Genomic DNA, 43954 nt, shown 5'->3' with positions numbered 1-43954 from the left:
AGCGTCTCGCCACCCACGCGCTGGGCCTGGCTGTCGAAACGTTGCAGGTACACGCCGAAGTCGCTGCCGCCCTGGTCGGACGCCCATGCCACCACGAAACCGCCGCCTGCGGTGCCGGTGATGGTGGGTTGCGATTGCTCGCCCAGCGTCGTCGAATTGATGACAGCTTCGCCGCCCACGGCAACACCGCCATCGGTATAGCGCTGCAGGTGCAGATCGGTGTGGCCGTTGAACGATTGCCATGCGACGACGTAACCGTCATCGAGCCTGGCGATGGTGGGCGCGCGCTGGTCGCCGGAAGTGGTGCTGTTGACTTCGAACTCGCCGGAGTCATTGAAAGTGGTCATTGGGGTACTGCTTGATAAGGACTGCTGGCCCCAAAGGTAAAGCTCGACGGGTAGGCAGGGGTGTAGGACGCTATCCCCTCAGCGTTGAGTTTGGTTTCCTACATGTCGCAGGACAGCCGCTCGCTTGTGCATTTATATTGGGCCGCATGACCCAACTCTCCGACTTCCCCATCACCCGCAAATGGCCCGCCCAACACCCCGATCGGCTGCAGCTTTACTCACTTCCGACCCCCAATGGCGTGAAAATTTCCATCATGCTGGAGGAGACCGGACTGCCGTATGAGGTCCATCGCGTCTCTTTCGACAGCAAGGACCAGTTCTCGCCGGAGTTCCTCTCGCTCAACCCCAACAACAAGATTCCGGCCATCCTGGACCCGAACGGCCCGGGCGGGAAGCCGCTACCGCTGTGGGAATCCGGCGCGATCCTGGTTTACCTGGCCGAGAAGACGGGCCAGCTCATGCCGCGCGACGCGGCCGCGCGCTATGAAACCCTGCAATGGCTGATGTTCCAGATGGGCGGCATCGGGCCCATGTTTGGGCAGATCGGCTTCTTCCATAAATTCGCCGGCCGGGAGTACGAGGACAAGCGCCCGCGTGACCGCTATGTGGAGGAATCGAAGCGGCTGCTCAAGGTGCTCGATGACCGGCTGGCCGACCACGCTTGGATCATGGGCGACGACTACACCATCGCCGACATCGCGACCTTGCCGTGGGTGCGCAACCTGGTCGCCAACTACAACGCCGGCGAGCTGGTGGGCATGGACAGCTTCACGCACCTGAATCGCACGCTGGCGGCCTTTGTCGCGCGGCCTGCGGTGGAGCGCGGCCTCAACATTCCGAAACGGCCGACCTGACCTAGCGGCGCTTTGCCTTGGCCCGCGGCTTGCCCGGCAACTCGATCGGCAGCCGCGTGTCGGCCTTCACTTCCTTGAGCACCACGCTGGAACGCACGTGCGTCACGCCCGGCAACCGGAAGGCGACCTCGTGCAGGAAGCGCTCATAGGCCTTGATGTCGGGCATCAGCACCTTGAGCACATAGTCGGCCTGCCCGGTGGTGGAGTAGCAACTCACGATCTGCGGGCAGCCGGCCACTTCCTTCTCGAACTGCACCACCACGTCTTCGCTGTGGCGCGTGAGGTTGACTTCAGCGATCACGCACAGCGCCAGGCCCACCTGCTCGCGGTCGATCAGCGCCGTGTAGCCACGGATCACGCCGCTGGCCTCCATGTCCTTGATGCGTTTCCAGCACGGCGTGCTCGACAGGCCGACACGGTCTGCCAGTTGCTGCACCGTCTGGTGCGAGTCGCGCTGCAGTTCCGTGAGCAGCACCACGTCCTGCCGATCCAGCTCTTCCATTCTCTTGTCTCCTTGGGCGCGTAGAACAGTTTTCTACCGGGAGTATGAAATCGGAGAAGAAAAGAAGCAAATTCTCCGGCCACCCCCTTAGCCTTGGCGCCATGACAGACACGCTCCTGCGCCCCGGCTACCAACTCTCCGACGCCTTGTGGGCACGCGACGGCCAGGTGTTCCTGACCGGCACCCAGGCGCTCGTGCGCCTGATGCTGATGCAGCGGCAGCGCGACGCTGCTGCGGGCCTGGCCACGCAGGGCTTCATCAGCGGCTACCGCGGCTCGCCGCTGGGCATGGTGGACCAGGCCATCTGGAAAGCCGGCAAGAAGTTCACTGAAGCGGGCATCCGCTTCGTGCCGGCCATCAACGAAGAGCTGGGTGCCACGCAGGTGCTGGGCACGCAGCGCGTGGAGCTGGACCCGGAGCGCACGGTGGATGCCGTGTTTGGCATGTGGTACGGCAAGGGCCCGGGCGTGGACCGTGCGGGCGATGCGCTGAAGCACGGCAATGCGTTTGGCTCGTCGCCGCGCGGCGGCGTGCTGGTGGTGGCGGGGGACGATCACGGCTGCGTGTCGTCTTCGATGCCGCACCAGAGCGACCAGGCCTTCCAGGCCTGGGGCATGCCGGTGCTGCAGCCGGCCAGCGTGGCCGAGTACCTGGAGTTCGGCCTGTACGGCTACGAGCTTTCGCGCTACTCGGGCGCCTGGGTCGGCATGGCCGCGCTGTCCGAAGTGGTGGAGAGTGGCGCCACGGTGGACCTGGACCTGGTCAATGCCCGCGCCGCAGCCTGGGCCGATGCGGCTAGCGTCACTGCCGCGACCGGCTACCAGCCGCCAGCCGACGGGCTGCACATCCGCTGGCCGGACCTGCCCTCGTTGGCCATCGAGGCCCGCATGGCCGCGAAGCTGCAGGCCACGGCCGCATTTGCCAAGGTCAACAGCATTGACCGGCAGGTGATCACGAGCCCGCACGCCACGGTGGGCATCATCACCTGCGGCAAGGCGCACTACGACCTGATGGAAGTGCTGCGCCGGCTGGAGATCTCGCCCGAGGCACTGGCCGAGGCCGGCGTGCGGCTCTACAAGGTGGGCCTGAGCTTCCCCATCGAGACGACGCGGGTCAAGGCCTTCGCCCAGGGCCTGAGAGAGATCCTGATCGTCGAGGAAAAGGGCGCGGTCGTTGAGACCCAGCTGCGCGACCTGTTCTACAACGCACCGGCCGAGGCGCGCCCAGCGCTGGTCGGCAAGCATGACCGCGACGGCAAGCCGCTGGTCTCGGCGCTGGGCGAGCTGCGGCCTTCGCGGCTGATCGAGATCACCGCGCACTGGCTGGCCGAGCATTTCGGCGAGGCCCGTTTTGGCGACCACTTGCGCCATGTGCGCGATTTCACGCCACCGCCGCTGCTGTCCAACGGCGGTGACACGGTCAAGCGCCTGCCTTACTTCTGCGCCGGCTGCCCGCACAACACCAGCACAAAGGTACCTGAAGGCTCGACGGCCCGTGCCGGCATCGGTTGCCACTTCATGGCCAACTGGATGAACCGCGACACCGAAGGCCTGATCCAGATGGGCGGCGAAGGCGTGGACTGGATCTCGCATTCGATGTTCACCAAGGTGCCGCACGTCTTCCAGAACCTGGGCGACGGCACTTACTACCACTCGGGCTACCTGGCGGTGCGCCAGGCGGTCGCGGCCAAGGCCGTCATCACCTACAAGATCCTGTTCAACGACGCGGTGGCCATGACCGGCGGCCAGCCGGTGGACGGCGTGATCAGCGTGGACGCGATTGCGCGGCAGATGGAGAGCGAAGGCGTCAAGCAGGTCGTGGTCGTCAGCGACAACATCGATCAATACGACGAGATGCGCGAGCGCTTCCCCGCCGGCACCGAGTTCCACGACCGCGCCGAGCTGGACGCCGTGCAGCGCCGCTTGCGCGAGGTCGCCGGCGTCACCGTGCTGATCTACGAGCAGACCTGCGCGGCCGAGAAGCGCCGCCGCCGCAAGAAGGGCGAGATGGTCGATCCTGCAAAGCGCCTGTTCATCAACGAAGCGGTGTGCGAAGGCTGTGGCGACTGCACGGTGCAGAGCAACTGCGTGGCCGTGCTGCCGCTGGAAACCGAGCTGGGCCGCAAGCGCAAGATCGACCAGAGCAACTGCAACAAGGACTATTCCTGCGCCAAGGGCTTCTGCCCCAGCTTCGTCGGCGTGACCGGCGGCAAGCTGCGCAAGCGCGCGGGCGCTTTGAGCACCGGCAAAGCGGCGTTCCTGGCCCGTGTCGAAGCGCTGCCGCAGCCGGCCGAACACACCTGGGCCGCGCCGTACGACCTGCTGGTCACCGGCGTCGGCGGCACCGGGGTGGTCACCGTGGGCGCGGTGATCGCGATGGCCGCGCACCTGGAAGGCAAGCGCGCCAGCGTGCTGGACTTCATGGGCTTTGCGCAGAAGGGCGGCGCGGTGCTGAGCTTCGTGCGTCTGGCCGACGTGCCCGAGCGGCTGAACCAGGTGCGCATCGACACCCAGCAGGCCGATGCCATCCTGGCCTGCGACGTGGTCGTCGGCGCCTCGCCGGATGCGCTGCAGACCGTGCGCCACGGTCGCACCCGCATCCTCGCCAACACGCACCAGATTCCGGTCGCCGAATCGCTGCGCAACCCGGACGCCAGCCTCAAGGTCGACCTGCTGCTGGAGAAGATGCGCTTCGTCGCCGGTGACGAACAGGTCGAGACCTTCGACGCCCAGGCGCTGGCCGAAGAGTTCCTCGGCGACACCATCACATCGAACATCCTCGCCATGGGCTACGCCTGGCAGCGCGGCTTGGTGCCGGTCAGCCTGGCCGCACTCACCAAGGCCATCGAACTGAACGCGGTCGCCGTTGAATCCAACCTGCTGGCTTTCTCGCTGGGGCGGCTCGCCGCGGCCGATCCGCAAGGCCTGCAAGCCTTGCGCAGCGGGGCATCAGAGCTGCCTCTTGATGAGTCCGTCGATGCGCTGGTGGCGCGCGCCGTGGCGCATCTCGCGGGTTACCAGAACGACGCCTGGGCCCGTCGCTTCGAGGCCACGGTGCAGCGTGTGCGCCAGGCCGAGGCGGCGCTGGCCGGCGGCGATGCCAGCCTGCCGGTCACCCGCGTGGTGGCCAGCAGCCTGCTCAAGCTGATGAGCTACAAGGACGAATACGAAGTCGCCCGGCTCTACACCGACGGCAACTTCCGCCGCAAGCTCAGCGAGCAGTTCGAAGGCGAACTGCAACTGGAGTTCCACATGGCGCCGCCGCTGCTGTCACGCCCGAAAAACGGCCAGGCGCCGCGCAAGATCCGCCTGGGCCCGTGGATGCTGCCAGCGATGCGCCTGCTGGCCAAGGGCAAGGCGCTGCGCGGCACCGCGCTGGACCTCTTTGGCTACAGCGAAGAGCGCCGCATGGAGCGGCAGCTGATCAGCCAGTTCGAGGCCCGCATTGGCGAACTGCTGGAAGGCCTGGCCGCTGACAAGCAGGCCCTGGCCGCCCAGATCGCCGCCGTCCCGATGAGCATGCGCGGCTACGGCCACATCAAGCTGGCCAACATCGCACTGGCCCGTGCCCGCGAAGCCGAGCTGATGCACCGCTACCTGCCGCAGCGTTACCCGAAGCCGCCCGCGTCCACCAAGGCCGGGCAGATCCGCGGCGTGGCGGTGGTGGCGGGCTGAAGGGGCTGGCATGCCACTTCTGGCAAGTTCCGCTGTCCTTTGGTGATGCGAGCCATGGCCCGGTGATTGGGCAGCATCGCTCCGGGGTGGTGTCCAACTCGCGCATCAGCTCAGATCCGTTTCGCTTTTGAGCGGGTCTGCGCGAGGCGGGTTGAATTCGACGTCTCCGGCGCCTGGCATCGACAGCAGGGTAACGATGCTGGGTGCCGGACCAGACAGGGCCAGATAGCGTTCGAAGGTCAGCAGCACGTGCGCTGGGCGCCCTCGATCCGTGATGAAGACGGGCCCTTGCGCTGCTGCTTTCTTGGCGCAGGCCGTGTCCTGGTTGAATTCGCGGCTGGACATGGTGGTGATGCGCACGATTGCCTCCCCGTGCATGTGGCAACTCGACGGCTTCGAGGGAGCGCTGCTGTCCTCAGTCCTCTGATACCTGTTCCAGCACGCCCTGCGCCGGCGCGCCATCGGGTTGCGCGAGCCAGTTCAGGACGTTGCCTTTGGCGCAGCCGTTGCCGTCTTCGACCGAGGTGAGTGCGTTCAAGGCAGTGGCGATGCTGCGTTTGTAGCAGCTGCCGATGTTGTCGCTGTAGCTGACCGTTTGCGTGCCTTCCTGGCCCACGCGCTGGGTGGCGCCGCCGGTGTTGCTGAAGATCAGGCCGGACTTCGAAGTGAGGCTGTTCTCGAAGGCGCTGTTGAACACGGCCTTGCCGTTGACCGTTCGCGACACGGTGGTGCTGAAGTCCTGGGCCATGGTGCTGTTCTGGGTGTTCGCATCGCCGTCGTAGACGTAGCCCACATCCAGCGGGTAGCTGAAGGCGTAGGTGTCGACGGTCTTGTTCTTGCCGTTGGTGGTCGTCACGGTGGCGGCCACGGTGGACTTCTGCGCAATGGTCTGCGAATACAGGATGTCCGTGATCTGGAAGGTCTGCTGGTTGCTGAAGCTCAGGTCCTGCTGCACCGTCGTCGTCACGCGGCCTTTCGAGGTGTCGACGTAGCCGGTGATCGCGTAGCTGCGCGTTGCCGTCACGCCCAGCGGACCGCTGACGCTGCCGTCGTCGGCGACCACGACGCCGTTGGTCGTGACGGGTGTGGTCAGTGCCGCGCTGGTCAGCGAGTTGCTGCTGACGACGCCGCCCGTGGTGGTGGCGCCTGCGTCCCGGTAGACCAGCAGGTTGCCGACGACCGAGTAGTGGTCCTGGGCGCCTTCGACGGAGATCGCCACCGTGTGCGGGGCGCCGTCGCTCAGCGCGCCGGCGAACGGCGTGAGGTCGACGCGTGAAGGGTTGAACGCGAGCGTCTCAGCGCCGGTGGTCGGGCGCCAGAGGCCGGGGTCGATGCCGCCGGTATAGACGCGCGGAACCACGGGCGCCAGGCCGGCCGGCTGACCGTCGATGGCGACCAGCACTTCGCGGAAGCTGCCGCCGCCGCAGCTTTGCAGTGCATCGGTCTGGTCGTCAGGCACGCAGGTGTACCAGAACTCATCGCCGCCCTGGCTCTCGGCCTGCACGTCCAGGTAGAGCCGCACGATGTTGGTCGGCAGCGACAGCGTGCGTTGCAGCGCGTCGGTGGCCGTGGCGAGGCTGGCCGGGTTGCCCGTCACCAGGTCGCCGGCGAAGGGGATCACCGCGTCGGCCACGCGCGAAGTGGCGGCGTCGGCAGCCGTCGCTGCCGGATAGAACACCAGCCTGGCCGAGCCCTGGATCAGGCCGGTGTAGGTGTCGTCAACCACGTTGTCCAGCCGCACGTAGCCGGTGGCAGCGGCCGTCAGCGCGTTGGCGTAGTCGGTCAGGTCCCGCTCGATGTGCCAGCTCGGCGCCACGGTGGAAGAGGGCTCCTGCGTGGTGCCGAAATACAGGTTCACGCCGCCGATGGAGATGAGCGCGGTGCGGTCGAACTGCCGGCCGGCGTTGACCGAGAAGTCCGCTTCCAGCACCACCTTGGCGAACTTGCCGGAGCAGGCGCCCGAACCCGGGTAGGCGAACGAATGCGCATCGAACCCGCTGTAGGTCATGCCGCTGTACAGCGTGATCGTGCACGGTGCGGTCGTGGGCCGGGGCAGCGGTGCGTCCGCCACCACCAGGCCGGTGGCACCGGCAGAGGCCGCGAGGGCCGCCACGGGTGCCACTGCGCCGGGTGTGCTGGCCTGGTCGTCATCGCCCCCACATCCGCTGATGAAGAGTGCGAGTGCGCACGTCGCGAGTGCCATGGGAAGGCAAGCGCGTGACGTCGGGCGGATCGGGAGGTTCGGCATGAACAAGCTCTGCTGGGTTGAGGAAGATGGCGGGGAGCCAGCCACGCAAAGCGTATGCCAAGCTCCTGCACCGGTGTCGACGGGGATACCCCATGCCGCATGGTGGGACTCGCTCTGGCGATGGCATGCATTCCGGTGGCGCGGCAGCCTTCGCGGCTGGCGGCGCGGTGTCGAGCATGCCCCGCGCTAGACTGCCCGCCTCATCGAGCGTCCCACCGCATGCAAGCCAAGCGAGTCCTCTTCCAGCATCCCCTGGCGTTCTGGATCGGCTGCGCACTCATCACCGCGGGTGTGCTTGCCCATTTGCCGATGTTGTTGATGGGCCAGCACACGCATTGGCGGCTGGTGGGCATGCCGATGACGATGGACATGTGGATTGGCATGGCGCTCATCCCCATCGGTCTTGCACTGTCGTTCTACGCGTTGATGCCGCCGCGGGGGCGGGCCGAATCGTCCACCCCCCAAGCGAGCGCCAGGTACCTGCATGTCGCCGACGGCGTGGCGCTGAACCGTGAGCACTGGAAGCTGGTGCTGGTCCTCATCGTCACCCTCGCCATCGACGTGATGAAGCCCGCGACGCTCGGCTTTGTGATGCCGGGCTTGAGCGCCGAATATGGGCTGCCCAGGTCTCATGCGAGCCTGCTGGCACTGTTCGCGCTCACCGGGACGACAGTGGGCTCGGTGGTCTGGGGGCGCATTGCCGACCGTTTCGGGCGACGCGCGGCCATCCTGTTTTCGGCGCTGATGTTCATCGGCACCGCCATCTGCGGTGCGATGCCGACCTTCGAATGGAACCTCGCGATGTGTTTCCTGATGGGCGCATCGGCCGGCGGCTTGCTGCCCATCGCCTTCACTTTGATGGCGGAGACAGTGCCGGCCCGGCACCGGGGCTGGCTGATGGTCGCGCTGGGCGGCATCGGCACCTCTGCCGGCTACATGATTGCAGCGGGATCGGCGGCGTGGCTGGAGCCGCTCTTCAACTGGCGCGTGCTCTGGCTGCTGGGCTTGCCCACGGGTGCGGTGATCATCTTCCTGAACCGGTTCATTCCCGAGTCTCCGCGCTTCCTGGCGGCGATGGGTCGGCACCAGGAGTCCCACGCGGTCCTGCGCCGATTCGCGGGGGCGAAGCAGGCCCTGGAGGCCGATGACCCGGCGCATCCCGGCCCGCCGGTGATCGACGAAAGCCATCCCGTGTCGGGCATTCGCCCACTGATGCGGGGCCGGCATGCCCGCATCAGCTGGGCGCTGCTGGTCTGCGGCACCGGCTGGGGCTTGGCGAACTTCGGCTTCCTGCTGTGGCTGCCGACGAACCTGAAGGAACTGGGCGTCGACCCCGCTGCGGCCAGCGCGCTGCTGGCGAAGTCGGCCTTCCTCGCATTGCCCGGGATCGCTGTCGTCATCCTTCTCTACCAGCGCTGGAGCAGCTTCAAGGCGCTGGTGCTGTTCATTGCACTCACGGCCGCGGTGCTGCTCGGCTTTGCTGCGCTGGCTGCATTCGAGTTGCGCTCGGCGAGCGTCACGACGGCGGCCACAGCGGCCTTGCTGATCTGCGTCAGCGGCGTGATCGCGATGCTCATTCCGTACGCCGCCGAGATCTACCCGGTTCACCTGCGCGGAAGTGGGTCCGGCGTCATTGCCGCAAGCTCGAAGTTCGGCGGCATCCTGGGTGCCGCACTGGCCCTCTTCAGCTTCTTCGACCATTTCGCGCTCTCAGCCCTCGTGCTCGCGTTGCCCATGGCTTTGTCGGCCGTCATGCTGTGGCGCAGCGGCGTCGAGACCCGCGGCATTGCGCTGGAGGACATCCAAAGCGCGCTGAGGGAGTAGCAGCGCATCACGACCGGATCGTGCTGGCCGTGGGCGCAACTGGGCTAGGAGTTGCCGTTCCAATGCTTGATTAGCTTCGCTTGGCGCGCCTCGCCCGGCCACATGTAAACGGTGTACTTGTCATCTGCGGGCTCCCATTCGTGCTGGATGCTGCCGATGCCTTCCATCACTGCAAGCACACGGTAGGTACCTGGCTTCACCTCAAACCGAGGCGCGTCCGGAAAGTACTGTGTGCAGCCCATCACGACCACTTTGCCGGATGTGATCTCAATGCTGCCTTCGACTGCGTGATCTACTGTTCCGAGTGGAATCTCAGGGTCCGCGTCAACCATGACGATCTCGATGGGGACATCTACGTTTCGTAGCGTGCCGGGACAAACAGCACTTTTGCCGAAGGCCGTCTGGCAGGCCAGCGCTTCGGGCGTCCAGATCGTGGCGAAGTCGTCTTCAGAATCCTCGTCCTGCACGACGAACTGAAAATAGTCGGCAAAGACAATGAAGGCATGCGTTTCGTGCATTGGTTCGGCCGAGGTGTCGAAGGTTGCTCTTTGGCGAATCTTGCCTCATGGTGGCTGCCCTCACTGCCCAGGCGCTACGCTTCTCGGTCGTCGTTGCCCGAGATTTGGTCCAGCACGGGGCGGCGTGATCAAACAGGGCCATGTGGCAGCGTCGGGGAGCTGGATGAACATGTCGTGTCGCAGCCGCGGAAGCGGAGCGCGGCTGGTGGTGGGTGTTGCGATAGTGAAGTCTGCATAGGAGCAAGGTCGGATGTCGAGTTCGCTAGCGGTGGCTCGTCGTCGCAATCGGCGAGCCACCCGCTGGCGCAGTACCCTGCAGAATGCGCAATATGGATGACACCGCACAAGTCGTTGAACAGGCCCTCGCGAACTGGAAGGCGTCTCTCGACCCCAAGTTGGAACTTGGGGGCCTCTACGTAAGAAACCCGACCGCGCACAAGTGGAAGGCACCATTCCGCAGCTTGATGCTGCGCGAGTCAGTCTTTTGGCGACTGCACGATCTGTTGGTGCAGTCACATGTCCTCTTCCAGGCAGGCCATGTGCTGGGCGCCAGGATTCTTTTGCGAAGCGGCTTCGAGACACTGGCACTGCTCATCTACCTGAACCAGTTGATGGCAAAGGTGCTCGATGGCACGTTGAACTTCCACACCTTCAGTGAAAAGACATCGCAACTGCTGCTTGGGTCCAAAGACCGATCAACGAACCACGTTGCGATCAATATAGTCACTGTCCTCGGGCACTGCGACAAGCGCTATCCCGGGCTCGTGAAGTTGTACGGAGAACTCTCAGAAAGTGCACATCCCAACTACGAAGGCATCTGCATCGGCTATTCGACTGTCGATCACGACAATCAAGTGACCAACTTCGCCAACATGTGGGCCGAGATGTATGGCAACACGCACCTCAAAGGGATGCGCGCGTGCATGGTGCTTTTTGAAGCTGAATACAACGAGGTCTGGCCAGATCACTTCGATGAACTGGAGCGATGGATCGAAGCGAACGATGTTGAACTTGAGGCCACCAAGGGCGCGACTTCTTAGGGCTTGGTTGCGCGCGCACTGTCAGCGGCAGGCATCGAAACCTGCACCACGTGCGAGAGGACGGCTGGTGCCGTGCGCCACCGTTCCGCGACGCTGACAACGAGATTGTGTCGGTGGAAAGGCTGGACGGGCTTTCTTCGCCACCAAGGTCAGGATGTCATGGCTCGCCACCATCTCGCCGTGCTGGTTGCGCACTTCCACGTCCCAGGCGACGACGCCTTGGCAGATGTCTTTGGCGTCGCGCTTGTTGCGGTCGATCTTGCAACTGCCATTGGTGGCCGAGGCGACTATCAAGCGGCCGATCCTCGCTGGTGGCCGCACTCCAGTTGAATGTCGCCTTGCATCACTTTGAAATCATCGGCATCGTTGCAGTACACCTGCGTGGTGTCGGCCCACTCCACGAGCTCAAAAGACGGCGCGGCGCTTTCGCTCATGGCGAAAATCTCCAACGCCTCACCAGGAAGGAGCGTGAAATCATGTGCCCATGGTTCGACTGCGACGACGTGCGGTTTGGTTCGACGATTGCGAACGGAGAACTTCGAAATCAGTGTTGTCATAGGTTAGGGGCCGCCTCTTGAAGTGGAGAGTGATGAGGATTGGCGGCTGGCATGGGCGCCTGACATCATCAGCAGCGCTTGCCTGTTGGTTCAGCAGAGCCAGTCGGGACCGCTACAGCAAACGGGCTACCGTTCTCGTCTGAGCGCCATCCCTCTGACAGGGCCGTTCGAATTGCACGCTCGATGATCGCGGGCGTAACGGGCGAGCTGTGTTGGCGCATCCAGTTATCAGGTCTTGCAACGTCGAAGGTGGCGATCAACGTCGAGCCTGCGCATTCGTCTTTGACGATGGCCGCGGTCATCGGGCTCATGGCCAGTGCTTGAGCGTAGGTCGGTCGTGAACGAATCGACCATCGGTAGGTCACTTCGTCCACCACGATGCGCCTGCTTCCTTTTCGTGCAATCGACATCTCTTGAACAACTCGTCGCGTCAGACCGCGCGGCTCTCAAACCTTCTTCGCCACCAACGTCAGGATGTCATAGCTCGCGACCATCTCGCCGTGCTGGTTACGCACTTCCACGTCCCAGGCGACCACCCCTTGGCCGATGCCTTTGGCGTCGCGCTTGTTGCGGTCGATCTTACGTTTGCAGGTCAGGCGGGCCTGGATGGTGTCGCCGATGCCGACGGGCTTGGTGAAGCGCAGGGTGTCCAGGCCGTAGTTGGCCAGCACCGGGCCGGGGGCGGGCGAGACGAACAGGCCGGCGGCGGCGGAAAGCACGAAGTAGCCGTGGGCAATGCGCTGGCCGAAGTCGGTTTCCCTGGCGGCGATCTCGTCGAAGTGCATGTAGAAGAAGTCGCCCGAGATGCCGCCGAAGGCGACGATGTCGGCCTCGCCCACGGTACGGCGGTGCGTGAGCAGCGACTCGCCAATCTGCAGGTCCTCGAAGTGGCGGCGGAAGGGGTGCACCTCGGTCTCGATGACCTTCGCGCCACGCACGTGCTCGCCGGTGATGGCGGCCAGCATGGTGGGTGAGCCTTGCACGGCGGTGCGCTGCAGGTAATGGTGCACCGCGCGCAGTCCGCCCAGTTCTTCGCCGCCGCCGGCGCGGCCGGGACCGCCGTGCTTGAGGGCGGGCAGCGGCGAGCCGTGGCCGGTGGACTCGACCGCGGCTTCACGGTCCAGCACCAGCAGCCGGCCGTGCCACATCGCGGCGGCGGGAATCGCGCGTGCTGCAATCGCCGGGTCTCGCGTCACCAGCGTGCCGACCAGGCTGCCCTTGCCGCGGGCGGCCAGCGCCAGGGCTTCGTCCAGCCCGTCGTAAGGCAGCAGGCTGCTGACCGGGCCGAAGGCTTCGATGTCGTGCACGTCGGCATGGTGCGAGTCGCGTGCCATCAGCAACGTTGGCGAGAAGAACGCGCCTTCGCTGACGCCGTCGCCCACAGGTGCGAAGCCATCGCGTTCGCCATAGACCAACTCGGCGTGTTGCAGCAGCCGGGCCACTCGCTCGGCCACGTCGGCCTGCTGCGCATGCGAGGCCAGTGCGCCCATGCGCACGCCTTCGCGCGCCGGGTCGCCCACGACGGTGGCCGCCAGGCGCTTGCGCAGCCGCGCGGCCACTTCGTCCACGTATTGACGGGGCACGATGGCGCGGCGGATGGCGGTGCACTTCTGGCCGGCCTTGGTGGTCATCTCGTTGGCCACTTCGCGCACGAAGAGGTCGAACTCCTCGTCGGCTGGCGTCACGTCGGGCGCGAGGATGGCGCAGTTCAGCGAGTCGGCCTCGGCGTTGAAGGGCACCGATTGGCGGATCAGGTTCGGATGCACGCGCAGCTTGGCGGCGGTGTCGGCCGAGCCGGTGAAGGTCACCATGTCCTGGCCGGCCAGGCGGTCCAGCAGGTCCCCGGTGCTGCCGATCACCAGCTGCAAACTGCCTTCTGGCAACAGGCCGCTGGCGTGCATCAGCCGCACTGCGGCTTCGGTCAGGTAGCTGGTGGCGGTGGCCGGCTTGACGATGCACGGCATGCCGGCCAGAAAGCTGGGCGCGAACTTCTCCAGCATGCCCCAGACCGGGAAGTTGAAGGCATTGATGTGCACCGCCACGCCGCCGCGCGGCACCAGGATGTGGGTGCCGGCAAAGCCCCCTTTTTTCCCCAGCGGGATCACCGGGCCCTCGTGCAGCACATTGCCCGAGGGCAGGCCGTTGGAGCCCAGGCTGGCATAGGCGTACAGCGTGCCGGAGCCTCCTTCGATGTCGACCCAGCCATCGCGCCGGGTGGCGCCGGTGTGGCGCGAGACCTCGTACAGCGTTTCCTTGTGCTCGTTGAGGTAGGCGCCCAGCGCCTTCAGGCGCGCGGCGCGCTGCTGGAAGTCCAGCTTCAGCAGGGCGGCCACGCCGGGGCCACGGGCGTGCGTGACGGCCTCGCCGAAGTCGAGGTTTTCGGCATGCGTGTCGGCCACCGGTTGGCCGTTGATCGCGCTCAGCAGCGACTGCGAATGCTGCTGGCCGATCCAGCGGCCGCCAATGAAACTTTGAAGGACAGGGGTGGTCATGTGGGGCTCCAGCGGGTCATGCCCGTTCGATGGCAATGGCAATGCCCTGGCCGACGCCAATGCACATCGTGGCAATCGCGCGGCGGCCGCCGGTGCGCTCCAGTTGGCGCAGCGCGGTCAGCACCAGGCGGGCGCCCGAGGCGCCCAGCGGGTGGCCGATGGCAATCGCGCCGCCGTTCGGGTTGACCTTGGCCGAGTCGTCGGGCAGGCCGAGTTCGCGCATCACGGCCAGGCCTTGCGCGGCAAAGGCTTCGTTGAGTTCGATGGTGTCGACCTCGTCCAGCGTCCAGCCCAGGTGGGCCAGCAGCTTCTTCGTGGCCGGTGCCGGGCCGATGCCCATGATGCGCGGCGGCACGCCTGCGGCAACCATCGCCAGCACGCGGCCGCGTGGCTTCAGCTTGTAGCGCTTGACGGCATCGTCCGAGGCCAGCAGCAGCGCCACCGCGCCGTCGTTCACGCCGGAGGCATTGCCGGCGGTGACGCTGCCGTCCGGCCGCACCACGCCCTTCAGGCGGCCCAGCTGCTCCAGCGTGGTCTCGGGGCGCGGGTGTTCGTCTGCCGTGATGCTGACGGGCTCGCCTTTGCCCTTCAGCGCGGGGATGACCACCGGCACGATCTCGCCGTCGAAGAAGCCGGCCTTGCGCGCGGCCTCGGTGCGCTGCTGCGAGGTCCAGGCGAACTGGTCTTGGTCGGCGCGCGTGACCTTGTAGTCGGTGGCGACGTTCTCTGCTGTTTCGGGCATCGAGTCGATGCCGTGCGCGGCCTTCATCTTCGCGTTGACGAAGCGCCAGCCGATGGTGGTGTCTTCGACCTTGGCGCTGCGCGAAAACGCGCTGTCGGCCTTGCCCATCACGAAGGGGGCGCGCGTCATGCTCTCCACGCCGCCGGCAATGACCAAGTCCGCATCGCCGGCGACGATGGCGCGCGCCGCGCTGCCCACCGCGTCCAGGCCCGAGCCGCACAGGCGGTTGATGGTGCTGCCGGGCACGTCCACCGGCAGGCCGGCCAGCAGCGCGACCATGCGGGCCACGTTGCGGTTGTCCTCGCCGGCCTGGTTGGCGCAGCCGTAGAGCACGTCGTCCACCGCGGCCCAGTCCACGCCGGGGTTGCGGTCCATCAAGGCCTTGATGGGCACGGCGCCGAGGTCGTCGGTGCGCACGCCTGCCAGGCTGCCGCCGTAGCGGCCGAAGGGCGTGCGCACGCCGTCGATGATCCAGGCGTGGCGGGGCGAGGGGGTCATGGGTTCAGTCTCCGTTGGATGTCTTGGGGTCGGGTGGCGGTTCGGCCGGCAGCGGCAGGCGCACCGCGCCGATGCCGCCAAAAAACAGGTCCGTGACGACGGGCGCCATCGCGGCGTAGGTCAGCGCGCCGTCGGGACGCAGCCAGGTGAACATCCAATTGATCATGCCGAACAGCAGCATGGTCAGCGGCTTGCTCATGCCGCCTTCGGCGAGCTGCGGGCGGAGCTGCTGGATGGCCTGCGCAAAGCCTTCCACCACCTGGCGTTCCTTGTTCAGCACGCGTTCGCGGTCGGCCGGTTCGAGGAAGCCCACGTCTTCGGTCAGCACCCGGTGCGCATGCTGGGCGCTGCCGTATTCCTCGACGAAGCGGTGGATCAGCTCGCGCAGCCGCGGCTCGGGCAACAGGTCGGCCGCTTCCACTTCCTGCACCAGCTCCTGCAGCCGCGCCACATGGCCTTCGGCAATCTCGACCAGCAGCGCGTACTTATCTCGGAAGTAGTGGTAGACCGCGGGCTTCGAGAGCCCGCAGGCCTGCGCGACCTGGTTCATCGAGGTGCCCGGGTAGCCCTGCTGGGCAAACAGCTCGGCCGCGCGCGCCAGGATGGCTTCGCGCTGGTTGTCATATCCGGCAGAACGTCCGCGGGCCACGGCTTTCCTTGTCAGTGAGGGGAAGCCGGATTCTCAGCGCTCATCGAAGGAGAGCACCACGCGCTCGGTCAGCGGGTGGGACTGGCAGGTCAGCACGAATCCAGCCTCGACCTCGTGCTTTTCCAGCGCGAAGTTGCGGTCCATGCGGACCTGGCCTTCGAGCAGCTTGGCGCGGCAGGTGCAGCAGACGCCGGACTTGCACGAGAACGGCACCTCCAGGCCGGCGGCGGCCGCAGCATCCAGGATGCTGGGGTCGCTCTTGCGGAACGAGATCTCGCGTTCCAGCCCGTCGCGGATGATGATGACGCGGGCGCTTTCGGCGTCGCCCGGCTGCGGCACATGCACCTGCGCGGCGCGCTCGGCATCCGGCACGCCGAAGCGCTCGATGTGGATCTGGTCCTCCGACAGGCCGGCCGCGCGCAAGGCGACCTCAGCTTCGTCGTTGACACCAAACGGGCCGCAGACAAACGCATGGTCGATGCCTGCGGGGTTCACCACCGTGCGGAAGAACTCGGCCAGCTTGTTGCGGTCCAGCCGGCCGGCGTTCAATGGCGTGTCCATGACCTCCCGCGAAAAGACATGGTGCAGCACCAGGCGGGTCAGGTAGCGGTTTTTCAGGTCCTCGAGTTCTTCCTTGAACATCGTGGACTTCTGCTGCCGGTTGCCGTAGATCAGCGTGAAGCGGGCCTTGGGTTGCTCGGCCAGCACCGTCTTCATGATGGACAGGATGGGCGTGATGCCGCTGCCGCCGGCAATGCCGAGGTAGTGGCGGGCGGGTGCCTCGGCGTCCGGCAGTGCCGGCACCGTGAAATGCCCCTGCGGCGGAATGACCTGCAGCAGGTCGCCCGGCTTCAGGTGTTCGTTGACCCAGGTGGAGAACACGCCGCCCGGCACCTTGCGCACGCCCACGCGCAGCTCGTCGCCGCTGGCCGAGCAGATTGAATACGAGCGCCGCAGGTCCACGCCATCGACTTCGGTGCGCAGCGTCAGGTACTGGCCGGGTTTGAAGCGGAACTGCTCGCGAAGAGATTCAGGCACCTCAAATGACACGATGGTCGCTTCGTCGGTGTCCGGGTGCAGCGCGCGCACGCGCAGGGATTGGAAATGCAAACTCATATCGGTTTGAAATGTTCAAACGGCTCCTGGCACGCGATGCAGCGGTACAGGGCCTTGCAGGCGGTGGAGCCGAAGGCGGACAGGCGCTCGGTGCGTTTGCTGCCGCAGCGCGGGCAGGCCAGCCGGGGGATGACACGCACCAGTGATTCGCCTTCGGCCAGCACCGGCCCGGGTGGCGCAATGCCGTAGGCGTTCATCTTCTGGCGCCCGGCCTCGCTGATCCAGTCGGTGGTCCAGGCGGGGGCGCGCTGCAGGCGCACGCGGGCCGGGCCAAGGCCTGCCGCGTTGACGGCAGCCAGCACGTCGCGCTCGATGACCTCGGTGGCCGGGCAGCCGGAGTAGGTGGGCGTGAGCACCACCTCGATGCCACCGTCGCCGGTGTCCAGCACGTCGCGCACGATCCCCAGGTCGCGCACCGAGACGGCAGGCACCTCGGGGTCCAGCACGGTATCCAGCACCGCCCAGACCTGTTCGAGGCGAGCCGTGTCCGGTTCAGGCGGCGCGACCAGGTTCACCAGACGCCTCCGGGGAAACTGCGCTGCAGGTGCTGCATCTCGGCCAGGATGTAGCCCATGTGCTCGCTGTGGCGGCCACGCTTGCCGTCGCTGCGGAAGGCGCCGGTCTTGGGCGCCTGCAGCTTGCCGCCTTCGAGGATCTGGTCCATCTCGGCCGTCCACGCGGCCTGCACGTCGGACCAGCGCGGGCCGAGGCCGTTGGCGGCCGCGGCTTCGTCCACCGCGTCGGCGTCGAACAGCTCGGCCATGTACAGCCACAGGTCGCGCAGCGCGCGTTCCATGCGGCGGCGCGATTCTTCGGTGCCGTCACCCAGCCGGGCCACCCAGTCGGCCGCATGCTGCTGGTGATAGCGCGCTTCCTTCACGGCCTTGCCAGCGATGCCGGCCAGCTCGCTGTCGCTGGAGTCCTGCAGGCGGAGCCAGATCTGCTTCAGGAAGGTGGAGAGCATGGCATTGCGCAGCACGGTGACGGCGAAGTCGCCGCGCGGCAGCTCGACCAGCGTCGGGTTCAGGAAGTCGCGTTCGTCGCGCAGGAAGGCCAGCTGGTCCTCGTCATGTCCTGCCCCTTCGAGCTTGCCAGCGTGGGTGAGCAGCGCGCGCGCCTGGCCCACCAGGTCCAGCGCCATGTTGGACAGCGCGATGTCTTCTTCCAGCACCGGGCCGCGGCCCGACCATTCGGCCAGCCGCTGGCCGGCGATCAGGCAGGTGTCGCCCAGTCGCAGCACGTATTGCACGGCAGGGTTGGTGGCAACTTGAATCGAAGCAGTCATCACATGTGGTCCACGGAGGCGGGCAGCTCGTAGAAGGTCGGGTGGCGGTAGACCTTGTCTTCCATCGGGTCGAAGTACATGTCCTTGTCCGACGGGTCGCTGGCGACGATGTCCCTGGACTGCACGACCCACACGCTGGTGCCTTCCTGGCGCCGGGTGTAGACCTCGCGCGCCAGCTGGATCGCGCCGGCCGCATCGGGCGCATGCAGGCTGCCGCAATGCTTGTGGTCAAGCCCGGCCTTGCTGCGCACGAAGACCTCCCACAGCGGCCATTCCTGCGCTGCCTTGGGGTCGACCTTCGGGTTCTGGCTGTTGCCGGTGCTCATGCTGCTTCCTTGTCTTGCTGCTGTTGCTTGCGGGCATGCGCCATCGCGGCGTCGCGCACCCAGGCGCCGTCTTCCCAGGCGTCCACGCGGGCGTTCAGGCGCTCGCGGTTGCAGGGGCCGTCGCCATTGACCACGCGCCAGAACTCGGCCCAGTCGATGCTGCCGTAATCATGGGACTGGCGTTCCTCGTTCCACTTCAGGTCCGGGTCCGGCAGGCCCACGCCCAGCAGCTTGGCCTGCTCGACGGTGGCGTCGATGAACTTCTGGCGCAGCGCGTCGTTCGAGATGCGCTTGATGCCCCAGCGCATCGATTGCGCCGAGTTCGGGCTCTCCGCATCCGGCGGGCCGAACATCATCAGCGAGGGCCACCACCAGCGGTTCACCGCGTCCTGCACCATCTCCTTCTGTGCCGCGGTGCCGTGGTTCATCATCGTCAGCAAAGCCTCGTAGCCCTGGCGCTGGTGAAAGCTTTCTTCGCGGCAGATGCGCACCATCGCCCGCGCATACGGCGCGTACGAGCAGCGGCAAAGAGGCACCTGGTTCATGATGGCCGCGCCGTCCACCAGCCAGCCGATCACGCCCATGTCGGCCCAGCTCAGCGTGGGGTAGTTGAAGATCGAGCTGTACTTGGCGCGGCCGGTGTGCAGCGCCTCGTACATCTGGTCGCGCGAGGTGCCCAGCGTTTCCGCGGCCGCGTACAGGTACAGGCCGTGGCCGGCTTCGTCCTGCACCTTGGCCAGCAGGATGGTCTTGCGCTTGAGCGTGGGCGCGCGGGTGATCCAGTTGCCCTCGGGCAGCATGCCGACGATCTCCGAATGCGCATGCTGGCTGATCTGCCGCACCAGCGTCTTGCGGTAGTGCTCGGGCATCCAGTCCTTGGCTTCGATGAAGTCGCCGTCGTCGATGCGGGCCTCGAAGCGGGCTTCCAGCTGCACCTCTTCGGCGCTGCGCAGCGGCTTCTGCGTCGGGCCGCCTTCCTTGGCCATCAGGTCCATGGCTTGGGTGTACATGCGCGTTCCTTTCGATGAATGGGGGAGTGCGTGGCTTACTTCGGCCGCTTGTCGACCACGCGGCGGGCCTTGCCGACCAGCGTGCGTTCGATGCTGCCGTTGGCCAACACGCTGGGCTTGACGGAGATGCCCACGAGCGTCTTGATGCGGTGCTGCAGCCAGCCGGCCACGTCGCGCAACTCGGCCTCGTTCAGGCTCGCGCCGGCATGCTGTTCGCAGACCACCTCGACATGGTCCAGCAGGCCCTCGCGGCTGACAACGATCTGGTACTGGCCGGAGAGTTGCTGGTGCTGCAGCACGATCTCCTCGATCTGCGTGGGGAACACGTTGACGCCGCGGATGATCAGCATGTCGTCGCTGCGGCCGACGATCTTGCCCATGCGGCGGAACGAACGGGACGTGGGTGGCAAGAGGCGGGTCAGGTCGCGCGTGCGGTAGCGGATGATGGGCAGCGCTTCCTTGCTCAGCGAGGTGAAGACCAGCTCGCCCTCGCTGCCGTCGGGCAGCACCTCGCCGGTCAGCGGGTCGATGATCTCGGGGTAGAAATGGTCTTCCCAGACGACCGGCCCGTCCTTGCTCTCGATGCATTCGCTGGCCACACCCGGGCCCATCACTTCGGACAGGCCGTAGATGTCCACCGCGTCGATGCCGGCCTTGCCTTCGATCTCGCGCCGCATCGCCTCGGTCCAGGGCTCTGCGCCGAAGATGCCGACCTTCAGCGAGCTTTCGCGCGCGTCCAGCCCCTGGCGGGTGAACTCCTCGATCAGGACCTGCATATACGAGGGCGTCACCATGATGATGTCCGGCTTGAAGTCCTGGATCAGCTGGACCTGCTTCTCGGTCTGGCCGCCGGACACCGGGATCACCGTGCAGCCGGCCCGCTCGGCGCCGTAGTGCGCGCCCAGGCCACCGGTGAACAGGCCGTAGCCGTAGGCGATGTGGACGATGTCGCCGGCCCGGCCGCCGGCGGCGCGGATCGAACGTGCCACCAGGTCGGCCCAGGTGTCGATGTCGCGTTTCGTGTAGCCCACCACGGTCGGCTTGCCGGTGGTGCCGGAGGACGCATGGATGCGCGAGACCTGCTCGCGCGGCACGGCGAACAGGCCGAATGGGTAGTTGTCCCGAAGGTCGCGCTTGGTGGTGAACGGGAACTTCGCCAGGTCGCTCAGCGCCTTCAGGTCGCCCGGGTGCACGCCGGCCGAATCGAAGGCCTGGCGGTAGTGCGGCACCTTGTCGTAGGCGTGCTGCAGCGTCCAGCGCAGGCGCTGCAGCTGCAGCGCTTCGATCTCGTCGCGGCTGGCGGTCTCGATGGTCTCCAGATCACCAGGGGCGGGTCGCTTGGCGGGCATGTCTCTCTCCGAAAATCAGGGGCCGGGGCGTGGGCTCTGCGGCCTCATTCACCGTGGAAGTGACTGCCGGCAAAGTGGTGGCGCGACAGCAGCGGCGCGCGGCGGTAGCGTGTTTCGCCGTAGTGCTGCTGGAGGTTCGCCAGCACGCCGAACACGCGGCTGGGACCGAGCTGGTCGGCCCAGGCCAGCGGGCCCAGCGGGTAGTTGGTGCCCAGGCGCATGGCGGTGTCGATGTCGGCCGCGCGCGTGGTCGAGACCGTCATCAGCTCGGCCGCTTCGTTGGCCAGGCAGCAGACGGTGCGCATCACCACCAGGCCGGCCACGTCGTGCAGCGCCAGGAGGCCGATGCCGGCGGTGTGCAGCAGCGCGGCCAGTTCGGCCAGGTGCGCCTCGGTGCCTGCGCTGGCGGCGGCGCCCAGCAGCGGCGTGCTGGCGAAGTCGCGCGCCAGGTCCAGCAGCAGCATGGGCTTGCCGGCAGCGCGTTCGGTGGCGGTTCGGCCGTCGGTCAGCGCGACCTGCAACTCGCCGAGCTGCAGATGCTCGGCGGGCAGCGTGTCGTCCACGTGGATGCTGACGCCGGATTTTTCCAGGCGCTGCAGCAGCGGCGCGAGCAGCCCGGCGTTGCGCGGCGCACGAACCGACGGCGCGGTGGCCGCGGGCGTGACCAGCGCGACGGCGGGCGCGGCGGCATCCTTCGCGTGCTCGTAAAAGCCGCGCCCGCTCTTGCGGCCCAAGCGGTCTGCACGCACCAGCTCCTGCTGGATCAGGTTCGGTGCGTAGCGCGGGTCGTAGCCGGTGGCCTGGAAGACCGATTCGGTGACCGAGAGGTTCACGTCCTGGCCGATCAGGTCGGTCAGCTCGAACGGGCCCATCGCAAAACCGCCGGCTTCGCGCAGCAATCGGTCGATGGCCGGCGCTTCGGCCACGCGCTCTGCCAGCAGCTTGAAACCTTCGGCGTAATACGGCCGGGCCACGCGGTTGACGATGAAGCCCGGCGCGTTCGGCGCGTCGACCGGCGTCTTGCCCCAGGCCAGCGACAGCGCGCGCATCGCATCGACCAGGGCTGGCGCGGTCTCCACGCCGGCAATGATCTCGACCAGCTTCATGCGCGTGGCCGGGTTGAAAAAGTGCCAGCCGACCAGGCGGGCCGGGCGCTTCAGGCCAAAGGCAATCGCGGTGATGGAGATCGACGAGGTGTTGGTGGCCAGCACCGCCTCGTCGCCCAGCAATTCCTCCAGCTGCCGGAACAGGCCCTGCTTGGGCTCCAGCCGCTCGACGATGGCCTCCACTGCCAAGCCGCAGCCCGCCAGCTCGGCCAGGTGCTCGGTGGCGCGCAGGCGGCTGCCCACAGCAGCGCGTTCTTCCGCCGTCAGCCGGCCGCGCTGAACGGCCTGGTCCAGGTCCGCGCCGATGCGGGCGATGGCCTTGGCCGCCGCGCCGGGCGCCAGGTCGAACAGGCAGACTTCGTGGCCAGCCTGGGCCGCCAGCTGGGCAATGCCGGCGCCCATGCTGCCGGCACCGATCACGGCGACTCGGGTGGACGGATCGAGCGGAAAGGAAGAGGTCATGGGTTCTGCAGACGAGGCACCAGGGAAGGTGGAGAGGTCATCATGGGCGAAGCCATCCGCGGTGTCGGGTCGGGAAAGCACCGGTGAGCGCAGACACAATTGACCGACCGATCGGTAAATAATAGATCCGGTCTTGATCCAGCGCAAGTTCAGGGACTTGGTGGAAACCCTCGCGGGACGGGATGCCGCCGTTGCCGCTGGCGGCGCGCCGTGGCCGCGCATGGTCATGCCAGCCGACAATCGCACATTGCCCAGAACGCAGGAGAACGCGCTTGAAGACTTACGACATTGACGTCCAGAACCTGAAATCGGCCCGACACGACATGGGCCTGATCGAATTCCGCCTGGACCTCACGGTGGTGAACCTGCCGCCGCGCGACGAAGGCGCCGCCAGCAGCCGCCTGCGCCTGCCGGTGGAACACGCCCGCACGCTGCTGATCCTGCTCAAGCAGCAGATCGCCGAGCTGGACAAGCTGCAGCCACGCAGCCGGCGCTCTGGCCGGGCCTGAGAAGCTTCCCAGCGCCGCCAGGGTGCTCAGTTCAGGCGCGAGCCCTTGGGCAGGCGCGCCGACAGCCATTCATGCACGTCGGCCCGGATGTGCCGACCTTCGAGCAGGAAGCTCTCGAACCGGCTGGGCACGTAGGGCAGGTACAGCAGCGGCATGCCAGCTTCCTCGGGCGTGCGGGCGGCTTTGCGGTTGTTGCACGGGCCGCAGGCCGCGACCAGGTTCATCCAGGTCCAGCCGCCGCCGCGCGACTCGGGCTGGATGTGTTCGCACTGCAGCTCGCGCTCCTGAAAACGCTGGCCGCAATAGGCGCAGGTCATGCGGTCGCGCCGCAGCAGCTTGGCCTTGGTGAAACCGGGCACCACGTCGAACAGGTTCAGCTTCGAGGCACCTCGCAGCGCGATGATGGGGTGCACTTCGATCAGCGACTGCCGGCCGCTGGCGACGTTGAAACCGCCGCGCAGCGTGGCCAGCGGTCCGTCACCATCGATCCAGGCGACCGAGCCGGTGGCGATGTGCACAGCAGCCTGCTGCAGCGAGATCCAGGCTTGCGGCGTGCCCTGGATGTCCAACTGCAGCACGTGCTGGTGATGTTGATGCATGCTGGCCTCCTTTCATGGCCGCGGATGGATTGAGGGTCAGGTGAATGGCAGCGGCGCTTGGATTCGAACCAAGGTCCCCAGCTTCAAAGGCTGGTGTCTGAGGCCACTCGACTACACCGCATTCGGATCGAGGAAAAAAGGTTGGCGGAGAGCGAGCGGATCGAACGCTCGCGGCGACTCGCGTCACCGGCCTCGGCTTAGCAAGCCGGCCCCTTGCCACTCGGGCAGCTCTCCGTTGAGCGATTGGGGAAAACAAAAAGGCCCGGGCACCTTGCGGGTGTCCGGGCCTCTGTGTGGGTACAGAGCGACGAGGGTGCGCGGCTATGCGCGGTCCTCTCCCGGATGCGTCGGATCCTCCAGCCATGCCTGCTGCTGGTGCGAACTCGATGGCCGATACAGGTGACTGCCTGCATCGCGCCCGACGCGTCCTTTCATCGCGATGCCACGCGAACCGCCGCCCATGCGCAGGCACACGGCGAGGCCGTGGGCGCGATGGCGATGGAACGATGGGTTGGCGATCACGGTGAACTCTTGGCTGTTGCGTTGGAATGGGCTGGACTGTAAATAGTCTTTACTCTGCTTGTCAACGTATCGCGCGCAAGCAGATCAAAAACAACACAGCGCCTTCACGCTGCCGCCGCGGCAGTCGCTCGCCACTGCGCCGGGCTTTGGCCATGGCGGCGCTTGAAGGCGCGGCTGAACCCTTCGGTGGAGCGGTGCCCACAGGCGGCGGCCACCTGCGCAATCGACTGGTCGGAGCCGGCCAGCAGCTGCGTGGCCTTCAGCAGCCGCCACTCGGCCAGGTGGGCCATCGGCATCTCGCCCGTGGTGGCCTTGAAGCGCTGTGCAAAGGCCGAACGCGACATGCCGGCCTCGCTGGCGATCTGTGCCAGCGTCAAGGGTTCGTGGCAGCGGGTGTGCATGAGGTTCAGCCCCGCATTCAGCCGGGGCTCGAAAAACGCGGCCATCAGGCTCGGGGTTTGAGCCACCGGCTGCGCTGCCTCGAAATGCGCGCGCACCACCTGCACCAGGAAGATCTCGGCCAGGCGCTCGACGATGACCGCGCTGCCCGGCCGCCGGTTGCGCAGCTCTGCCGCCATGAAGCTGGGCAGCGCGTGCACCAGCTCGCGGTTGGCGCCGGTGCGGGCACGCGTGCGGATCAACGTGGGCAGGCTTTTCACCAGCAGCCCGCGCACCTGCGGGTCGAACTCGAAGTGGCCGGAGATCAGGCGCGCGCTGCGCTCGGCGTCGGCGGGCAGCGTGCCGGCGCGGATCATGCGGCCGATGTCGCGCGCATCCGGCGCCAGCGCGGCCTGTGCCGGGTCGCCATGGCCCAGCACGTGTTCCACGCCTTCGGGCATCAGCACCAGGTCGTTGGCCCTCAACGCCAGCGTCTGCCCACCAATCTGCAGCCAGCAGCGTCCCCACAGCACCACGTGGATGCGCGCGTGCACGGTGTGCAGGAAGCGCATCGCCCAGTCGCCGTGAAAGTCCTGCGCGTAATAGACCACGCCCTTGATGCGCAGCGCCTGGAACAGCGCGTCGAAGGCGGGCAGCGGCAGCGGCGGCACGGCCTTGTCAACCGCGCCCGAAGGCACCGCCGCGGTGGAAGAAGGGCTTGGACGCTGCGTCATGATTTCTGGATTCTGTGTCATTCACAGTCCAGCCGCCGCTCCCTAGCATTCGGGCCATCGAAGCTTTTTGACTGATGGCCTGCATGACCACGCTGCTCTACATCGAATCTTCTCCGCGCCAACAGCGCTCGCACTCCACCGCCGTGGCCCGCGCCTTCCTCGACGCCTACCTGGCCCGCCACCCCGGGGTCGAGCTCGACACCTGGGACCTGTGGTCGCCCGACGCGGCCTTGCCCGAATTCGAAGGCGCCGCGCTGAGCGCGAAATTCGCCGCCCGCAGTGGCGTGCCGCACACGCCGGAAGAAGCGGCCGCATGGGCCGAGGTCAGCCGCCACGCACTGCGCCTGCAGCGCGCCGACCTGCTGCTGCTCAGCGTGCCGCTGTGGAATTTCGGCGTGCCCTACAAGTTCAAGCACTGGCTGGACGTGGTCACCCAACCCGGCCTGACCTTCCGGCCCGACCCCCAAAAGGGCATGCAGGGCCTGCTCAAAGCTCGCAAGGCGCTGGTCGTCTCGGCCCGCGGCGGCATCTACACACCTGGCTCGCCCACCGCCGCGTGGGACTTCGTCACGCCCTACCTGCAGCACTGGCTGGGCATGATGGGCGTGCAAGACGTCGCAGTCGTGTCCATCGAAGGCACCAGCATTTCCGAAGCCATGACGCAGGCCGCGCGGGCCCAGGCCGTCGCCGAGGTGCAGGCTCTGGCGGGCGCGTTGTGAGGGGCGCCTAAGATCGGCCCCTTTTGCTCCCGGGAAGGTAGCCATGGTGGACGAATCCAGTGCCCAGCCTGGCCGCAGCGTGCTGATCGCCGGTGCGACCGGGCTGGTCGGCAAGGCTTTGCTGGGTTTGCTGCTGGCAGACCCGGCGGTGCGGCAGGTGCATGCGCTGGTGCGGCGGCCGCTGACGATGAGCGACGCGAAGCTTGCCGCGCATGTCGTGGACTTCGCGGCCTTGCCGAAGCTGCCCGCGGTTGACGAGGTCCACCTCGCGCTGGGCACCACGATCAAGATCGCCGGCAGCCGGCTCGCGTTCCGCGCGGTGGATTTCGATGCCAACCTGGCTGTGGCGCGCGCGGCACGGGCGCTGGTGCGCGCTGCGCGGGGCTGGTCAGCGCGATGGGCGCGAAGGCCGCGTCCAGCGTCTTCTACAGCCGCGTCAAAGGCGAGATGGAAGACGCGCTGGCGACGCTGGGCTTCGACGCCTGGGTCATCGTGTGGCCGTCGATGCTGGTGGGCGACCGCGTGGCGCTGGGGCAACCGGAGCGCCGCGGCGAGCAGGTCGCCGAAACCGTCGGCCACTGGCTGGGGCCGCTGATCCCAGCCAACTACCGGCCTGTCGAGGCTGTGCGTGTGGCGCGCGCGTTGGCGGCGCGGGTGCCGCTGGCGCAGGGACAGGAAGTCCTGTTGTGTGGGGCCTTGCAACACTTCCGCTGACAGGGGCCAAGCCTGTCTCGCGACCGGCAAGCGTGCCGTTCAAGCTTTGCCTGCTAGCGCAGCGCCTTTTCGATCTCGTCGGCATTCACGTAGGCGCCGATCCATTCGGGGCGCAGCAGTTCGTGGATGGTGCTCTTGCCAGAGCCGTTCGGGCCCGCGAAGACCCGAAGCCTGGGTTGCGCGACGGCCGCTGAATTCACCGTGACTCGGTTGTCGCTGCGGGCTTCTTGGTGCGCCTGAGCACGGTGCCAGACCGCACCGGCGTGCTGGCGGGCAAGGACTTGATGACCCGGACCGCACCGCTTGACCGCAATTCGATCAGCTGACCGCCGGCTGATCGCATGACGACCGCTCCCGTCTCCACCAGCGCACGCTCATGAGCCGCCTTGCCAGCCTGGGCCGCCAGCTGGGGAATGCGGGACTCGCCTGCTTGCATGGACGCTTCGCTGATCGGAGGTTCGCGGCGCATGGGGGTGTGGACGCAATGGATTGCCACGGATTGTGCAACGAATCCTTGGCCGCTATCGGCCATTGGCCGTGTTCACCCGGTCCAGCCACAGCAGCGCATCCGCATGCGCGATGAAGTGCTCGAAATAGGCGGGCGAGAGTTCGCGCATCAGGCTCAGCGAGCGGTGCACCAGGTGGTGCGAATTCAGCGGGCCGGCGTTGTCGGGCAGCGAGGCCAGGGACTGGGCCAGGCGCTGCTCGGCGCTGAGCCGGGACCAGGTGCGCTTGAACAGCTGCATCGCCTTCAGCTCGCCCGGGGCGCTGCGGGCGGCCGCTGGCGCACCGGCCGGCAAGGGCACTGGCGCGGGTTGTGCCATGCCGGCCATCAAGGCCTTGAACGGGCTGGGCGCTGGCGCTTGCGCGGGGGCGGCTTCGGCGGCCAGTCGCGTTTCAAGCTCGGCCTCGCAGGCTGCGAGCAGCCGGGCCAGCTTGTCGTGCAGCACACGCCGCGCGGCGCCCTGGTGCGCACCGGCACGCTGCGCCAGCGACTGCAGCAATTGCCAGCGCACCGGCAACAGCCGCGCTGCGCCGCGCGCCTGCAAGGCCTGCAGCGTGTCGCTCATGGCGACGATGCGGCTTCGCGCGAGGGCCTGGGCGTGGGCGACATCTCCACGCGCCGGTTCTTCGCACGGCCTTCGGCGCTGTCGTTCGAGGCCACCGGCTGTTCGGCGCCGAAGGCGGCGGCGAACACGGCCGAAGCCGGCACGCCTTCTTCGATCAGTGTGCGCGTGACGGTCAGTGCGCGCTGGGCCGAGAGTTCCCAGTTGTCGGCAAACACCTGGTTCTTGCCGCCGCGCATCAGGCGGTCGTCGGTGAAGCCGCTGACCATCAGCGCCTCATCGCGCGACTGCAAATAGGTGGCCAGCGGTGCCGCCAGGCTCTTCAGCAACTGCCGGCCTTCGGGCTGCAGTTCGGCCGAGTTGAAGCCAAACAGCACGCTGCCGGAAATGCCGATGCGGCCATGGTCCAGCGTGACGCGGCCGGCGGCCAGCGGCACGGCCAGCGCGCGCTCCAGTTCCGTGCGGCGCTGGGTTTCGAGCTGGCGCTGCCTGACCTCGTTCTCCAGCCGCGAAGCCAGCTCCAGCTGCGAAGCCAGCGCAAACAGCAGGATCAGCACAAAGGCGCCCAGCAGGCCGGCCATCAGGTCGCCGAAGACGGCCCAGACGGGCGTGGACGCCTCCAGGCCGGCGTCCAGCTCCAACTCGTCGGTCGTCATCAAGCGGCTTCCGCGCTGGCCAGGTTGCCGGCCACGCGTTGCAGTTCTTCGATGATCTGCTTTTGCGACAGCATGCTCAGGTCGATCACCTCGCGCGCCTGGGCCACGTAGTAGGCCAGTTGCTCGTCACTGCGCGAGAGCGACTTGCCCAAAGCGCCTTCGATGCGCTGCAACTGCGAGACCAGCTTCTCGTTCGAGTCGCTGAACAGCTGCACGCCGGTGCCAAAGGCCTCGCCCAGGCTGCCGACCTCGGCCGCGCTGCCGGTGAGCTGCGCCGCGGCTTCGGCGAGCTGGCCGGCCTGCGCCTGCACCTGTTCGCCGAACTGCTGGCCAACACGTTCGAGCAGGCTGGCCGACCGGCCCACCAGCGCGTCGATCGCCCCGCGTTGTTCGGTTGCGGCCTGGTTCACCGCGGCGAGCAGGCTGCCCAGCGTCTCCAGCACCTGCGCGCGTTCTGCCAGCAGCGCGTTGTCGCGCGCCATGCTGTCGGACAGCTTCTGGCGCAGCTCGGCAATGACCTCGGCGGCTGCGCGCGGCGCCTCGGCCGCGGCCTGCATCAGCTGGCCGATCTCGGCGATGGTGCTGGCGGCGTGAGTCTCGGCCTGCGTGGTGATCTCGCGGGCGGTGCGTTCCATGGTTTCGCAGATGCGCGCCTGCTGGGCCAGCGTCTGTGCGCCGGCCTGCTGCCATTCGGCGCGCAGCGAGGCGGCCATGTCTTCCAATGCTTGCGTCATCGCGGCCAGGCGCTGTTGGTCTTGCGTGGCCGAGGCGGACTGCAGCTCGGCATGCGCCTGGCCGGCGGTCTGCAGCAGCGAGGCCGCATGTTGCGCGAAGCTTTCCGCGGCGCTGCCCAGGGCTTGCTGCGTGCTGTGTGCGGCCTTTTCGCTGGCCTGCTGGTGTTGGGCCACTGCCGCCTGCCAGCCGGCGGTCACGCGCTGCGCAGTGTCGTCCAGCCGCGCCGTCACGCCGCTGATCTGCTCGGTGGCGGTGCTGGCCAGGCGTTCCTGCAAGGCGCTGCTGTCGCGTGCCAGCTCGGCCATCGCGGCGGCCAGCGCCTGCTGTGATGCAGCCTGGTGTTGGCCCACGGTGTCCAGCAGCGATGCGGAGCGCTGTTCGAAGGTGTCGGTGAAGCGGGTCAGCGAGGTGCCAAGCGCCTCGCTCAGGTCCTGGCTGCTGCGTTCGTGCTGGCCGAGTGCGGCCTGCCAGGTGTCGGCCACGCGGCTGCTGCTGGCTTCGAAGCGGGCCGAAAGCTGGTCCAGCTGCTGCTGCAGCGCGCCTGCCAGCGTGGCATGCAGCGCGCGGGTTTCCTGGGCGATGCCGGCCAGCGTGGCTTCGACGACGGGCTGGATCGTGTCGCCAGCGGCGCGGGCGCTGGCGGTGAGGCTGTCCTTCAGCGTCTTGTCGACCGATGCCGCCAGGCCGGTGTAGGCCGCGGCGGTCTGGTCCTGGAAGCGCTCCTGGCTGGCCAGCAGCTGGGTGTTGGACTGCTCGGCCTGGCGCGCCAGCGCGGCCATCATGGCCTGCAGCTGTTCGACCAGCGCCGGCATCTGCTCGGTTTGGCGCTGCAGCAGTGCCAGCGTCTGCTCGCGGTGGCTTTCGCGTTCGGTGTCCCGCGCGCGGGCCTTGGAGAACACATGCAAGCTGCCCGCGATCTGCGTGTCCAGCAGCTGCGCCACGCGCGCCCGCTCGCGCCGGCCCAGGGCCGACATCAGCCCCAGCGCCGCCGACGCGGCCACACCCGCCACCGAGGTGCCAAAGGCCAGCCCCAGGCCTTGCACCGGCGCGGCCAGCGAGTCGCGCACGGCGGCGAGGTCCGCCGCACCGGCCAGCGCGCTGCCGGTGCCGCGCAGCGTCAGCACCATGCCGAGGAAGGTGCCCAGCATGCCCAGCAGCACCAGGAGGCCCGCGAGGTAAGGCGCCATCGCCGGGCCCGGCAGGCCGCCCGGCTCGCCGTCGATGCGGCGGCGCACGGCGGGCTGCAGCGCGGCCGGCACGCGGTCCAGCCAGGCGCGCAGCTCAGGCAGTGGCGCCGGCAGTTCGGCCAGCGCTTGCGCCAGCCCGGCGGTCGCCTGCTCGAAGCGTTGCAGCTCCAGTGCGCCCATCAGGAAGAACGCGGCGATGAGCACCGTGACGGCCAGTGCCAGCAGGCTGGTGCCAAGGTAGCCGGCAGCGATCCACCCGACCACGGCCAAGCCGGTGGCGAAGGTGGCGAGACGAAGGAATCTGTTCATGGCGGTCTGTTCACGACCCGCGAAGGGCGGCGAGCAGCCCTTCGATCGGTTGCATGCGGTGGTCCAGTTCAGCGAGCAGCAGGGCCCGCATGTCCTGGCAAAAAAGGTCCAGCCATTCGGTGGACGGCACGGTGCCGGGTGCGGCGGCCTGGGCCTGCGCGCGGCGCAGGCGCTCGAAATGCAGCCCCAGCGAGGCCGGCACGCTGGCCAGCAGCGCCTGCTCCTGCGCGCCGACGATGGGCGCCATCACCGCGTCCAGCGCGGCCAGCCGGGCCATCTCGGGTGAGCGGGCCGCCAGAGCGGCCTGCAGGCGCTGGCGCAACGCGCCCAGCTGCGTCTCCATGGCCTGCTGCACGCCCAGGCAGCGCTGGCGGTAGGCGGGAAAGTCGATCGAGGCCGGCTCGGGGGCGGCGCGTCTTGCGGCAGCGGTCGGGTTCAAGGGTCGGGGCTCGGTCTTGCCTGCGGGGGCCTGCTCGATCAGGGCGGTCAGGCCGGCGCGCACGCGGCGGCACTCGCGCTCGTGGGCGCTGGCCACGTTGCCAGCTGGCAGCGCGACGGCACGGGCCGGCGGCGGGGCGGGTTCGGTGTTCAGGGCCGAGGACAGCGAGATCGCATCCCGCCAGTCCACCCAGCGGCTCAGCCGTTCGGCGAACGCACCCTTGGCAACCGTCACACTCGGCGCCCCAGGCGCCTGCAACGCAGCCAGCAGGCGCACCAGGGCCGAGCCGGTCACGGGGGAGGGGCGCGTTGCTTGCGCCGGGCTACCAGTCACAGATCCCAAGGCCAAAACCGCTGATTTTACAACCCCGGCCCCACGCGCCCCGGTGCGGACGTCCCGGGATACCCCGGCACGCACCTGCTGGCCGTCAGCCAGCCAGTGTTGCGAACAGGCGCTCGCCCAGCCCGCGCGAGTAGCTGGCCAGCTGGCTTTGCTTGTCCCGCACGCCCTGGTCCTGTTGCAGCGCCTCTGCCAGCGCGTCGCGCATCAGCGTCGCGTCCTGGTGATGCTGGCAGTGCTGCACCAGCGCCTGCACCTGGCGCAGGTCGGCGGCGCAGACGGGGGCCTGGGCGATGGCCGCGGCCAGCTCGGACAGCCAGCCGCGCGCCGGCCGCCAGGCCTGGGCAAACGGGTCGAACAGCTCGGCATCCAGCCCGTCCCGGCAGGCCAGGAAACGGCTCACGCGCTCGGCCGTCAGCGGCTGCGGCTGGTCAGGCAGGCGCAGCGTGCCGGCCAGCGCCAGCGCCGCGCAGCCGCGGGTGAAGGCCGCCAGCGCGGCGGCCTTGTGGACCGAGAGCGGCGTGTCGAACACGCGGACTTCGATGGTGCCGAATTCGGGTTTCGGCCGTACGTCCCAGTAGATGTCCTTCAGCGTCGAGGCCAGCCGGGTCGAGAAAATTTCTTCGCAGGCCTGCTCGAACCCGGCCCAGTCCTTGAACCGCGGCATGGCGCCGGCGTGCGGGTACAGCAAGGGCTCCAGGGGGCGCGAGGCGCAGAAACCGGTGTCCTCCATCTGCAGGAAGGGCGAGGCCGCCGAGCAGGCGATGAACAGCGGCACCAGGGCCTGCAGCACATTGCCCATGCGCAGCGCATCGGCCGGCTGCTCGGCGCCAATGTGCACATGCATGCCATAGGTGGAAAAGCGCTTGGGCAGGAAGCCGAAACGGCCGGCCAGTTCCTCGGCCCGCGGGGTTGGCGCCATCACCCGCTCGTTCCAGAACTGCGTGACCTGGGTGCCGCCGCCGCGCAGCAGCAGCCCCATGGGCCGTGCGGCATCGCACAAGGTGGCGGTGAGGGCCAGGGCTTCGGCAAGCAGCGTGTCGGCGTCTTCATGCACCGAGGTGTTCAGCTCGATGGTCGACAGCGTGGCCTCCAGCGAATATCGCTCGGCATGGTCCAGGTGTTTGCAGGCCTCCCAGAACGCCAGGCTGGACGGCGACAACTCGCCCGTGGTGTTGCTGACGATCTGGAGTTCCAGCTCCATGCCCAGGGTGAGTGCTTTTGAATGAATGAATTGCATGTGGGTGGCGTGAATTTAATAACTTTTGGAATCAGCGCATTGAATTGCGCTTGAGCCCGCGTGCAACGCTCAGGAAATCCTGAAGGATGGGGCCGTCGTCAAATGTGAGGGATTCGTTCTTGTGACGAAACTCAGGGTGCCACTGCACGCCGGCGACAAACTCCGGTCCCTGTTTCCGGATGGCCTCGACAATGCCGTCCTCCACGCTGCGGGCCTCGACCACAAAACCCGGCGCCAGGTCCCGGATGGCCTGGTGATGGATGCTGTTGACCTGCCTGTCCTGCTGCGCCGGGTACAGCGCCGCCAGGTGCGTGCCCGGCACGATCTCGATCGCGTGCACATTGCGCTCGTACAGGTCCGTCTTCACGTGCTGCAGCGCGTGCGGCTGCTGGGTCTGGATGTCCTGCCACAGCGTGCCGCCGAACTTCACGTTCAGCAGTTGCAGCCCGCGGCAGATGCCGAACACCGGCTTGCCGGCCTGCACGAAGGCCTGGATCAAGGCCATCTCGTAGGCGTCGCGCACCGGGTCGCCGGCCCATTCGGGCGACAGCGGTTGCTGCCCGTAGCTGGCAGGCGCCACGTCGTTGCCGCCCTGCAGCACCAGCCCGTCCAGCGATTCGGCGTAGTGCCCGAGGTGCAATTCCTCCCGCTGCACCACGCTTTGCGCGTCCACCGCGGGAATCATCACCGGCAGTGCGCCGCCGCGCATCAACCATTGCGCCACCGACTGTTCGAGGTAATGCAGGGTTTTGGTCCAGACACCACCCAAATCCAGTACCGGGCCGGACGGGTAATAAATCCGGGCGGAAACACCTATCAGCAAGGAGGGGGATTGAAAAGGCATGAGGCAAGCTGTTTGGATATATGTGGCAGGCAGGCACCGGGTCGCGGATTCTACTTGCGGCCCGTGCCGACGGGCTTGGTGGCATTTCCATGCCGGTGTTATCCCCGCAGTTTGATGGGGTATCAAAAAGTATCCGCGGGCCGGAGCGGCAAGGAAAGTTCGCGCGGCGTGCAGACCAACGCGGTCCGGCGGTGACAATCCCGGGCCAACCCCGGCGAAAGCGCCTTCGGCATCCGCGCCCACCGCATCGCCAGACCGCATCCATGAGCCAGATCGACCGCACACCTACCGCTTCGCAAGAACTCCTGATCCTCAGCGTGAGCGCCGGCAACGGCCACGTGCGGGCCGCGCAGGCGCTGGCCGCTGCGGCCGGTGCGTTGCAGCCGGCCTGCCAGGCCACGCATGTGGACGCGATGGCCCATGTCGCGGCCGGCTTCCGCAAGGTCTACACCGACTGGTACATCCAGCTCGTCAACCGCGCGCCGGAGTTGTGGTCCTACCTGCACCAGAAGACCGACGAGACGCCGCACAGCGCCACCTCGCAACGGCTGCGCCGCGCCATCGAGCGCGTCAGCGCCGGCGACCTGCTGCGCGAGGTGCGCAAGGTGCGGCCGAGGGCCATCGTCTGCACCCATTTCCTGCCAGCCGAGCTGCTGATGCGCGAGCAGCAGAAGGGCCGTCTGGACGCGCCGATCTGGCTGCAGGTCACCGACTACGACCTGCACAACATGTGGCTGGTGCCCGGCATGGCGGGCTACCTCGCGGCGACCGAGGAGGTGGCCTTTCGCATGCGCGCCCGCGGCCTGCCGGCGGACCGCGTCCATGTCACCGGCATCCCGGTGATGCCGGGTTTCTCGCAACCTCAGGCACCTGAATTGGCGCGCGAGCCCAACGTCACCCGCCTGGGCCTGGGCCTGGACCCGGCGCGGCGGGTGATCCTGATGGCCTCCGGCGGTGCCGGTGTCGGCGACCTGCCCAGCATGGTCGAGCAGGTGCTGGCGCTGCAAGGCCCGGGCTGCGACTTCCAGGTGATTGCCGTGGCCGGCCGCAACGAGGCGGCGCACACGGCGCTGCAGGCGCTGGCGCAGCGCATGCCGGGGCGGCTGGTCGCCATCGGCTTCACGCAGGAGATGGAGCGGCTGATGGCCGCGGCCGACCTGGTCGTCACCAAGCCCGGCGGGCTGACCATTTCCGAATGCCTGGCGCTGGGAAGGCCCATGCTGCTGGTGTCGCCCATCCCTGGCCAGGAAGAGCACAACGCCGGCTTCCTGCTCGAAGAGGGCGCTGCGTGGCTGGCCTATGACGCCATCGGCCTGGGCTACAAGGTGGCGCGGCTGATGGCCATGCCGGAGAAGCTCGCGCAGATGGCCGCGGCCAGCCGGGCGCTGGGCAAACCGCATGCTGCGCGCCGCGTGCTCGAGCAGGTGCTGGGCCGATGAGCGGCGCAGGCGAAGACACCGGCCTGCGCCGCACGCTGGTCTACCTGCTGTGGGTGCTGGTGGTGGCGTTTTTCTTTGCCAATGTCGAGGTGCAGATCGAAGGCCCGGCCGGCTGGGCCGCAGCGCTGCCGACCTGGCGCATCGAATCGCACTGGCTGCTGGACATCTTCTGGGGCGGCCGGGCGATGACCGGCTACCACGCCTGGGTCTTCAGCTTCATGGCGCTGGTGTTTTTCATGCCGCTGGCTTTCAACAGCCGCTTTGGCTGGCGCGACGCCGCGCTGGCGCTGGCCGGCCTGATGACGTTCTGGATCGTCGAGGACTGGCTGTGGTTCGTGTTGAACCCGGCCTACGGCTGGCAGCAGTTCAACCCGGCCCACGTGCCCTGGCACAAGCACTGGCTGCTGTTCGCGCCGACGGATTACTGGGTCGGCCTGGGCGGCGCCGCGCTGATCGTCGCGCTGCGCCACCGGCCGCGCCGCGGGGGCCGCGCATGAAGCGCGAATCCCGGCGAAGCAAGCAGAAGCACTACGCGGTGCCCGGTGTTCGCCCCGAGGACTGGGCCGACCCGCTGACCGGCCAGCCGCATGCGCTGGCCAACCTGCACCGCCTCACGCCCACGCTGTACCGCAGCGCCCAGCCCCGGCGCAGCGACCTGCCGGCACTGCACGCGCTGGGGATCCGCACGGTCGTCAGCTTTCGTTCCTTCAACAGCGACGAACGTGCGCTCGCCGGCAGCGGCATCGCGCAGGTCCGCGTGCCGATCGACACGTGGTCCATCGACGACGAGAAGGTGCTGCGGGCGCTGCGCGCGATCCGCAGCGCCGAGCAGCGGGGCCCGGTGCTGATCCACTGCTGGCACGGCGCTGACCGCACCGGCGTCGTCGCCGCGGCATACCGCATGGCGCTGCAAGGCTGGGACAAGGACGCCGCCCGCCATGAGATGTTCCGCGGCGGCTACGGCTACCACACGCTGTGGCGCAACATCCCGCGCTTCCTGGACCGGCTGGATGTGGCCGCGCTGCGCCAGGCCCTGCTTGAAACTGCGACCCCGCCATGACCACCTCTTCCTCGCCATCGGCCCTGCAGCGTGTGGGCCTGACCACCGCGGCGCTGGTCGCGGCCAACGTCGGCCTGTACCTGCTGCAGGCCTTGTCCGGCCAGTCGTGGGTCGAGCGTTCGCCGACCGAACTGCTCGCCTGGGGCGGCAACCTGGCCCTGCTGAGCCTGACCGGTGAGCTGTGGCGGCTGGGCAGCAGTGTGTTCCTGCATGGCGGGCTGCTGCACCTGGCGATGAACATGTACATGCTGTGGCTGATCGGCCCGGCCGCCCAGCGCCAGCTCGGCCGCAGCGGCCTGCTGCTGGTCTTCCTGGCCGGCGGCTGGGCCGCCAGTTGCGCCAGCAGCGGCTGGTTCGGCTGGCACTTGCTGCGCGAGCATGTGCAGGGCGGCAGCGTCGGCCACTGGATGGTCGTCAGCGCTGGCGCTTCGGGCGCCATCATGGCCGTGTGCGGGGCGCTGCTGTCTTCGCTGGCCTGGCAGAGGCTGCAGCGCGCGCCGTCGCGGCTGGGCCCGGGCTTTGGCAGGTCGCTGGGCCAGGTGGTGTTGATCAACCTGGTGGCCGGCAGCCTGATCAGTGGCGTGGACCAGTCCGCGCACATCGGGGGCCTGCTGGCCGGTGGCCTGATGGGCGCGCTGATGACGGCCGCCGGCCAGGTGCGCTCACCAGGCTTGGTCCTCGCGCTGCGGCTGGCCGTGGCGCTGCTGGTCGGATGGGGCAGCAGCTGGGCGCTGCTGCATGCCGTGGACTGGCAGCCGCTGCAGCAGGCGCGCGGCGATTTCGAGCAGCCGCCTGCCGAGTGAGGCAGGGCAATGTCCACAGCCGCTGTGGACAAGCCTGTGTCAAAGCCGTGCCCAGTGGCGCCAAGTGCAAGCCGCGTCAGGCTTTTGTCTGGCTTGCCCGGGTTTTGTGCAGGTGTTGCCTGGCCCGGCGGCGGCGCAGCCATTGCGGTGCCAGCCAGTGGCCGAGGCCCGGGTCCTCGTAGGCCAGCAGCGCCGGCACCCGCACTTCGATGCGCGTGCCGGTGGGCGCTCCGCTGGCCAGCGTCAGGCGGGCGCCGATCAGTGCGGCGCGTTCGTGCATGCCGGCCAGCCCCCAGTGGCCGTCGGCGGCACCACGGTCCCGCACCTGCGGGCTGAGGCCGATGCCGTCGTCGCAGACGCACAGCAGCAGCCCGTCGCTGCCGTAGGCGATCACCAGCGTGATCTGGCTGGCGTGCGCATGCCGGTAGGCGTTCAACAGCCCTTCGCGGGCAATGCAGTACAGCTCGTCCAGCACCTTGCGCTGCAGCGACCGCGGCTGGCCCTGGGTGGTGACGCGCAGGCGCGCAGCCGAGCCCGAGCCCAGCGCGCGGCCCAGCGCCTCCAGCGCCTGGGCCAGCTCGGTGCCATCGACCTGCGGGCTGCGCAGGTCGCGCACCCGCTCGCGGGCTTCCAGGATCACGTCGTCGGCCTTGTCCAGCAGCGCTTCGATCTTCTGCCGCACCGGCGCATCGGCCGGCAACGTCGAGGCCAGGCCCTGCACGTTGACGATCAGGCCTTGCGTGCTCTGCAGCAAGGTGTCGTGCAGCTCGCGGGCAATGCGCTCGCGCTCGCTGTGGCGCACCTGCAGCTCGCGCCGCACCCGGCGGGCAATCGCCCGCGCGCGCAACAGGTAGAGCCCGCCGGTGACCAGCAGCAGCGCCGCACCGCAGGCCAGCACGAACAGCCGGCTTTGCTGCCAGGTCGGTGGAATGCGGAAGTCCAGCGTCGTCTCCTGCGGGTTCCACACACCGTCCCCATTGGCGGCAACGACGCGGAAGCGGTAGTGCCCGTCCGTCAGGTTGGCATAGGTGGCCTCGTGTCGCGTGCCGGCCTCCTGCCAGTCGCTGTCCACGCCGTCCAGCCGGTAGCGGAAACGGGCCCTGTCGGCGACGGCCAGCGTCAGCGCGGTGTAGCGGATCGCCAGGTTGCGCGTGCCGGCCGGCAACTGCAGGCCCGCTGCCGGCGCATGCGCGACATCGCCCACGCGCAGCTGCTGGATCTCCACCGTCGGCGGCTCCAGGTCGCGAGGCAGCCGGGCGGGGTCCAGCCAGGCCAGGCCATGGTTGGTCGCGAACCACAGCCGGTCCTGCGCGTCGCGCACCAGCGTGGACTGCAGCGGCGCTTGCTGGGCAATGCCGGGCAGGCCTTCGTGCCAGTCCAGCAGGCGGTAGTTCAGGCGTGGCGGCTGCTGCTCGAACATCGCCGGCACGTCGGCCGGCTTGATCTGCACCACGCCGCGCGCGCCGTTCAGCCACAGGTCGCCGTTGCGCGTTTCGGCAATGCCCGAGACATGGCCGAAGGCATCGTCGCGCTCGGCCGAGACGGTCGAGAAACGCCGGCCGTCGAAGCGCGCCAGGCCCGATTCACCGGCCACGAAAACCGCATCGCGGCCCACGTGGATCGCCGTGGTGCGGCCGGTCAGCAGCCCGTCGGCACTGCCGTAGCGGCGCAGCGTGTCGCCGGCCAGCTGCACCACCTCGTCGTCGAAGCCGAACCAGGCGTCTCCGTTGTCGGCCACCGTGATGGCCGTCGGCGGTGGGCCGCCGTTGTCGATGCGCTGCTCGCGCCGCACGCTGCCGGGGCTCACGTGGTACACGCCCTTGCCGACCAGCGACACCCAGGCGCCGCCCGCGTGGTCAGGCGCAATGGCCCGTTGGTAGACCGTGCCGGCCACCGAGTCGAAATCGATGCGCTGGCGCTGGCCGCCCTGCAGCCGGTACATGTCGTCTTCCAGCAGCCACAGCGCGCCATCGGGCGCCAGCAGCATGCCGTTGACGTCTTGCAGGTCGCTTCGCACCTGGGGCGGGTTGGGCGGGTCCAGCCACAGCGCCTGGTCGCGATTGGCCACCAGCACGCCGGTGCCAGAGGCCGTCACTGCCAGCCGGCCCGGCACGCCTTGTGCGAAGGCTGGCACCGTGTGCAGGCGCAGGCTGCGGAAGCTCTCCAGGCCGTAGTTGGTGCCCAGCCAGATGTCGCCCTCGCCGTCCTCCAGCATCGGCCCCACCACGTCGGACGACAAGCCCTCACGGCTGGAGAACAGCGCCGAGTCGTTCGGCATCAGGCGCTGTCCGGTGGGCACCGAAGCCGGGTCGCGCAGCCGCCGCACCCCCGCGCCGGACTCGCTCAGCCACAGGCTGCCGTCGCGCGCGAACAGCATCTGCTTGACGCGCCTGGGCGGGTTCGGCGGCAGCGCCGCGTGGGCCGCGGTGGCCTCGGCCAATGACCGGGCCAGCGGCGCGCCATTCGCGTAGTCCGGCAGCGGCCGGGTGCCGCCCGCGGGCTCGGAGACCCACAGCCGCCCGCCACGGTCCTCGGCCAGCACCGGCTCGCGGACCAGCCATTCGCCGGTGGGCCGGAACTGCTGCTCGCCAGGCTTGAGGTAGACCAGGGTCTGCGCGGCGGCCACCCACAGCACGCCGCGGTGATCGGTCAGCACGTAGTCGGCACTGCCTTTCGGAACGCCCCGCGCCAGGCCGACGCCTTGCCAGCGCTCGCCGTCGAAGCGCGCCAGGCCCTCGGCTGCAGCGGCCCACAGCAGGCCGTCCGGCGTGGTGGCAAAGCGCAGCACCCGGCCACCCGGCAGGCCCTCGGCCGGGCCGAAGGCCGTCACCACGCCGTCGCGCAGCCGCACCACCCCACCGGTGTACAGGCCCAGCCAGATGTCGCCGTTGGGCAGCGCCAGCAAGGCGTTGATGTTGGTCGAATGCAGGCGCTGGCCTTCGCGCAGCGGGTAGCGGTCGAAGCGCACCCCGTCGAACCGGTACAGGCCAAGCCCTGTGCCCAGCCACAGCGAGCCGGTGGGCGACTGGGCCATCGTCCAGATGTCGGCCGGCGCGCCGTCGGTCACGGTGCGCGAGATGTGCATGAACTCGCTCAGTGGCGAGGTCGATGGCGGCGGCGCTGCGGCGCGCAACGTCCCGCCGCCACCCACCAGGGCCAGCAGCATGGCAAGCAAGGACAGCAGGCGGCCAATGCCGACGCGTGGGTTCAAGAGAGGCAATCGAAAGTCGGTCACGGCATGCGGAGCAAGACCGGCGCCGGCCGCACCGGCTTCGCATTCTCGCCAACCCGGCCAACGCCCGCTGACAACGCGGTATGTGCACCGGCGTTCAAGCACTTGTGCGCCTTACAAATGCAGCGCCCCGCCGTGCTCTACTGCGCGCCGTCAGCCCCACCCATGTCCGTTCCCGATGACCCGACTGATGAGCCACCGCCTTCCCAGCCTGCCGCAGCCCGGCGACGCCGCCGCCATGCTGCCCACGCCCACCCTCGTCGTCGACCTCGACGCGATGCAGCGCAACCTGCAGCGCATGGCCGACTTCGCGCGCCAGCACCGCCTGCGCCTGCGGCCGCACGCCAAGATGCACAAGAGCGCGGCCATCGCCAAGCTGCAGGTCGCCGCGGGCGCGGTGGGTGTGTGCGTGCAAAAGCTTTCGGAAGCCGAAGCGCTGGCCGCTGCCGGTGTCACCGATCTTTTCATCAGCAACGAAATCGTCGACCTCCCCAAGCTTGCGCGCGTGGCCGAACTGGCCGGCCGCGTGACGCTGGCCATTGCAGTCGACTCCAAGCTCGGCGTCGAGCGCCTCGCGCAAGCCATGCAGGCGGCCGGCAGCCACATCGACGTGTTCGTCGAGGTCGATGTCGGCCAGGGTCGCTGCGGCGTGGCGCCCACCGCCGCTGGTGCGCTGGCGCAGCAGGTCGTGGCCCACGGCCCGGCCGGCCTGCGCTTTGCCGGCCTGCAGGCCTACCATGGCCGTGCGCAGCACCTGCGCAGCCCGGCCGAGCGCGAGGCCGCAATCCACCATGCCGCGTCACTGGCCCGCGCGGCGCAGGCCTCGGTCACCGCCGCCGGCATCGTCTGCCCGCTGATCACCGGCGCCGGCACCGGCACCTTTGCCTTCGAAGCCGCCAGCGGCCTGTGGGGCGAACTGCAACCTGGCAGCTACCTCTTCATGGACCGCGACTACGCCGACAACGAGCCGGCCCCCGGCGCCCCGGTCTTCGAGCAAGCACTGTTCATCAAGGCCCAGGTCATCAGTCGCGGCGCCGCCCACGCCGTCATCGACGCCGGCCACAAGGCCTACGCCATTGACAGCGGCCTGCCCACGACCTGGCTACGCAGCAACCTCACGCTCGCCAACGGCGGCGACGAGCACGGCATCCTGCACCCCGCGCCGCATGTGCGCGCCGATGTGCTGCCGCAGCTGGGCGAGACCGTCTGGCTGGTGCCCGGCCACTGCGACCCGACGGTCAATCTGCACGACCACCTCATCGCGGTGCGCGGCGGCTTGCAGGACGGCGTGGTCGAGGCTGTGTGGGCGGTGGATGCGCGGGGCTGCGTGAACTGAAGCTTTCGGATCAACGCCAGCTGTGCGCGTCCCACAACTGCTTGCCGCAAGCGGGTTTGAGCGTGGCAGCGCTCAGGCCGCTATGAAAGCAAGTCCCGCGACATCGCGCCGACCTGTGTCGCCGTCGTAGCGACTCAGGCGATCCGCCGCAGACTTCGCGGCTGCAGGGAGGTCGCCCTTGATCAATGGCAGGCGCATGCCGGCCACCAGATCCGACTCACTGCCGCTGCCGATGCGCGTCACGCGTTCGCAGTAGACGCGCGCTGCCTCGATTTCCGCAGCGTAGAAGAAGGCGCGCGCTGGTCTGGCCCAGGCATGCGATTCAGACACTGAGCTGTCAAAGCGCGAATCGGTGGCACGGTCATCGATCAGGGGCAGCACCGAAGCCAGGCTTGCACCGGCCTTCATGCGGGCCAGCGCCAGATTCACCCGCAGTCCCAGGGGGGTCCGCTTCTTTTTCTAGAGGGCCGGTTGGGGCGCATTGGGCGACGGCAAGTGCAAAGGATCGCACCCAGCTTCGAGCCAGGTTGCGCACTGTGGCCTTGCTGGCGCTGTAGATGCTGAAGCTGGCGGTGCCGGTGATGCTGGTGGTGGGGCCGCCGAGGATCACCGAGGCGCCCTTGGCCGCAACGGCAGTGCCTTCTGCACCGTGAAGGGCACGCCCTTGACTATGCGGCCAAAGGTGTCGTCCACGTGCGCCTCGGTGATGTCGCCTGTGAACACGGCGACCTTGCCAGCGACCCTGCCTTGGACCGGTGAAGCGGTTTGCGAAGCGATGAGGGAAGCGGTCATGTCGAGGCCTCTTGTGAAGCGGTGTCTCAAAGGCTGCGGACGCGCTCAACATCCCGCGTCCGCGCCTGGACGCTTAACCGCAATCGCAGCCGCAGTGCCACCAGCAGCCCCGCTGCCGCGGCCACGCAGCCCACCAGGTAGACACTGGAGAGGCCGGCTCGGTCCGCCAACAGCCCGGCCAGCGGCCCGGTGAGGCCGTAGGCCAGGTCCTGGAAGGCCGAGAAGCCACCCATCGCAGTGCCCCGCAGTGGCGGCGCCACGCGCTGCACCACCTCGCGGCCCATCGCCGGGAAGATCATTGAGCAACCCAGGCCGGTCAGGAAGGCGCCGGCCAGCGCAGCGGCTGGCGTGCTCGCTTGCCAGATCAGCCACTGGCCCAGCGCCTCCACCGCCAGCGAGCCGATGGCGACCGGCAGCCCGCCGATGCGGTCCGGCAGCCGGCCGAACAACACGCGCACCAGCACAAAGCCGGCGCCAAACGCCGTCAGCCCCAGGCCGGCATGTGGCCAGTGGCGGTCCAGGAAACTCAGGCTGAAAAACGCGCCGATGGCCGCAAAGCCAATGCCCTGCAGGCAGACCACCAGGCCGTGCGCCCAAATCTGGCCCAGCACCTGGCGCAGCGAAGGCCGCTGCGCAGCGGGCGGCACCGCCACCGCGGACAGGCCACGCACCGTCAGCCAGCCCAGCGCGGGCAACAGCGCGCTGGCCGCCATCGCGCCCGCAAAGCCCACCTGGTCCTGCAGCACCAGCCCCAGCGGCCCGCCCACGGCCAGCGCCGCGTAGATGGCCGCGCCAACCAGCGCCAGCACCTGGCCTGCACGTGCGGGGCCCACCAGGCCGATGCCCCAGGCGATTGCGCCCACCGCGACCAGGCTTTCGCCCAGCCCCAGCAACAGCCGGCCGGCGACCAGCACCGCAAACGCGGCCATGGCAGGCAGCGAAGCCAGGCTGGCCGCCATCGAGGCCAGCGCACCGGCGATGTAGAACAGCAGCCCACGCGACAGGGTGAGCTTGGCGCCGCGCCGGTCGGCGAGGCTGCCGGCGTGGCCGCGCGTCAGGATGGTGGCGAGGAACGCGATGCCCACGCCCAGCCCGGCCCAGGCATGGCCGAGGCCCAGCCGGCCGGTGACAAAGACCGGCACCACCGGCAGGGCCATGCCCACGCAGAGGTAGGCCACGAAGAGCAGCGCGGTGAGCAGCAGCAACTGGCGCTGCGCGGGTGCATTGGCCGAGAAATGAGAGAAACGCATGGCAAGCATGTCCAGTGGGTTTCTCGTCGACGGGATGCAGCAAGCGAAAGCACAGGCAAGCGCACACCCCGATCGGCGAGATCGGTGAGTGCGTTGATTGACGTAAACGCTTACGGCCAACCTGGCTGGCAGCTGTTGATTTCCCTCGGCGCTGCGAGGGGCAGGAAGGTGGCGCCGAGTGACGGAATAATATGAAGGAACATTCAAATCCTCAATTCGCGTTTCGCGCCGCCGCCATGAGCACCCGCCCCAGCCCTCCCGTCTCCTCGCGCAGATTGCCCAAGCAGGCCCGCTCGAACGACCTTGTCGCCGCCATCCTCGAAGCTGCCCTTCAGGTTTTGGCCAAGGAAGGCGCGCGCCGCTTCACCACCACACGCGTGGCCGAGCGGGCCGGCGTCAGCATCGGCTCGGTCTACCAATACTTCCCGAACAAGGCGGCCATCCTGTTTCGC

At 68.1% G+C, this 43954-nt stretch carries 44 protein-coding genes, 1 tRNA gene and 1 pseudogene; 13 read left to right on the top strand and 33 right to left on the bottom strand.

Going from position 1 to position 43954, the window contains the following annotated elements:
* Positions 1-347 (bottom strand): hypothetical protein (locus ACAH41_RS19275; RefSeq protein WP_370538419.1); only part of this gene is annotated, 347 nt, incomplete at its 3' end.
* 146 nt (positions 348-493) lie between these two features.
* Here ACAH41_RS19275 and ACAH41_RS19270 point away from each other — a divergent pair.
* On the top strand, positions 494-1201 hold the full coding sequence (locus ACAH41_RS19270; RefSeq protein WP_370538418.1) for a glutathione S-transferase N-terminal domain-containing protein: 708 nt from the start codon (positions 494-496) through the stop codon (positions 1199-1201).
* Between the two features lies 1 nt (position 1202).
* Here the strand turns inward: ACAH41_RS19270 and ACAH41_RS19265 are convergent, their stop codons facing one another.
* Positions 1203-1703 carry an Lrp/AsnC family transcriptional regulator gene (locus ACAH41_RS19265; protein ID WP_370538417.1) on the bottom strand — a complete coding sequence of 167 codons (501 nt, stop codon included), beginning with the start codon at positions 1701-1703 and terminating at the stop codon, positions 1203-1205.
* Between the two features lie 101 nt (positions 1704-1804).
* Between ACAH41_RS19265 and ACAH41_RS19260 the strand changes: the two genes are divergently transcribed.
* Positions 1805-5377, top strand: coding sequence for an indolepyruvate ferredoxin oxidoreductase family protein (locus ACAH41_RS19260; RefSeq protein ID WP_370538416.1), 3573 nt, complete (start codon positions 1805-1807; stop codon positions 5375-5377).
* Positions 5378-5482: 105 nt separating this feature from the next.
* Here ACAH41_RS19260 and ACAH41_RS19255 read toward each other — a convergent pair whose 3' ends face one another.
* Together ACAH41_RS19255 and ACAH41_RS19250 are read right to left on the bottom strand one after the other, a co-directional pair.
* Complete coding sequence (locus tag ACAH41_RS19255) at positions 5483-5737, bottom strand: type II toxin-antitoxin system Phd/YefM family antitoxin (protein WP_325653535.1); 255 nt, start codon at positions 5735-5737, stop codon at positions 5483-5485.
* A 55-nt stretch (positions 5738-5792) separates the two neighbouring features.
* Entirely contained in the window at positions 5793-7580 is a 1788-nt protein-coding gene (locus ACAH41_RS19250; RefSeq protein WP_325653537.1) for a peptide-N4-asparagine amidase, read from the bottom strand.
* A 99-nt stretch (positions 7581-7679) separates the two neighbouring features.
* On the opposite strand from ACAH41_RS19250, the gene ACAH41_RS19245 reads away from it, so the two are divergent.
* Positions 7680-9449: an MFS transporter gene (locus tag ACAH41_RS19245; protein ID WP_370538415.1), complete on the top strand. Its 1770-nt coding sequence runs from the start codon at positions 7680-7682 to the stop codon at positions 9447-9449.
* A gap of 44 nt (positions 9450-9493) precedes the next feature.
* On the opposite strand, the gene ACAH41_RS19240 is transcribed toward ACAH41_RS19245, so the two are convergent.
* On the bottom strand, positions 9494-9967 hold the full coding sequence (locus ACAH41_RS19240; protein WP_325653539.1) for a hypothetical protein: 474 nt from the start codon (positions 9965-9967) through the stop codon (positions 9494-9496).
* Positions 9968-10296: 329 nt separating this feature from the next.
* Here ACAH41_RS19240 and ACAH41_RS19235 point away from each other — a divergent pair, with 329 nt between their 5' ends.
* The gene (locus ACAH41_RS19235) at positions 10297-11007 is read left to right on the top strand and encodes a hypothetical protein (protein WP_325653541.1); all 711 of its coding nucleotides are present in this window, start codon (positions 10297-10299) and stop codon (positions 11005-11007) included.
* A gap of 21 nt (positions 11008-11028) precedes the next feature.
* On the opposite strand, the gene ACAH41_RS19230 is transcribed toward ACAH41_RS19235, so the two are convergent.
* The 13 genes from ACAH41_RS19230 to ACAH41_RS19170 all read right to left on the bottom strand — a co-directional run bounded on the left by ACAH41_RS19230 (position 11029) and on the right by ACAH41_RS19170 (position 22599).
* The gene (locus ACAH41_RS19230) at positions 11029-11301 is read right to left on the bottom strand and encodes a hypothetical protein (RefSeq protein WP_325653543.1); all 273 of its coding nucleotides are present in this window, start codon (positions 11299-11301) and stop codon (positions 11029-11031) included.
* Complete coding sequence (locus ACAH41_RS19225; protein WP_325653545.1) at positions 11298-11564, bottom strand: hypothetical protein; 267 nt, start codon at positions 11562-11564, stop codon at positions 11298-11300. Before ACAH41_RS19225 ends, ACAH41_RS19230 begins: the two co-directional genes overlap by 4 nt.
* Positions 11565-11632: 68 nt before the next feature.
* Positions 11633-11974: a hypothetical protein gene (locus ACAH41_RS19220; protein WP_325653547.1), complete on the bottom strand. Its 342-nt coding sequence runs from the start codon at positions 11972-11974 to the stop codon at positions 11633-11635.
* 36 nt (positions 11975-12010) lie between these two features.
* Positions 12011-14056 carry a phenylacetic acid degradation bifunctional protein PaaZ gene (paaZ, locus tag ACAH41_RS19215; protein WP_325653549.1) on the bottom strand — a complete coding sequence of 682 codons (2046 nt, stop codon included), beginning with the start codon at positions 14054-14056 and terminating at the stop codon, positions 12011-12013.
* A 16-nt stretch (positions 14057-14072) separates the two neighbouring features.
* Complete coding sequence (gene pcaF, locus ACAH41_RS19210) at positions 14073-15296, bottom strand: 3-oxoadipyl-CoA thiolase (protein WP_325653551.1); 1224 nt, start codon at positions 15294-15296, stop codon at positions 14073-14075.
* 4 nt (positions 15297-15300) lie between these two features.
* A complete protein-coding gene (locus ACAH41_RS19205) occupies positions 15301-15945 on the bottom strand; it encodes a TetR/AcrR family transcriptional regulator (RefSeq protein ID WP_325653553.1) in 645 nt (214 codons plus the stop codon).
* A gap of 33 nt (positions 15946-15978) precedes the next feature.
* Positions 15979-17061: a 1,2-phenylacetyl-CoA epoxidase subunit PaaE gene (gene paaE, locus ACAH41_RS19200; RefSeq protein WP_325653555.1), complete on the bottom strand. Its 1083-nt coding sequence runs from the start codon at positions 17059-17061 to the stop codon at positions 15979-15981.
* Positions 17058-17579 carry a 1,2-phenylacetyl-CoA epoxidase subunit PaaD gene (gene paaD, locus ACAH41_RS19195; RefSeq protein ID WP_370538421.1) on the bottom strand — a complete coding sequence of 174 codons (522 nt, stop codon included), beginning with the start codon at positions 17577-17579 and terminating at the stop codon, positions 17058-17060. The genes paaE and paaD overlap by 4 nt, the downstream gene beginning before the upstream one ends.
* Positions 17573-18346, bottom strand: a complete 774-nt coding sequence (gene paaC, locus ACAH41_RS19190; RefSeq protein ID WP_325653559.1) for a 1,2-phenylacetyl-CoA epoxidase subunit PaaC — start codon at positions 18344-18346, stop codon at positions 17573-17575. Before paaC ends, paaD begins: the two co-directional genes overlap by 7 nt.
* Positions 18346-18672, bottom strand: coding sequence for a 1,2-phenylacetyl-CoA epoxidase subunit PaaB (gene paaB / locus ACAH41_RS19185; protein WP_325653561.1), 327 nt, complete (start codon positions 18670-18672; stop codon positions 18346-18348). Before paaB ends, paaC begins: the two co-directional genes overlap by 1 nt.
* A complete protein-coding gene (gene paaA, locus ACAH41_RS19180; protein WP_325653563.1) occupies positions 18669-19682 on the bottom strand; it encodes a 1,2-phenylacetyl-CoA epoxidase subunit PaaA in 1014 nt (337 codons plus the stop codon). The genes paaB and paaA overlap by 4 nt, the downstream gene beginning before the upstream one ends.
* A gap of 35 nt (positions 19683-19717) precedes the next feature.
* Positions 19718-21031, bottom strand: coding sequence for a phenylacetate--CoA ligase PaaK (gene paaK, locus ACAH41_RS19175; protein ID WP_325653565.1), 1314 nt, complete (start codon positions 21029-21031; stop codon positions 19718-19720).
* A 44-nt stretch (positions 21032-21075) separates the two neighbouring features.
* On the bottom strand, positions 21076-22599 hold the full coding sequence (locus ACAH41_RS19170) for a 3-hydroxyacyl-CoA dehydrogenase (RefSeq protein WP_325653567.1): 1524 nt from the start codon (positions 22597-22599) through the stop codon (positions 21076-21078).
* A 272-nt stretch (positions 22600-22871) separates the two neighbouring features.
* On the opposite strand from ACAH41_RS19170, the gene ACAH41_RS19165 reads away from it, so the two are divergent.
* Positions 22872-23108: a hypothetical protein gene (locus ACAH41_RS19165; RefSeq protein WP_325653569.1), complete on the top strand. Its 237-nt coding sequence runs from the start codon at positions 22872-22874 to the stop codon at positions 23106-23108.
* Positions 23109-23134: 26 nt separating this feature from the next.
* On the opposite strand, the gene ACAH41_RS19160 is transcribed toward ACAH41_RS19165, so the two are convergent.
* From ACAH41_RS19160 to ACAH41_RS19145, 4 genes are all read right to left on the bottom strand, one after another.
* Positions 23135-23707, bottom strand: coding sequence for an HNH endonuclease (locus tag ACAH41_RS19160; protein ID WP_325653570.1), 573 nt, complete (start codon positions 23705-23707; stop codon positions 23135-23137).
* A 142-nt stretch (positions 23708-23849) separates the two neighbouring features.
* A tRNA-Ser gene (locus tag ACAH41_RS19155) sits at positions 23850-23941 on the bottom strand.
* An 87-nt stretch (positions 23942-24028) separates the two neighbouring features.
* Positions 24029-24229, bottom strand: a complete 201-nt coding sequence (locus ACAH41_RS19150; RefSeq protein WP_325653572.1) for a hypothetical protein — start codon at positions 24227-24229, stop codon at positions 24029-24031.
* A gap of 104 nt (positions 24230-24333) precedes the next feature.
* Positions 24334-25341 carry an AraC family transcriptional regulator gene (locus ACAH41_RS19145; RefSeq protein WP_325653574.1) on the bottom strand — a complete coding sequence of 336 codons (1008 nt, stop codon included), beginning with the start codon at positions 25339-25341 and terminating at the stop codon, positions 24334-24336.
* An 83-nt stretch (positions 25342-25424) separates the two neighbouring features.
* Between ACAH41_RS19145 and ACAH41_RS19140 the strand changes: the two genes are divergently transcribed.
* Together ACAH41_RS19140 and ACAH41_RS19135 are read left to right on the top strand one after the other, a co-directional pair.
* The gene (locus tag ACAH41_RS19140) at positions 25425-26060 is read left to right on the top strand and encodes an NAD(P)H-dependent oxidoreductase (protein WP_325653576.1); all 636 of its coding nucleotides are present in this window, start codon (positions 25425-25427) and stop codon (positions 26058-26060) included.
* Between the two features lie 396 nt (positions 26061-26456).
* Positions 26457-26774, top strand: coding sequence for a hypothetical protein (locus tag ACAH41_RS19135; protein WP_325653577.1), 318 nt, complete (start codon positions 26457-26459; stop codon positions 26772-26774).
* 53 nt (positions 26775-26827) lie between these two features.
* Here the strand turns inward: ACAH41_RS19135 and ACAH41_RS19130 are convergent, their stop codons facing one another.
* From ACAH41_RS19130 to ACAH41_RS19100, 7 genes are all read right to left on the bottom strand, one after another.
* Positions 26828-26974 carry a hypothetical protein gene (locus tag ACAH41_RS19130; protein ID WP_325653579.1) on the bottom strand — a complete coding sequence of 49 codons (147 nt, stop codon included), beginning with the start codon at positions 26972-26974 and terminating at the stop codon, positions 26828-26830.
* 321 nt (positions 26975-27295) lie between these two features.
* Complete coding sequence (locus ACAH41_RS19125) at positions 27296-27844, bottom strand: DUF2894 domain-containing protein (RefSeq protein WP_325653581.1); 549 nt, start codon at positions 27842-27844, stop codon at positions 27296-27298.
* Positions 27841-28497, bottom strand: a complete 657-nt coding sequence (locus ACAH41_RS19120) for an OmpA family protein (protein WP_325653583.1) — start codon at positions 28495-28497, stop codon at positions 27841-27843. The genes ACAH41_RS19125 and ACAH41_RS19120 overlap by 4 nt, the downstream gene beginning before the upstream one ends.
* A complete protein-coding gene (locus ACAH41_RS19115; protein WP_325653585.1) occupies positions 28497-30728 on the bottom strand; it encodes a DUF802 domain-containing protein in 2232 nt (743 codons plus the stop codon). The genes ACAH41_RS19120 and ACAH41_RS19115 overlap by 1 nt, the downstream gene beginning before the upstream one ends.
* Before the next feature lie 10 nt (positions 30729-30738).
* Positions 30739-31500: a DUF3348 family protein gene (locus ACAH41_RS19110; protein ID WP_370538420.1), complete on the bottom strand. Its 762-nt coding sequence runs from the start codon at positions 31498-31500 to the stop codon at positions 30739-30741.
* 94 nt (positions 31501-31594) lie between these two features.
* The gene (locus ACAH41_RS19105; protein ID WP_325653588.1) at positions 31595-32746 is read right to left on the bottom strand and encodes a YbdK family carboxylate-amine ligase; all 1152 of its coding nucleotides are present in this window, start codon (positions 32744-32746) and stop codon (positions 31595-31597) included.
* A 31-nt stretch (positions 32747-32777) separates the two neighbouring features.
* The gene (locus tag ACAH41_RS19100) at positions 32778-33590 is read right to left on the bottom strand and encodes a gamma-glutamyl-gamma-aminobutyrate hydrolase family protein (RefSeq protein WP_325653590.1); all 813 of its coding nucleotides are present in this window, start codon (positions 33588-33590) and stop codon (positions 32778-32780) included.
* Positions 33591-33853: 263 nt separating this feature from the next.
* Here ACAH41_RS19100 and ACAH41_RS19095 point away from each other — a divergent pair, with 263 nt between their 5' ends.
* The 4 genes from ACAH41_RS19095 to ACAH41_RS19080 are packed head-to-tail and all read left to right on the top strand — an operon-like array spanning position 33854 to position 36892.
* On the top strand, positions 33854-35029 hold the full coding sequence (locus tag ACAH41_RS19095) for a glycosyltransferase (RefSeq protein WP_325653591.1): 1176 nt from the start codon (positions 33854-33856) through the stop codon (positions 35027-35029).
* Entirely contained in the window at positions 35026-35526 is a 501-nt protein-coding gene (locus ACAH41_RS19090; RefSeq protein WP_325653593.1) for a hypothetical protein, read from the top strand. Before ACAH41_RS19095 ends, ACAH41_RS19090 begins: the two co-directional genes overlap by 4 nt.
* Positions 35523-36089 (top strand): dual specificity protein phosphatase family protein, encoded by a 567-nt coding sequence (locus ACAH41_RS19085; RefSeq protein ID WP_325653595.1) that lies wholly within the window; start codon positions 35523-35525, stop codon positions 36087-36089. Before ACAH41_RS19090 ends, ACAH41_RS19085 begins: the two co-directional genes overlap by 4 nt.
* On the top strand, positions 36086-36892 hold the full coding sequence (locus ACAH41_RS19080; protein WP_325653596.1) for a rhomboid family intramembrane serine protease: 807 nt from the start codon (positions 36086-36088) through the stop codon (positions 36890-36892). The genes ACAH41_RS19085 and ACAH41_RS19080 overlap by 4 nt, the downstream gene beginning before the upstream one ends.
* Before the next feature lie 76 nt (positions 36893-36968).
* On the opposite strand, the gene ACAH41_RS19075 is transcribed toward ACAH41_RS19080, so the two are convergent.
* Positions 36969-40103, bottom strand: a complete 3135-nt coding sequence (locus ACAH41_RS19075; protein ID WP_325653598.1) for a triple tyrosine motif-containing protein — start codon at positions 40101-40103, stop codon at positions 36969-36971.
* 211 nt (positions 40104-40314) lie between these two features.
* On the opposite strand from ACAH41_RS19075, the gene ACAH41_RS19070 reads away from it, so the two are divergent.
* Positions 40315-41460: a DSD1 family PLP-dependent enzyme gene (locus ACAH41_RS19070; protein WP_325653740.1), complete on the top strand. Its 1146-nt coding sequence runs from the start codon at positions 40315-40317 to the stop codon at positions 41458-41460.
* A gap of 72 nt (positions 41461-41532) precedes the next feature.
* Here ACAH41_RS19070 and ACAH41_RS19065 read toward each other — a convergent pair whose 3' ends face one another.
* The 3 genes and pseudogenes from ACAH41_RS19065 to ACAH41_RS19055 form a co-directional block, all read right to left on the bottom strand.
* A complete protein-coding gene (locus ACAH41_RS19065; RefSeq protein ID WP_325653750.1) occupies positions 41533-41889 on the bottom strand; it encodes a hypothetical protein in 357 nt (118 codons plus the stop codon).
* A 79-nt stretch (positions 41890-41968) separates the two neighbouring features.
* A pseudogene (locus tag ACAH41_RS19060) lies at positions 41969-42174 on the bottom strand (oxidoreductase); the annotation flags it as partial.
* 104 nt (positions 42175-42278) lie between these two features.
* The gene (locus tag ACAH41_RS19055) at positions 42279-43502 is read right to left on the bottom strand and encodes an arabinose transporter (RefSeq protein WP_325653600.1); all 1224 of its coding nucleotides are present in this window, start codon (positions 43500-43502) and stop codon (positions 42279-42281) included.
* Between the two features lie 236 nt (positions 43503-43738).
* On the opposite strand from ACAH41_RS19055, the gene ACAH41_RS19050 reads away from it, so the two are divergent.
* Positions 43739-43954 (top strand): helix-turn-helix domain-containing protein (locus tag ACAH41_RS19050; protein WP_370538414.1); only part of this gene is annotated, 216 nt, incomplete at its 3' end.

It is taken from the genome of Ideonella sp. (assembly GCF_041287625.1).
Lineage (GTDB): Bacteria > Pseudomonadota > Gammaproteobacteria > Burkholderiales > Burkholderiaceae_C > Ideonella.
This window is presented reverse-complemented; position numbering and strand designations above follow the sequence as displayed.

What these genes read in the sequence shown, in the direction of transcription:
- ACAH41_RS19145 (WP_325653574.1), bottom strand. Translation starts at nt 25,341, where the DNA reads ATGACGCAGCGTCCAAGCCCTTCTTCCACCGCGGCGGTGCCTTCGGGC.
- ACAH41_RS19115 (WP_325653585.1), bottom strand. Translation starts at nt 30,728, where the DNA reads ATGAACAGATTCCTTCGTCTCGCCACCTTCGCCACCGGCTTGGCCGTG.
- ACAH41_RS19085 (WP_325653595.1), top strand. Translation starts at nt 35,523, where the DNA reads ATGAAGCGCGAATCCCGGCGAAGCAAGCAGAAGCACTACGCGGTGCCC.
- ACAH41_RS19105 (WP_325653588.1), bottom strand. Translation starts at nt 32,746, where the DNA reads ATGCAATTCATTCATTCAAAAGCACTCACCCTGGGCATGGAGCTGGAA.
- paaZ (WP_325653549.1), bottom strand. Translation starts at nt 14,056, where the DNA reads ATGACCACCCCTGTCCTTCAAAGTTTCATTGGCGGCCGCTGGATCGGC.
- paaA (WP_325653563.1), bottom strand. Translation starts at nt 19,682, where the DNA reads ATGTACACCCAAGCCATGGACCTGATGGCCAAGGAAGGCGGCCCGACG.
- ACAH41_RS19240 (WP_325653539.1), bottom strand. Translation starts at nt 9,967, where the DNA reads ATGCACGAAACGCATGCCTTCATTGTCTTTGCCGACTATTTTCAGTTC.
- ACAH41_RS19265 (WP_370538417.1), bottom strand. Translation starts at nt 1,703, where the DNA reads ATGGAAGAGCTGGATCGGCAGGACGTGGTGCTGCTCACGGAACTGCAG.
- ACAH41_RS19260 (WP_370538416.1), top strand. Translation starts at nt 1,805, where the DNA reads ATGACAGACACGCTCCTGCGCCCCGGCTACCAACTCTCCGACGCCTTG.
- ACAH41_RS19160 (WP_325653570.1), bottom strand. Translation starts at nt 23,707, where the DNA reads ATGCATCAACATCACCAGCACGTGCTGCAGTTGGACATCCAGGGCACG.
- paaC (WP_325653559.1), bottom strand. Translation starts at nt 18,346, where the DNA reads ATGACTGCTTCGATTCAAGTTGCCACCAACCCTGCCGTGCAATACGTG.
- ACAH41_RS19245 (WP_370538415.1), top strand. Translation starts at nt 7,680, where the DNA reads ATGCCAAGCTCCTGCACCGGTGTCGACGGGGATACCCCATGCCGCATG.
- ACAH41_RS19235 (WP_325653541.1), top strand. Translation starts at nt 10,297, where the DNA reads ATGGATGACACCGCACAAGTCGTTGAACAGGCCCTCGCGAACTGGAAG.
- ACAH41_RS19070 (WP_325653740.1), top strand. Translation starts at nt 40,315, where the DNA reads ATGAGCCACCGCCTTCCCAGCCTGCCGCAGCCCGGCGACGCCGCCGCC.
- ACAH41_RS19090 (WP_325653593.1), top strand. Translation starts at nt 35,026, where the DNA reads ATGAGCGGCGCAGGCGAAGACACCGGCCTGCGCCGCACGCTGGTCTAC.
- ACAH41_RS19220 (WP_325653547.1), bottom strand. Translation starts at nt 11,974, where the DNA reads ATGTCGATTGCACGAAAAGGAAGCAGGCGCATCGTGGTGGACGAAGTG.
- ACAH41_RS19135 (WP_325653577.1), top strand. Translation starts at nt 26,457, where the DNA reads ATGGGCGCGAAGGCCGCGTCCAGCGTCTTCTACAGCCGCGTCAAAGGC.
- ACAH41_RS19100 (WP_325653590.1), bottom strand. Translation starts at nt 33,590, where the DNA reads ATGCCTTTTCAATCCCCCTCCTTGCTGATAGGTGTTTCCGCCCGGATT.
- pcaF (WP_325653551.1), bottom strand. Translation starts at nt 15,296, where the DNA reads ATGACCCCCTCGCCCCGCCACGCCTGGATCATCGACGGCGTGCGCACG.
- ACAH41_RS19250 (WP_325653537.1), bottom strand. Translation starts at nt 7,580, where the DNA reads ATGGCACTCGCGACGTGCGCACTCGCACTCTTCATCAGCGGATGTGGG.
- paaB (WP_325653561.1), bottom strand. Translation starts at nt 18,672, where the DNA reads ATGAGCACCGGCAACAGCCAGAACCCGAAGGTCGACCCCAAGGCAGCG.
- ACAH41_RS19140 (WP_325653576.1), top strand. Translation starts at nt 25,425, where the DNA reads ATGACCACGCTGCTCTACATCGAATCTTCTCCGCGCCAACAGCGCTCG.
- ACAH41_RS19125 (WP_325653581.1), bottom strand. Translation starts at nt 27,844, where the DNA reads ATGAGCGACACGCTGCAGGCCTTGCAGGCGCGCGGCGCAGCGCGGCTG.
- ACAH41_RS19095 (WP_325653591.1), top strand. Translation starts at nt 33,854, where the DNA reads ATGAGCCAGATCGACCGCACACCTACCGCTTCGCAAGAACTCCTGATC.
- ACAH41_RS19120 (WP_325653583.1), bottom strand. Translation starts at nt 28,497, where the DNA reads ATGACGACCGACGAGTTGGAGCTGGACGCCGGCCTGGAGGCGTCCACG.
- ACAH41_RS19270 (WP_370538418.1), top strand. Translation starts at nt 494, where the DNA reads ATGACCCAACTCTCCGACTTCCCCATCACCCGCAAATGGCCCGCCCAA.
- paaE (WP_325653555.1), bottom strand. Translation starts at nt 17,061, where the DNA reads ATGAGTTTGCATTTCCAATCCCTGCGCGTGCGCGCGCTGCACCCGGAC.
- paaK (WP_325653565.1), bottom strand. Translation starts at nt 21,031, where the DNA reads ATGCCCGCCAAGCGACCCGCCCCTGGTGATCTGGAGACCATCGAGACC.
- ACAH41_RS19225 (WP_325653545.1), bottom strand. Translation starts at nt 11,564, where the DNA reads ATGACAACACTGATTTCGAAGTTCTCCGTTCGCAATCGTCGAACCAAA.
- ACAH41_RS19055 (WP_325653600.1), bottom strand. Translation starts at nt 43,502, where the DNA reads ATGCGTTTCTCTCATTTCTCGGCCAATGCACCCGCGCAGCGCCAGTTG.
- ACAH41_RS19080 (WP_325653596.1), top strand. Translation starts at nt 36,086, where the DNA reads ATGACCACCTCTTCCTCGCCATCGGCCCTGCAGCGTGTGGGCCTGACC.
- ACAH41_RS19170 (WP_325653567.1), bottom strand. Translation starts at nt 22,599, where the DNA reads ATGACCTCTTCCTTTCCGCTCGATCCGTCCACCCGAGTCGCCGTGATC.